We start from the raw sequence: 51,611 nt of genomic DNA, 5'->3' as shown, positions 1-51,611 counted from the left end.
GGCAGGTCCACGGCCGGAACATATTCCGCTGTCGCTGGCACAGCAGCGGATGTGGTTCCTCAACCAATTCGATACCGAATCGGCGGTGAACAATCTGCCGGTCGCGGTCCGGCTGACGGGTGCGCTGGATACCGCCGCATTGCAGCAGGCCGTCGCGGATCTGGTGGAGCGGCACGAAACGCTTCGTACCGTCTATCCGGCCGACCGGGACGGTGTCGCACATCAGGTGATCGTGCCTGCGGCACAGGCGGTTCCGGATCTGTCCCCGCAGCGGGTCGCCCCGGATGCCGTGCACGCGAAGGTCGTGGAGATCATCACCGCCGGATTCGATGTCACCGATCAGGTGCCGCTGCGCGGTGCGCTGTTCCGGGTGGACGCGCCCGCGGACGAGTACGTGCTCGTCTTCGTCGCCCATCACATCAGCGCGGACGGCTGGTCGATGGGACCGATGACCCGCGACCTCATGCTCGCCTACGCCGCGCGCGCGGCCGGTACACCGCCTGCCTGGCAGCCGCTGCCGGTGCAGTACGCGGACTTCAGTCTCTGGCAACGGGAAGTGCTCGGTTCCGAGGACGATCCGCAGAGCCTGATCACCGCGCAGGCCGAGTTCTGGCGCACGGCGCTGGCCGGACTTCCCGACGAGTTGAACCTGCCCGCCGACCGGCCACGCCCTACGACACAGTCATTCGCCGGTGGCACAGTGGGTTTCACGGTCGATCCGCGAGTGCATCGCAGGCTGCGGGAGATCGGTCGCGAACAGAACGCGACGATCTTCATGGTTGTGCACACCGCGCTCGCGATATTCCTGGCGCGCCTATCCGGCACCGAGGACATCGCGGTGGGCACGCCGGTCGCCGGTCGTGGTGCGGCCGAATTGGACGATGTCATCGGCATGTTCGTCAATACGCTGGTGCTGCGGACCCCGGTGCGCGGCGGTGCGACCTTCACGGAATTGCTTTCGGTGGTGCGCGACGCTGATCTACAGGCCTTCGCGCATGCCGATATTCCGTTCGAGCGGCTGGTCGATCTGCTGAATCCGGAGCGGTCCACGGCGCGGCATCCGCTGTTCCAGGTGGCGCTGTCGTTCCAGAACTTGCCGGACAACTCGTTCGAGCTGCCCGAATTGCGTGTCGACACCGTCGATCTCGCTATCGATACCGCGAAATTCGACCTGTCGCTGGCGATTACCGAGCTGCCGGGCGCTACCGAGGGCATGTACGCGGTGTTCTCCTTCGCGCGTGATCTATTCGACGAGTCCACCGTGCGGGTTTTCGCCGATCGGTTCGTGCGGCTGCTCGAGGCGATCACAGCCCGGCCGGACCTGCCGATGGGCGATCTGCCGCTGCTGGCCGAATCCGAGGCGAAATTCCTGACCCGGGTGCATCCGGCTCATGTGACGGCTGCCGGGCTGCTGCCCGATCTGCTGACGCGCGGGTTGCGTCGCGGTGCGGATCGTACGGCCATTCGCTACCAGGGCCGGTCGATCAGCTATCGCGAACTCGATGAGTACTCGTCGCGGTTGGCCAGGGTGCTGATCGATCGTGGTGTGGGTCCGGAAAGCCTTGTGGCACTCGCACTTCCGCGCTCCTATCAGATGGTGGCCGCGGTGTTGGCGGTGTCGAAGGCCGGTGGCGCGCATGTGCCGGTCGACCCGAATTACCCGGTGGATCGGGTGCGGCACATGCTGACCGATTCGGGTGCGCTCGTCGGGCTCACCGCTTCGGAATACCTGGGCGAGCTGCCCGCCGATGTGCAATGGCTCGCGCTCGACGATGCCGAGACCGATGCCCTGTGCGCCGCCCGATCCGCCGCGCCCATCACCGACGCCGACCGGATCATGCCGCTGCGGCCGCATCATGTGGCCTACGTGATCTACACCTCGGGCTCTACCGGTATGCCCAAGGGCGTCGCCGTGACCCACACCGGACTCGGCGGCCTGGTCGACCACTCGGTCGGCCTGTATCGGCTGGAGCCGAAGCATCGGCTCCTGCATATCTGTTCACCGAGCTTCGACGTGTCGGTGCTGGAATGGCTGGTCGGACTTTCGGTCGGCGCGACAGTGGTGATCGTGCCCGCGGCCGTCATCGGCGGTCCGGAACTGGGCGATCTGCTGCGCGCCGAGCAGGTCACGCATTCGATCATTACCCCGGCGGTGCTCGGCTCGGTGGATCCGGTCGGGCTGGATCAGCTCGAAATGCTCATGGTCTGCGGCGATGCCACCACACCTGAGCTGCTCGGCAAGTGGCAGCCGGGTCGCAGGTACTACAACGGCTACGGCCCGACCGAGGCCACGGTCATCGCTTCCTACGCGACACTGCGCGCGGGTGAGCCGATCACCATCGGTACACCGGTATACGGCATGTCGGCGCTGGTGCTGGATGCTCGGCTGAACCCGGTCCCGCCGGGCGTGGCGGGGGAGCTGTATCTGTCGGGTGGCGCATTGGCACGTGGGTACCACAACCGTCCGGGGCTTTCCGCGGAGCGTTTCGTGGCCGATCCGTGGGGGGAACCGGGGGCGCGAATGTACCGCACCGGTGACGTGGTGCGCTGGTTCGCCGAACCGGAAGTACGGGCGGGCAATGCGGCGCTGCCGTCGATACCGTGGGCGCTGGAATACGTCGGCCGCTCGGACTTCCAGGTGAAGATCCGCGGCTATCGCATCGAACTCGGTGAGATCGATGCCGTGCTCGGCGGGCACGCCGATGTGGAGTTCGCGATCACCGTTGGCAGGCAGAGCGACGCAGGTGTCACGATCCTGGTGTCCTATGTGCTGCCGGTGCCCGGCCGGGTCATCGAGCCCAGTGTGCTCGTCGAGCATGCGGCGCGGCGGCTGCCGTCGCATATGGTGCCGTCCGCGATTGTCGTGCTCGATGAGATCCCAATGACTCCGGTCGGCAAATTGGATCGAAAGGCCTTACCGGAACCGGTCTTCGAGCAAGCCGCCTTCCGTGCGCCGAAGACCCATACCGAACAGATCGTGGCGGGCACCTTCGCCGCGGTGCTGCGTATCGGCGCCGATGACGGTCGGTACCTCGGCCTGGACGACGATTTCTTCGCGCTCGGTGGAAATTCGCTGCTGGCAACGCAATTGGTGGCGCGTCTCGGTGCGGCACTGGATACCCGGGTTCCCGTGCGGGTGCTCTTCGATGCATCCACGGTCGCCGAACTCGCCGCCGAAGTGGAACGGCTCGCCGGTACGGGCGGTCGCAAGGCATTGACGGCAGGCCAACGGCCGCAACACATTCCGCTGTCACTGGCCCAGCAGCGGATGTGGTTCCTCAACCGGTTCGACACCGACTCCTCGGCCTACAACATTCCGATCGCCGTGCGACTCACCGGCACCCTCGATGTGGTGGCGCTGCGCCAGGCGGTCGCCGATGTGGTCGAGCGGCACGAGATCCTGCGCACCATCTACCCGCAGACCGATGCGGGTCCGGTTCAGCTGATCCTGCCCTCGGACGGGGACGTGCCGACATTGGAGGTACGCGAGGTCGCGCCGGATGAACTCGAATCCGCTGTCGTGGAGCTGACTTCGACGATCTTCGATGTCACCAGTGACGTGCCGGTCCGGGTTGTGCTGTTCGATGTGGCTGGTGCTGGTGCTGGTGCTGGTGCTGGTGCGACGGGCTCGGAGGCGGTAGGTGGCGTGGCGGCGGGCTCTGAGGATGCTGTCGTCGGTGCTGTCGGCGATGCAGGTGCCGCCGGAGCGGTTGATGCGGCCGGTGCGCTTGGTGCTGCCGGTGCGGTGGGTGCTGCCGGTGCCGCAGGTGCCGTCCCAGCGGTTGATGCGGCGAGTGCCGCAGGTGCCACAGGTGCTGTCGGAGCGGTTGATGCGGCGGGTGTGCTTGGTGCTGCCGGTGCGGTTGGTGCCGCCGATGGTGAGGCTGTAGGTGGCGTGGGTGCGGGCGCTGCCGCTGGCGTGGCTCCACCGGGCTCCGCGGACACCGACATCGAACACGAATATGTGCTCGCACTGGTGGTGCATCACATTGCCGGTGACGGCTCTTCGGTCGCACCGCTGACCCGCGATCTGATGCTGGCGTATGCGGCCCGTTCTGCGAATGCCGCGCCCGGCTGGGCGCCGCTGAGTGTGCAGTACGCGGACTACAGCATCTGGCAGCGCGAAGTGCTCGGGAGCGAGGACGATCCGGAATCGCTGGCGGCCGAGCAGATCGCCTACTGGCGCGACGCACTGGCCGATCTGCCCGAACAGCTGGATCTGCCCGCGGACCGGCTGCGTCCCGCGGTGCAGTCCTTCGCTGGCGGCACCGTCGAGGTGCGCATCGATCCCGAAACCCACCGTGGTCTCATCGAATTGGCCCGTGCCGAGGGCGCGACGCTGTTCATGGTCGTGCACACCGCGCTTGCCGTGCTGCTGGCGCGGCTCTCCGGCACCGATGACATTGCCATCGGTACTCCGGTGTCCGGTCGCGGTGATTCCGCGCTGGACGATCTGATCGGCATGTTCGTCAATACCCTGGTGTTCCGCACCCGAGTGGATGCCGGTGCGAGCTTCACCGAGCTGACCGCGCGTCAGCGAGAAGCCGATATCCGGGCCTTCGCGCATGCGGATATCCCGTTCGAGCGGCTGGTCGAGGTGCTCAACCCGGTTCGCTCGACCGCGCGGCATCCGCTGTTCCAGGTCGGACTGTCCTTCCAGAATCTGGCGCAGTCCAGTCTCGAACTGCCCGGCCTCACCGTCTCCGGTGTCGGCATCGACATCCAGGTGGCGCAGTTCGATCTGAACCTCATCGTGAGCGACGCCTACGATGCGAACGGCGTGCCAGCCGGTATCGCCGGTCAATTCGTCTACGCGAAGGATCTTTTCGATCAAGCGACGGTCGAGGGCTTCGCGGAACGCTTCACCCGCCTGCTCGACCGGATCATCGCCGCACCGCGCATCCCGGTCGGTGAACTCGACCTGCTGGCACCGGCGGAGCGGCAGCGAATCCTGTTCGAGTGGAACCAGACTGCCCATCCGGTGGCCCCGGAACTGCTGCTGGACAGCTATCGCCGAGCGGTCGCGGACCATCCCGATGCGATCGCGGTGGTCTACCACGACACGACGCTCACCTATCGCGAATTCGATCAGCGGGTCAACCGTTTGGCGCGGCTGCTGATCGAGCGCGGCGTCGGTACGGAATCCCTGGTCGGCTTGGCGATCCGGCGTTCGCTGGAGCTGGTCGTCGGGATGTACGCGATCGTGACGGCCGGTGGCGCGTATGTGCCGCTGGATCCGGATCATCCGGCGGAGCGGATCGCGCACATTCTGGATACTGCCCAGCCCGCGGCTGTGCTGACCACGACCACGGATGCTGTTGCTATGCCAGGTGATACGCCGGTATTGCACCTGGATGACTTGGAGCTGGACGAATTCGACGCGAACCCGGTGCGCGCGGATGAACTGCTGCGACCGGTGCGTCCGGAGAACCCGGCCTACGTCATCTTCACCTCGGGCTCGACCGGTCGCCCCAAGGGTGTGGCGATATCGCATGCGGCGATCCACAACCAGATCACCTGGATGCTGGCGGAGTATCCGCTCGGCGTCGGCGATGTGTACTTTCAGAAGACCGCGACCACCTTCGACGTCTCGCTGTGGGGCTATTTCATGCCGCTGCGCGCGGGCGCGAAGCTGGTCGTCGCCACCCACGACGGCCACCGCGACCCGGCCTATATCGCGGAAACCATTGCCGCACAGGGCGTTACGGTCACCGACTTCGTCCCGTCGATGCTGACCGTCTTCGCCGCGCACACCCCGGCGGGCTCCTGCCCGACGCTGCGGGACATCTTCGTGATCGGCGAGACGCTGCCGCCGGAAACCGTCGACGCGGTGCGCGCCATCTCGAATGCCCGCGTGCACAACCTCTATGGCCCCACCGAGGCCGCGGTCTCGGTGACCTACTGGCAGGCGCGCGGCAATGACCGCCCCAGTGTCCCGATCGGCCTGCCGCAGTGGAACACCCAGGCATACGTGCTGGATGCGCGACTGCATCCGGTGCCAACGGGTGTGGCCGGTGAGCTGTACCTGGCCGGTGACCAGCTGGCCCGCGGCTATGTTCGCCGACCCGATCTGACCTCGGACCGGTTCGTTGCCAACCCATTCGGCGACGGCACCCGCATGTACCGCACCGGTGACCTGGTCGTCCAGCGCGCGACCGGTGTGCTCGATTACCTCGGTCGCACCGACTTCCAGGTCAAATTCCGCGGCCAGCGCATCGAACTCGGCGAGATCGAAACGGCACTGCTGGCACAGGCTTCGGTGAGCCAGGCCGTTGCGGCCGTGCTGCCGTCGGCGCTGGGCGACCAGCTGGTCGCGTATGCGGTACCGACCCCCGGTCACCGGATCGATCAGACCGAACTGCTGACCGCGATCGCGGGCACCCTTCCGGCATACATGATTCCGGCCGCCATCGTGGCACTCGACTCGTTCCCCCTGAATACCAGCGGCAAGCTGGATCGAAAGTCGCTGCCGGAACCCGCCTTCGCGAGCCACGAATTCCGGGCCCCGGCAACACCGGTCGAGGAGATCGTGGCGGGCGTCTTCGGCGATGTACTCGGCTTGGCGCGGGTCGGCGTCGATGACGACTTCTTCGCACTCGGCGGTAATTCGCTGATCGCGACCCAGGTGGTGGCCCGGCTCGGTGCCGCCATCGGCGGGCGGGTGCCGGTGCGGACCCTGTTCGAGGCGTCGATGGTCGGCGGGCTCGCGGTCCGGATCGAGCGGCATGCCGGATCCGGTGATCGCCGCGCGCTGACCGCCGGTCCGCGTCCGGAGCGGATTCCGCTGTCGATGGCGCAGCAGCGGATGTGGTTCCTCAACCAGCTCGATCCATCCTCGGCGGTGAACAATATTCCGGCCGCCGTGCGGCTGACCGGTGCGCTGGATCTGGTCGCGCTCGAGCTGGCCGTCGCGGATCTGATCGAGCGGCACGAGGTGCTGCGCACCGTGTATCCACAGACCGATGACGGCCCTGTGCAATTGATCCTGCCCGCCGAACAGGCGCTGCCGGATCTGACGCCGGTGCCGGTCAGCGCGGCCGAACTGCCCATGCATGTCATCGCGACCGCCTCGGCCGGATTCGATGTGACGGCCGAGGTTCCGGTGCGGGCCGAGCTCTTACAGGTCGAGCCCGACGAACATGTGCTCGTGCTGGTGGCACATCACATCAGCGCGGATGGCTGGTCCATGGGACCGCTGACCCGCGATCTGATGGTCGCCTACGCATCCCGCTCGGCCGGTGCGACACCGGCCTGGGCGCCACTTCCGGTGCAGTACGCCGATTTCAGCATCTGGCAGCGCGAGGTGCTCGGGTCCGAAGCCGATCCGGACAGCATCATCACGGCCCAGGCGAACTACTGGCGCAACACACTCGCCGGGATGCCGGACGAGCTGAATCTCCCCGCGGATAGGCCGCGTCCGACGACGCAATCCTTCCGCGGTGGTCGGGTGGGTTTCTCGATCGACACCGAATTGCACCGTGGGCTGGCGGAACTCGCCCGTGCGGAGAAGGCGACCATGTTCATGGTCGTGCACACCGCATTCGCGGTCTTGCTCGCGCGGTTGTCCGGCACCGATGGCATCGCCATCGGTACCCCGGTCGCCGGTCGTGGTGCGGCCGAACTCGACGATGTGATCGGCATGTTCGTCAATACCCTGGTGCTGCGCAGCGAGGTACCCGGCGCATCGAGTTTCACTGCGCTGCTGGCACATACGAAGGATGCCGATCTACAGGCCTTCGCCCACGCCGACATTCCGTTCGAGCGACTGGTCGACCTGCTGAACCCGGTGCGCTCGACGGCACGGCATCCGCTGTTCCAGGTCATGCTGTCGTTCCAGAATCTGCCGGACACCTCCTTCGAGCTGCCCGGATTGCTTATCGGCGCGGTCGATCTGGAGATCGATGCCGCGAAATTCGATCTCTCGCTGACCATTCAGGAGTCCGCGCAGAGTGCCGGTATGGTCGCCGAATTGTCCTTTGCCAGGGATCTTTTCGATGAGGTCACGGTCCAGGGATTCGCGGACCGGTTCGTCGGCCTGCTCGAGCAGATCGTGGCTCGGCCGGACGCACCGGTCGGCGATATCGATCTGCTCAGCGATACCGAACGGGCCGAGGTGCTGTGGCGGTGGAACGACACCGACCATGAGCTGGGTGCGGTCGGCACGCTTGTGGATGAATTCGCCCGGCAGGCCGCGGCGACGCCTGATGCGGTCGCGATCGTGGACGGCGCAACCGGTACGTCGCCGGTCTCCTCCTCGCTGACCTACGCCGAATTCGGTGCGCGCGTGCACCGGTTGGCGCGGCGATTGATCGATGCCGGTGTCGGCCCGGAAAGGCTTGTCGCCCTTGCCCTGCGGCGTTCGGTCGATTTCGTGGTCGCCGCCTACGCCGTGCAAGAAGCCGGTGGCGGTTATGTCCCGCTCGATCTCGAGCAACCAGCGGAGCGGATCGGCCATGTGCTCGAATCGGCCGCGCCGGTGTGCGTGCTGACCACCTCGCGCGACGACTTCACGACCGACCTGCCGACCCTCACCATCGATGAGCTGGATCTGTGCGGCTACTCGGACGAGCCGGTCACCGAGCGGATCCCGCCGCTGCGGCCGAGCAACACCGCATACGTCATCTTCACCTCGGGTTCGACCGGTCGGCCGAAGGGGGTGGCGGTACCGCATTCGGCGGTGCTGAACCAGATCCGCTGGATCACCGGCGAATACGGCATCGGTGCCGATGACATCGTGCTGTTCAAGACCCCGGCGACGTTCGATGTGTCGGTGTGGGAGCTGTTCGGCCCGCTGTCCACCGGCGGCCGAATCGTGGTGGCCGCACCGGAGGGCCATCGTGACCCGCAGTACCTCGCGGAGGTCATCGCGGCCGAGCAGGTCACCATGACCTCGTTCGTCCCCTCGATGCTGACCGTATTCGCGGGCGCGGTCGAGGCCAGCGCCCTCGTATCGCTGCGCACCCTGCTGATCGCCGGTGAGGCATTCTCCGCAGACGCGGTTCGGGCCATCCGCAAGGTCAGCTCGGCCGAACTCTACAACCTTTACGGACCGACCGAATTCGCCGTCCACGCGACGCACAGTCCGGTGGCCGCCGATATCGAGGGCGCGGTGCCGATCGGTCTGCCGGTGTGGAATGCCCGAGCGTACGTATTGGATGCCCGGCTGCACCCGGTGCCGTCGGGTGTCGCGGGCGAGTTGTACTTGGCCGGTGCGCAGTTGGCGCGCGGCTACGCGGGACGCACCGATCTGACAGCGGATCGGTTCGTCGCCAACCCATTCGGTGCCCCCGGTTCCCGGATGTATCGCACCGGCGACCTGGTCACCCGCAGGGCCGACGGTGCGATCGGCTACCTCGGCCGCACCGACTTCCAGGTCAAACTGCGCGGCCTGCGCATCGAACTCGGCGAGGTCGAAACCGCGCTCACCGCACACGAATCGGTGGCACAGGCGGTGGTGGTGGTGCGTTCGGATCAGCTCGTCGCTTACGTCGTACCCGCGACCACAGTCGATGCCGAGGCACTGCGGACCCATGTCGCCGAACACCTCCCGTCCTATATGGTTCCGGCCGCCATCGTCGAACTCGATGCCTTGCCGTTGAACCCCAACGGCAAGCTCGATCGCCGAGCGCTGCCCGAACCGGTCGTCGCGCCACGGGAGTTCCGCGCACCGACGACCCCGCTCGAATCGACCGTCGCCGATGTCTTCGCCGAAGTGATCGGCGTCGACCGGGTCGGCCTCGACGACGACTTCTTCGGCCTCGGCGGCAATTCGCTGCTGGCCGCCCAAGTCGTCAGCCGACTGCGCAAGGTGACCGGTGCGCAGATCAAGGTCGCCTGGTTCTTCACCGAACCGACGGTGCTCGGCATCTCGAGGCAGATCATCGCGGCGCTCGAGCACGGACACGATTACGAATCCAGCTCGGCGGCCGCGCTCGGCGTGATCCTCCCGATCCGCGCCGCGGGCAGCAGGCCGCCGCTGTTCTGCGTGCACCCGCTGGCCGGACTGTCGTGGTCCTATGCCGGGCTGGCCACGGTCCTCCCGGCCGACCAACCGATCTACGGCATCCAGACGCCCGCGCTCACCGAGGACGACTATCACCCGAGCTCGATGGCGGAGATCGTGCGCCGCTATGTCGCCGAGATCCGTGCGGTGCGGCCCGAGGGACCGTACCGGATACTCGGTTGGTCGCTCGGCGGCAAACTGGCCCACGCGGTGGCGACCGAATTGCAGTCCGAGGGCGCGCAGGTCGAATTGCTGGCGATCCTGGACGCCTACCCGGGCGGCGACTTCACCGATTTCCGGAACCAGATCCGCGAGGCCTTCACCGAATTGGGTCTGGATGCCTCGGCGCTGCCCGCGGCGGAAAACCTGCAGGACATCGGTGACGAGGCCGTGGCAGCGCTGCACGCGATGGCCGTCGGCCAGGGCGTGGACGTGCTCACCCCCGAACGACTGCGACTGATCTATCGCACGGCCATGCGCACGGTCGAGCTGGAATCGCAGTACCGGCCGGGAGTGTTCGAGGGGACGCTCGAGTTCTTCAGAGCCACGGTCGACGCCGAGGCCCGCGGCGGTCGCGCACCCGCCGACTGGCAGCCTTTCGTCTCCGATGAGATCATCGATCGCCCGATCGGGTCGACGCACGAGTTGATGACCTCTGCCGAAGCGTTGGCCGAGATCGGTCCCCGGCTCGCTGAGCTGCTCGAAACCCCCGAGCGGTAGCGATCGGCCGGGGAACGCAGGCAGATCGTCGGCGGGAACAAGCGGCCATTGCGGTTACGATCGGCGTCTGACCATGCGATGCTTCTGAGCAAGCGCTGGGAGGGGAGCACTTTTTAGGGATTACAGGGTAGGTGAGCTCCTTCATGTTTCGGGTGGTTGCACAACGTCGGCATGAGGAAGCTGCGTTGTTTCCAGCGACCTGCGAGCAGTCGCAAGCGGTGATCAGGTGACGCGCCAGGCTCGGGTGCGACCGGCTCGGACACGGACACAGCGGACGCGCGTCATCACCCTGCCGCAGCTGATGGCGGCCGCCGTCGAGGCGAATCCCGGCGGCCTCGCCGTGGTATTCGCCGATGCCGATGCCACTTCCGGCGGGCTGAGCTATGCCGAGTTGGATGAGCGTTCGACCCGGTTGGCCCGGCTTCTCATCGATCGTGGTGTCGGACCGGAAGATCTGATCGCGGTGGCCGTGCCGCGCTCGGTGGATTCGGTGCTCGCGGTGTGGGCGGTGGCCAAGACCGGCGCCGGATTCGTGCCGATCGACCCGCACTATCCGGCGGATCGGGTCGCGCACATGCTGACCGACTCCGCGGTGAGCTTCGGCCTGACCGTCGCCGGGGTCCGCCGCGACCTGCCCGATTACACCGAATGGCTGGTGCTCGACGACCCGATCACCGCGCAACTGATGCAACGGTATCCGGTGGACCGGGTGACCAATCAGGATCGGGTGCGACCACTGCACGGCGCACATCCGGCCTACGTCATCTACACTTCCGGCTCGACCGGCGTACCCAAGGGCGTGGTGGTCACCCATCAGGGACTATCCGGCTTCTGCGATGAGCAGCGCACCCGCTACCGGGTGACCAGCACCGCCCGGACACTGCATTTCGCCTCCCCGTCCTTCGACGCGTCGGTGCTGGAACTGCTCTTGGCACTCGGCGGTGCGGCCACCATGGTGGTCGTCTCGCCGACCGTCTACGGCGGCGCGGAATTGGCCGCCGTGCTGCGGCGCGAGCGGGTGACCCACGCCTTCGTCACGCCCGCGGCCCTGGCCTCGGTCGAGCCCGACGGACTCGACGAACTGCGGGTCGTGGCGACCGGCGGTGAGGCCTGCCCGCCGCAGTTGGTGCGGCGCTGGGTACTACCGATCGCGGGCGGGCTGCTACGCGAATTCTTCGATGCCTACGGTCCGACCGAGGCCACCATCGCCACCAATATCACCGCGCCGATGGTGCCGTGGGAGCCGGTGACCCTCGGTCCGCCGATCCACGGCATCGCCGCCTATGTGCTCAACGATCGACTGGTGCCGGTGCCGAACCGGGTGGTCGGCGAACTGTATGTCGCCGGTGCGCAACTGGCGCGCGGTTATCTCGGCCAACCTACGCTCACCGCAACCCGGTTCGTGGCCAATCCGTTCGAACCGGGCACCCGGCTCTACCGCACCGGCGATCTGGTGCGCTGGACCGCGACCCGTGAACTGGAGTACCTCGGCCGCAACGATTCCCAGGTGAAGATCCGCGGCTTCCGCATCGAACTCACCGAAATCGACGCGGTACTCGGCTCATGCGATCGCGTGGATTTCGCGGTGACCGTCGGGCACGAACTCGACAGCGGTACCACCGTATTGGCCTCGTATGTGCATCCCATCGACGGACAGCACGTCGATATGGCGGAACTGAAGGCCCTGGCAGAGCGGAAATTGCCCGCGCATATGGTGCCCGCGTCCATCACGGTGCTCGACACGGTGCCGCTGACACCGATGGGCAAAGTGGACCGCAAGGCGCTGCCCGCACCGGTATTCGAGGCCAAGGTATTCCGCGCGCCGACGACGCCGGTCGAGGAGATCGTCGCGGGCACCTTCGGCGATGTGCTCGGTGTCGCGCGGGTCGGACTGGATGACGACTTCTTCGAGCTGGGCGGCAATTCGCTGCTGGCCACCCAGGTGACCGCGCGACTCGATGCGGCGCTGGATACCCAGTTGGCGGTCCGGGATCTGTTCCACGCCTCGACGGTCGCCGCCTTCACCGCCGTGGTCGAGCGCACCGCCGGATCCGGCCGGAGTCGGCCGCGGCTGGTCGCGGGGGAGCGGCCCGAGCTGATTCCGCTGTCGCTGGCGCAGCAGCGGTACTGGTTCCTCAACCAGTTCGATACCGAGACCTCGGCGGTGGACAATATTCCGCTCGCCGTGCGGCTCACGGGTGAGCTCGATGCGGCGGCGCTGGGGCTGGCCATCGGCGATGTGCTGGCCCGGCACGAGATATTGCGGACCACCTATCCGAGCATCGGTGGGCGGCCGCATCAGGTCATCCATCCGGTGCCGGATACCCGGTTCGCCATGGTGCCGGTCGATGTGACCGAGGACGAACTGGTATCTCGGCTCATCGACTTCGCGGTGCTGACCTTCGACGTGACCGTCGAGGTTCCGGTCGCGGTCTCGCTGTTCCGCCTGGCCCCGCGCGAACATGTGATCGCCCTGACCGTGCACCATGTCGCGGCCGACGGCGCATCGATGGGACCGCTCGCCCGCGATCTCATGGTCGCCTACGCCGCGCGCATGAACGGGCAGGCGCCGCTGTGGCAGCCGCTGCCGGTGCAATACGCCGACTACGCGCTGTGGGAGCGCGCGGCGCTCGGTGACGAGGACGATCCGGAATCGCCCGCCGCACAGCAGATCGCCTACTGGCGGCGGACCCTGGCCGGGCTGCCGGACCAGATCGAACTGCCGACCGACCGTCCGCGCCCCCCGGCCCAGTCGTTCCAGGGCAAGTCGGTGCGATTCGAGATCTCGGCGGATCGGCACGCGAAACTGCATGCGCTGGCGCGGGCCAATCACGCCTCGCTGTTCATGGTCGTGCATGCGGCGCTCGCGGTGCTGTTGGCACGGCTGTCGGGCACCGACGACGTCGCGGTCGGTACGCCCATCGCCGGTCGTGGTGAGCGCGAACTCGATGATCTGATCGGCATGTTCGTCAACACGCTGGTGTTCCGGACGCGGGTACGTCCCGGTGATACCTTCGCCGCTCTGCTCGCCGACGTGCGCGAGCGCGATCTCGAGGCCTTCGCCAATGCCGATGTGCCGTTCGAGCGAATCGTCGAGGCGCTGAATCCAGTTCGCTCGATCGCCCGCAATCCGCTGTTCCAGGTGGGGCTGTCCTTCCAGAACCTGGCCGAAACCACGCTGGAGCTGCCCGGGCTTTCGGTGGCGACGGTCGATTTCGATCTGCAGCTTGCCAAGACGGATCTGCACATCTCGCTGGCCGATCGCTACACCGACGACGGCGCGCCCGCCGGAATGGTGGCCGACTTCGGCTATGCCACCGATTTGTTCGACGAGCCGACGGTGCAGGGCTTCGCCGACCGATTCGTCCGGGTGCTCGATGCCGTGCTCGCCGACGCGGCGGTGCGGGTCGGTGAGATAGAACTGCTTGCCGCGGACGAGAATTCGCGGATCCTGGCAGCTTGGAACGATACCGCGCACCCGGTAGATACGGCGGCGACGCTGGTGTCGCTGCTGGATGCGACGGTGGCCGCCGACCCGGACGCGGTGGCGGTGGTATCCGATCAGCCGGGACGCAAGCTCAGCTACGGCGAACTCGACGCCAGGGTGAATCGGCTGGCGCGGTATCTGATCGAGCGCGGCGTGCGCCCGGAGGACCGGGTGGCCTTGGGCATCCGGCGGTCCATCGATCTGATCGTCGCCATGTACGCGGTGGCGAAATCCGGTGCGGCGTATGTGCCCATCGATCCGGACCAGCCCGCCGAACGCGTCGAGTACATCCTGCGGACCGCGGGACCGGTCTGCCTGCTGAGCTCCGTACACGACGGCTTCCATACCGATGCCGTCGATTCCGTGACGATCGATGAGCTCGACCTTTCGCACTACTCGGACGCTCCGCTCACGGCGCGCGAACGCCGCGGTGCGCTGCTACCGGGGAATACCGCGTACGTGATCTACACGTCCGGTTCGACCGGGCAGCCGAAGGGGGTTGCGGTTCCGCACGGCGCGATCGTCAACCAGTTGCTCTGGGAGACAACCCGATTCGGTCTCGCAGACGATGATGTGGTGCTGCTCAAGACGGTGGCCACCTTCGATCTGTCGGTCTGGGAGTTCTGGACTGCGGCGGTATGCGGCGGCACCGTGGTCATCGCCGCGCCGGACGGTCATCGGGATCCGGCCTATCTGAACGAATTGATGGCGCGCGAGTCGGTGACAACCCTGCACGTCGTGCCATCGATGCTGGACGCGCTATCGACGGGGCAGCTGTCCCGCTCGCTGCGTCGGGTGCTGGCCATCGGTGAGACACTACCGGCCGCCACCGCGCAGCGATTCCGTCAAGGCAATGGCGCGGACCTGTTCAACCTGTACGGCCCGACCGAGGCGGCGGTGTCGATCACCAGCCACCGGGTGACCGACGCCGACGCGGTAACGGTGCCGATCGGCGCGCCGCAGTGGAACAGCCATGTCTACGTCCTGGATTCGCGCCTGCGGCCCGTGCCCGTCGGCGTATCCGGCGAGTTGTACCTGGCCGGTGCGCAATTGGCGCGCGGCTACTTCGGACGAACCGATCTGACCGCGGAACGGTTCGTGGCCAACCCGTTCGAATCCGGTGCCCGCATGTACCGCACCGGCGACCTGGTGTCCTGGAACGCGCACGGCGAACTGGAGTACCACGGCCGCACCGACTTCCAGGTGAAGATCCGCGGTTTCCGCATCGAACTCGGCGAGATCGAGACCGCGCTGCTGGCCCGTCCCGAGATCGCGCAGGCCGCGGTGGTCGTCAAATCCGATGCGCGCATCGGTGATTGGCTGGTGGCCTATGTGGTACCCGTCGACGAGGTCGTGGTCGCCGAACTGAAGGCCGGGCTGGCCGCGGTGCTGCCCTCGTACATGATGCCCAATGCGTTCGTCACGCTGACGGCCCTACCGCGCAACGCGAACGGCAAACTGGATCGCGCCGCGCTGCCCGATCCGGAGTTCGAGACGCAGGTCTTCCGCGCGCCCGCGACACCGGTCGAGGAGATCGTGGCCGGTGTCTTCGGCGATGTGCTCGGTGTGCAGCGAGTCGGGCGCGATGACGATTTCTTTGCCATGGGCGGTAATTCGCTGCTCGCCACGCAGGTGGCGGCCAGGGTCGGCGACGCGCTCGACACCAAGGTGCTGGTGCGATCGATCTTCGAGACACCGACCGTCGCCGGACTCGCCGCCAATGTGGAAACCCATGCCGGTTCCGGGCGGCGACAACCGCTGCTGGCCGGGCTACGCCCCGAACAGGTCCCGCTGTCGCTGGCGCAGTTGCGGATGTGGTTCATCAACCAGTTCGATCCCAGCTCGACGGCCTATCACATCCCGGTGGCGATCCGGCTGTCCGGCGAACTCGATATCGCCGCACTGGGTTCGGCGGTCGAGGATATGGTGGCGCGGCACGAGGTGCTGCGCACCGTCTACCCGCAGACCGCCGACGGACCGGTGCAGGAGGTGCTCGCACCCAACGAGGTACCGATCGACCTGGTCCCGATACCGATCGCGGAATCGGAGGCGGTGCAGCAGGTACAGCGGATCGTCGCGACGGGCTTCGATGTCACCGTCGAGGTGCCCTTCCGCACCGCCCTGTTCCGGCTCGATACCGGTGACCACATCCTGGTGTTCGTCGCCCATCACATCGGCGCCGACGGCTGGTCGATGTCGCCGCTGGTCCGTGACGTCATGCTGGCCTACTCGGCACGCAGCGCGGGCGAGGTTCCCTCGTGGTCACCGCTGCCGGTGCAGTACGCGGATTTCAGTGTCTGGCAACGCATGGTGCTCGGCTCCGAGGACGATCCGGAGAGCCTGATCTCGGCCCAGGCCGAATACTGGCGCAGCGCACTGGCCGATCTACCCGACGAACTGAACCTGCCCACGGACCGACCACGCCCGGCGCTGCGTACCTTCACCGGCGGGCGCACCGAATTCGAGATCGACCCGCTGGTGCACGCCGGTCTGGTGCGCCTGGCCCGCCGACACAACGCCACCATGTTCATGGTGGTGCACGCCGCGCTGTCGGTATTCCTGGCGCGCATGTCCGGCACCGACGATATCGCCATCGGCACCCCGGTCGCCGGTCGCGGCGCGGCCGAACTCGACGACATGATCGGCATGTTCGTCAATACGCTGGTGCTGCGGCTACCGGTGCCCGACGACCGCACCTTCGGTGATCTGCTCGCCCATGCCAAAGACACCGACCTGCAGGCCTTTTCGCATGCCGACCTGCCGTTCGAGCGGCTGGTCGAACTGCTGAACCCGCCGCGTTCCACGGCTCGGCACCCGCTGTTCCAGGTATCGATGTCGTATCTGAACCTGCCGACCAGCACCTTCGAACTGCCCGGATTACGCGCGCAGACCTTCGATTTCGCCGTCGACACCGCGAAGTTCGATCTGTCACTGACCATGTGGGCGCCGGGCACCGCCTCGGAAAGCCTGCGCGGTGAGTTCATCTTCGCGCGAGACCTGTTCGACGACAAGACAATCGAGATGTTCGCCGCCCGGTTCACCCGGCTGCTCACCGAGATCGTCGCCCGCCCGGATGCTCCGATCGGTGACCTGCGGCTGCTCGGCGTGGCCGAGGAGCAGGCCCTGACACCGGTGCGCCGCGGTGAGACGCCCGCCGTCCGGCTGCTGCCGGACCTGCTGACCAGCGCGGTGAGCGTCGATCCCGAACATGTCGCGGTGCGCACGGCCGGTCGCTCGATCTCCTACCGGGAACTGGACGAATACTCCTCGCGACTGGCTCGGGTGCTGATCGATCGCGGCGTCGGCCCGGAGCGCCTTGTCGCCCTGGCCTTCCCGCGTTCGCTGGAAATGGTCGCGGCCTTCTGGGCCGTCGCCAAGGCCGGTGGCGCGCATGTGCCTATCGACCCGACCTATCCGACGGACCGGATCCAGCACATGCTCACCGATTCCGGTGTCGTCCTCGGCATCACCACCTCCACCTACACCGAGCGGCTGCCCGAGGAGTCGAGCGAAACCAGCTGGCTACAGCTCGACGATCCCGCGATCCACGCGGCCGTCGCCAGCAAGTCGCCCTCGCCCATCACCGATGCCGAGCGGCTGGCGACACTGCTGCCAGAGCATCCGGCGTACGTCATCTACACCTCCGGCTCGACGGGGACACCGAAGGGTGTCACCGTCACCCATGTCGGCGTCGGTGGGGCCGTCGCGAACGCCAGCGCCGTATTCCAGCTCGGTCCGCAGCATCGGTTCCTACATCTGTGCTCGCCGAGCTTCGATCCGTCGATTCTGGAGTGGCTGTGCACCTTCCACAACGGCGCGACACTGGTCATCGTGCCGTCCACCGTCCTCGGCGGATCGGAGCTGACCGCGCTGCTGCGCACCGAGCGGGTCACCCACGCGATCTTCACTCCCGCCGTGCTCGGCACCGTCGATCCGGCCGGTCTGGACGAATTCCGATACCTGTGCTGCGGTGGCGAGTCCAGCACGCCGGAGCTGGTCGCCACATGGCAACCGGGACGGCACTTCATCAATGGCTACGGACCGACCGAGGCCACGGTGGCCGCGTCCTGGAGCGAGCTGATCGCCGGACAGCGCATCACCATCGGCGGCCCGGTGCCGGGAACGCCGATGGTGGTGCTGGATTCGCGGCTGCGTCCGGTGCCGCCCGGTGCCGTCGGCGAGCTGTATCTGGGTGGCACCGCGCTGGCCCGCGGCTACCACGACCGTCCGACGCTGACCGCGGAACGCTTCGTCGCCGATCCATGGGGACCGCCCGGTGCGCGGATGTATCGCACCGGCGATCTGGTGCGCTGGGTCGGCGAACTGGGGGAGTGGGAGCTCGAATACCTCGGTCGCACGGACTTTCAGCTCAAGATCCGCGGCCAGCGCATCGAACTCGGTGAGATCGATGCGGTGTTCGGCGGCCACGACGATGTCGAGTTCGCCGTCACGATCGGTCGGGAAAGCCCAACGGGTGAAAAGATTCTCGTCGCCTACGTGCTCGCGGTGCCGGGACGGACCATCGATACCGATGCGCTCACCGAATACGCCGCGCGCAGCCTGCCTCGGCATATGGTGCCCTCGGCGGTGGTGGTACTCGATATGGTGCCGCTGACCCCGGTCGGCAAGCTCGACCGGGCGGCGCTGCCCGCACCCGAACTCGCCCCGCGCCCCTACCTCGCGCCGTCGACCCCGCAGGAGCAGGCCGTCGCCGACGTATACGCCGAGGTGCTCGGCATCGAGCGGGTCGGCTCCGACGACGATTTCTTCGCACTCGGCGGCAGTTCGCTGGCCGCCATGCGCGCGGTGCACAAACTGCGCGAGCTGACCGGTATCGCGGTTCAGGTGCAGTGGTTCTTCACCGATCCGACCGTCGCGGCGCTCACCCAGCGCATCATGGATGCCGACGACACCGAGGCATACGAATACGGATTGAACGCCGAGGCCGCACTCGACGTGCTGCTGCCGATCCGGCACGGCACCGGTGAGGCGCTGTTCTGCATCCATCCGATGGCCGGATTGTCCTGGTGTTACACCGGTCTCGCGCAGTACCTGCCCGCCGACCGTCCGATCTTCGGTCTGCAATCGCCCGCGCTGTCCGAACCGGACTTCCGGCCGGATTCGCTGGATGCCATGGCCCGGCGCTATGTCGAGGAGATCCGCGCGGTGCAGCCTGAGGGGCCGTATCGGTTGCTCGGCTGGTCACTCGGTGGTGCGCTGGCGCATGCCGTCGCGGTCGAATTGCAGTCGGCGGGTGCGCAAGTCGCGCTGCTCGCCATGCTGGACAGCCGCACCGGCGGCAATATCGCCGACTTCTGGGCGGAACTGCGCTCGGCCTTCGCCGAACTCGGCATCGGCCCCGACATGCTGGGCGACACCAATATCCGCAACCTCACCGAAGAGGCGCTCGCGGTGCTGTACGCCAACATCCCGCCCGAACTGGCGCTGCTGACCCCGGAACGCCTGCGCCAGAGCTACCGTGGCGCGGTGCGCTCGGTGGAGCTCGGAATCAACCATCAGCACAAGGTTTTCCACGGCACGCTCGAGTTCTTCAGCGCCACCGGCCACACCGCCGAATCCCGGGCCTGGCGACCGTACGTCGACGGCACGATCAACGAGCATCCGGTCGAGGCGACCCACGAGCTGATGACAGCACCGGCGGCCTTCGCCGAAATCGGACCGATCCTGGCCGCTCTGCTCGCCGAGCCCGAGCCGCCGGTCGAGAAGGTCGCGGAGCCGACCGAAGGCGCGGTCGGATACGCCGCCGCGCCGGAGGGCTACGAGTACGCGGCACCGCTGGCCGATCCGGCCGCGTTCGACCACGACTACCCGACATCGGTGCTGGTCCCGATACCTATCGATGCCCCGGAACCGGCGGAGGACATGGCACCGGCCGATGACCTGCCCCCGACGGTCGAGGCTCCGGTACTGGAACTCGACGACGACGAACCCGAGATTGCGCATGAACCCCAGCGGGTCCCGTTCGCGGTCATCCATGACGACGACCCGATCGAATTCGCCGTCGCGCACCGCTCCGACGAACCCGACGACGCCCCCATCCCGCTGTCACTGACCCCGAATGCCGTGCGGCTGTTGGACTTCGGTGTCGAACTGCGCGTCCTGACGCTCGAGATCCCGCCCAACTACTCGCCGGAAGCGGTGCAATTCGCCGTCGATACGGTGCTCGAACAGCATCCGATGCTGTGGGTGCGGCTGCATCGTGACGGTGCGGGCGCCCCGGTCTTCGAGATCCCGGCCGAGGCACAGCGTCTCGACGAGGCCTTCCTCGGCCTGGAGTACGGCATCGACCAGAGCCCGCCGCCGGTCGACGATGTGGTGCGCGCGGTCGCCTCCGAACTCGATCCGACACGCGGCCGCAATATCCGCTTCGTACTGGTCGGCGGCCGCGAGGTGCCAACGACCATGGTCATCGTCGCCAATGGCCTCGTCGTGGACGACACCTCGTGGCGCACCATCATCGACAAGCTGTCGCTGGCCTGGTCGCGCGGCAGGCACCGCACGCCCGCCGTCCCCGAGGCCGGACTGTCCGCCCTGCTGCGGGTGCTGTCCGAGGGTGCGAGCGGCCCGGCAGCAATCGAGGAAGTGGCGTGGTGGCACCACACCCTGAGCGCGGTTCCCGCCGCCAAGGCCGGTGCCACGAACAAGAACCTGCGCGCGCGGCGCCGGGTCTCGCTGACGATCACCACCGAGGGCACCGCCGCCGTCGTCGCCGCGGCCGCCGCGCACGGTGCCAGCGTCGACGAAGTCCTGCTCACCGCCCTCGCGCTGGCACAGATCACCTCCGCGGGCGAAACCGTCACCGAGGCCATCGGCCCGGTGGTCCGGCTGCCCGCCGATAGCCGGGCGATGGCCGAGACCGATACCCTGGTCGGCGCCTTCACCACCGATTACCCGCTCCCGCTGCGGTTGGAGGGGGTGAACATCGAGGAGGCACTGGTCGGTGGTCGCGCGGCGGGCGTCGCGATCGAGCAGGTCAAACGGCTCACCGGTGCCGTGCCGTCCTATGGCGTCGGTTACGGCCTGCTGCGCTATCTCAATCCCGATACCGCCGCCGCCCTGACCGCACTCCCCACCGGCCGGTGCGGGTTGCGCTACCGGGATCTGCGTCCGGCGCGCGTGCACACCGACGCACCGGCCGCGGATCTGCTGCTCGATATCACCGCCGACGCCACCGCCGACGGCCTGCTCGTACGCTTCGACTACGCGGCCGAGGTATTCGGTGGCGACGAGGTCAAGACCTTCGCCGAACATTGGATCCGGGCGCTCGGCGGGCTGGCCGAATACGGTCAGCGATTTCCGGGGCGACCCTGATCACATTCCGACCGTTCAGGCATGATGGAGCAACATTGTGGTAACGACGTCCACTATCGTCACGACTAAATAGGCCGTATGGTCGGCCGCGGTGCATGCCCGCGGCAATGGGAAGCCCTCCCGTAATCACGATACGAAGTGAAGGTGTGAAATTGATGCGTAGTCTGATCCGGCGTCGCGGCACACGTGCGGCGGCGGTGATCGCGGCAACCGCGGTATTCGCGGGAGTCATGTCCGGTTTCGGCGCATCTACCGCGACGGCAGACCCGATCATCGATTCCAAGACGCTGCTGGCGAACCCGGTCGCGCCGGACGGCTCGAAGATCACCAAGGCCGAGTACAAGGACGACCGCAGCATCCGCCTCTACGTCTGGTCCGCGGCCATGGACCGGACCTTCCCGGTCGACGTGCAGCGCCCCGCCGATGCCTCGGCGCCGCGTCCGGTGCTCTACCTGCTCAACGGCGCGGGCGGCGGCGAGGACAGCGCGTCCTGGGTGGCCAAGACCGATGCGCTGAAGTTCCTCGGCGACAAGGACGTCAATGTGGTGCAGCCGATCGGTGGCAAGTGGAGCTACTACACCGATTGGATCAAGGATGATCCGGTACTCGGCCGCAACAAGTGGAAGACCTTCTTCACCGAGGAACTGCCGCCGCTGATCGATGGCGCGCTCGGCACCAACGGCACCAATGCCATTGCGGGCCTTTCCACCTCGGGCACCACTGTGCTCGCGCTGCCGATCGCCAAGCCGGGTCTGTACAAGGCCGCCGCGGCCTACAGCGGCTGCGCCCAGACCAGTGATCCGGTCGGCTCGGAGTTCGTCAGGCTGACCGTGGAGACCTGGGGCGGCGGCAATGTCGACAACATGTGGGGCCCCGTCGGTGGGCCGGAGTGGGTGGCGAACGACCCCTATGTGAATGCAGAGGGTCTGCGCGGTACCGATCTCTACATCTCGACCGGCAACGGTCTGCCCGGCCCGTACGACACCCTCAACGGCCCGTACACGCTGCCCGGCCCGGGCGGTCTGGCCAATCAGATCCTGATCGGCGGTGTCATCGAGGCGGGCACCAACTACTGCACCAACAACATGAAGGCGAAGCTGGATTCGCTTGGCATCCCGGCCACCTTCAACTTCCGTCCCAACGGCACCCACTCCTGGGGCTACTGGAACGACGAGCTGCACAACTCCTGGCCGACCCTGGCCAAGGGCCTCGGGCTCTGACCTGATTCACGGTCTCAAACCGACCGCCGTGATTGTGACTTTACGCACAGTCGCGGCGGTCGGTATTTTTTGTCCTGCGTTAGGTGACGGTTGATTTCTGCAGCACATGGGTAACTCGTCGGGGACGGGCTGAGTTGACGAAGCCCGACCGACGGCCGCCGATGTGACGCTTGTGACGCCTGAGTCCGGCCTGAAGGTTCGGGAGGCGGGGAGCACTAAACGAAAAGTTCGGGAAGCCGTAAAATTCTGTTCTATGAGTACAACCCTGGCTGAGTCGGCGCGGAACGCGACGACCCGGGCGAGATCCGTCAGCGTCTTGCTCGGCCCGGCCTTCGTAGCGGCCATCGCCTATGTCGATCCCGGCAATGTCGCGTCGAATATCAGCGCGGGCGCCCAGTTCGGCTACCTACTCGTGTGGGTCATCGTGATGGCCAATGTGATGGCCGGACTGGTGCAGTTCCTCTCCGCGAAGCTGGGGTTGGTCACCGGTATGTCGCTACCGGAGGCGGTGCGATCCAAGTCGAGTCGTCCAGTGCGCCTTGCCTATTGGGTGCAGGCCGAGACCGTCGCGATGGCCACCGATCTGGCCGAGGTGGTCGGCGGCGCGATCGCGCTGAAGCTGCTGTTCGACCTGCCGCTGCTGGTCGGCGGGCTGATCACCGGCGTGGTCTCGATGGCGCTGCTGCTGGTGCAGAACCAGCGCGGGCAGAAGCCGTTCGAGCGGGTGATCACCGGTCTGCTCGCCATCATCGCGATCGGCTTCCTGGCCAGCGTGGTGATTTCACCGCCGTCGGTCTCCGGCACCGTCGGTGGTCTGCTGCCGCGGTTCCAGGGCACCGAGAGTGTGCTGCTCGCGGCGGCCATGATCGGCGCGACCGTCATGCCGCACGCGGTGTATCTGCACTCCGGACTGGCCAGGGACCGCCACGGTCAGCCCGAGGTCGGTCCGCTGCGGACCCGGCTGCTGCGGGTCACCCGATATGACGTCGGACTGGCCATGGTGCTCGCGGGCACGGTCAATATGGCCATGCTGCTGATGGCCGCGAACACCCTGCGCGGCCGCGAGAATGTCGACACCCTCGAGGGCGCGCACGCCGCCGTCGGCGATGCGCTCGGCCCCGTGGCCGCGCTGCTGCTCGCGGTCGGCCTGCTGGCCTCCGGTCTGGCATCGACCTCGGTCGGCGCGTATGCCGGAGCGATGATCATGGAAGGGTTGCTGAACCGCAAGTTTCCGCTGTTGGTCCGGCGCATGGTCACCCTCATCCCGGCCATCCTCATCCTCGCGGTCGGCATCGATCCCACTCGCGCACTGATCATTTCGCAGGTAGTGCTGTCGTTCGGCATTCCCTTCGCCCTGATCCCGCTGGTCCGCTTCACCAGCGACCGCATCCTGATGGGCGCCGACGTCAACCACCGGGTGACCACCAGCCTGGCCTGGCTCGTCGCCATCATCATCAGCCTGCTGAACGTGGCCCTGATCTACCTGACCGTCACGGGCGACTAGGCGAACAACGTGCGCTGGGCATAGCCCGTATCGAAATACTCACGGGCCTCGGCGATCTTGCCGTCCGCGACCCGGAAGACGATCGCCACATTATTGACGTACGGTTCGCCCGCCTTGGTGGTCGCGCGGGTGGTCCATTCGGCGACCGCCTGCGCGCCGTCGGCAAGCACGGTCCGCACCTCCTGACCGATCGGTCGCGACATATCCATTCGCTCGAGCATCTGTGCGACGAATTGCCCGAAGATCTCCTCCGGCCCGGTCCAGGTGCGCGCGGTCGGCAGATCGCCGAACAGGGTCCAGGTCGAATCGGGGGTGAAGAACCCGGCGGCCCGCTCGGCGTCACCGGATCCGAGTGCCTCGATATAGGCCAGGATGGTGGCGCGGGTCTGCTCGGTGGTCGACATGATCGCTCCTTCAGGCGTCGATGGTGAGGATCGCGTTGCCGCGGATCCGGCGGTTGTTGAGATCGGTGAGCACGCTCGCTGTTTCGGCCCAGTCGGCGACCCTACCGAGCTCCGGATGCAGGCGGCCGGTGCTCGTCAGGTCGACCAGTACCCGCAGATCCTCGGCATCGGTCGTATCGGCGACCCAGTGCGGGAAATGCCGCAGCGTGAACGGTGTGACCGTGAGGTATTCGAAGAAGCTGAGCCGGATCGGTTGCAGGCTCGCCTGGCCGAACCACAGCACGGTGCCGCCGGGTGCGATCCGGGCGAGCGCGGCCGCGAAGACATCGCCGCCGACCGATTCGAAGATGACATCGAAGGGTCCATCGGCGTCCGCGACATCATGGACGACGGCAGTCGCGCCGAGTTCGGCCAGCCGCGCGCCGCGTTCGGGCGAGGCCGCCACCGCGGTCACCGAAATGCCTGCGGCCGTTGCCAATTCCACCAGATAGTGGCCGACGCCACCGGACGCCCCGGTGATCAGTGCCTTCTTGCCTGCCGGGGCCTCGACGTGCCGGAGCAGGCGCAATGCGGTCAAACCCGCGAGTGGCAGGGCGGCTGCAGTGGTGGCCGTGACGGTGTCGGGCAGTTCGGCCAGCGCGGAGGTCGCGACGGCCACCCGCTCGGCCCAGCCACCGTCCTGCGCATGACCGACCACCCGGGTTCCGACCACAGGCCCCGACCCGTCGGCGGCGGCCGCGATGACCCTGCCGACAACGTCCTGTCCCATGACCGTGCCCGGTGCGGTCGCAGTGCCATAGGCGCCGGTCATGGCGAGAATCTCGCCGCGGTTCACCGAGAACGCCTCTACCTGAATGATCGCCGCATCGGCGGCGGCCGTGGGTTCAGGTTTCTCGGCGAAGCGGACGAGGGTCGGATCACCAGTTGCTGCAAGGGCTTTCATCTGACTTCCTCCTGGTCGTTGCGATGAAAACGACACTAAGAGGGTTGGTTTCCGGATGAAAGAAGGCAGTAATTAGTGGTATAGGTACCTGGTGGATACCAACGATCCCATGGCATACGATATCTTCAACCTGAACTGCCCGTCCCGCGCGGTCTTCGATCGGCTCGGTGAACGCTGGACCGGGCTCGTGCTGCTGGCCCTGAAGCCGGGAACGCTGCGCTTCTCGGAGCTGCGCAGGCAGGTGCAGGGCATCACGCAGAAGATGCTCACCCAGACGCTGCGCGGTCTGGAACGCGACGGCATGGTGTCGCGCACGGTCTATCCGACCGTGCCGGTCACCGTCGAATACACGCTGACACCGCTCGGTCGCAGTCTCAGTGCCGCCGTCGATGTGCTGCGGGACTGGGCCATCGAGCACATCGACGAAATCGACGCGGCCAGAGCCGAATACGAGCGGGCGGGCTGATCAGACCCAGTTCTCGATCCAGTACTTCCAGATCAGCGGGGCATAAGCGGCCAGCGGCGGCACCTTGATGTCGGTGCCCGCGAGTGCGGCTGTGGCGTTGCGGCAGTCGAACCAGCAGCTGAATTCGCTGTGCTCCAACACATCCTGGGGGACGCCGACGCGGGGGAGCAGCCAGCTCGTGCCGGGCACGCGAAGCATCATCTCGAGGGTGCGCTTGGGCATCACCTCCACCAGATGCGGCGCACCGGCCTCGTCGGCGAACAGATTCAGCGCCTCGGCGGCGCTCTGTCGACGCGGATCGGCCAGGTGGTAGGTGGTGTGGTTGGCGTCGGGTCGGTGGGCGATGTGGGCAAGTGCGCGAGCCACGAAATCGACCGGGACCATATTGGTTTCCCCAAGTTTCGGCACCAGCACCGGCAGAAGCCTCGGCAACTGCGCGGCCATCCGCAGCAGCCGGAAGAAATAGTACGGACCCTCGATTCGATCGATCTCACCGGTGCGCGAGTGTCCGATCACGATCGAGGGCCGATAGATCCGCCAGCCCAACCCGGATTCGCGCACAATCTTCTCGGCCTCGAATTTCGCCCGCTGCATGGGCGAACTCAGCACCTGCCCCTCGTCGAACATGTCCTCGGTGAACAGTCCGTCGAATCCGCCCGCCACATCCACCGTCGAAACATGATGCAGCAGAGTGGCTTCCAGCTCCCGCACGACATCGATGACATGTCTGGTGCCGCCGCCGCGCTCGGCGAGGTCGTAACTCGATGCCAGATGGAAGACATGCTCGATCGAACCCCGATGCTCGGCGATCCACGCTGGATCGATACCGAGCCCGGGTGCGCCCATATCCCCGCGCACCGCCCGCACCCGCTCGCCACCCATCCACTCCCGAGCACAGCAGGTATACCGATCCGCCGAATCAACCCCGGGCCGGACCAGCACATGCACATCCCCTTCCCGTTTCAGCAGCTCGGGAATGAGAAATCGACCGATGAACCCAGTTGCTCCAGTAACCAGGTAAGCCATAGCCGATCAACATAGTCGCTCGTGCGGGCACACTTGTGTTCGGGATCACTCTGCCGCGTTGGCGCCGATGGTGGGTGCGAACTTTCCGGGCTAACTCGGGTGCGGGCTGCGTGGATCCGCACGCACCGCTCGCCATGCGGCGGCCCAGGGGAACTCGTCGATAGAGTTCTCCCCGGCGTCCGGCTCCTGCTGTTCGTAGATGTCGATCATCGCTACGCCCCAACTCGACAGCTTGCGAATCGCCTCCTGCACTGCGGGAAAGCTGATTTGCGCCCGACTGGAGAAGGGCACGGCGACGACCGGCAACCCCTTGCCCACCGCTTCGACCAACAAACCGAGCGGCAACGTATCCGAGATTCCGGCCGCCCACTTCGCAACCGAATTACACGTAATCGGCGCGGCGATCATCGCATCAGCGGGCGGAAGCACATCGGGAGCACCCGGGTCCTTGTACTCGGTGCGTACCGGATGCCCCGTCTCGGCCGCCAGCGCATCCGTATCGATGAACCGCCGCCCCTCCAGCGACGCGATCACGCACACGTCCCACCCGTCGGCTCGAGCCAGATCAACGAGCTTGCCGACATCGCGAGCCGCGGACGCGCCGGTGACGATGGCGTACAGCACAGGGTCTCCGTTGTCGTTCATCGCTCCATCGTCGCAGTCGAGGATGCGAGAGGATCCGCCTTGGATCCCGCCTCGGCGATCAGCCGCTATTCGAAGCCGAGGAGCACGGCCTCCATCAGGGCGCAGACTCGGGCCAGTTGCTCGGGACGTGGGTCGAATTTGGTCAATCGGCCCACGTCGATCACCTGAGCGATGGCGGCGTGCACGCGGAAGCGCGCCTCCACCGAATCGCCGTCGAGCAGGTTGGCCCACTCCAGCACGTTCTGGCGTTGGATGACGCGCAGCTTGTGCTGTTCGGCCTGCGGCAGATTGCTGAATTCGGCGTAGTAGACCGGCAGGATCTCCGGCATCGAGAAGGTGAGCCTGGCATAGCGGTAGGCGATGCGCCGGGCCGCGTCCGGACGGCTGGCGGCCTCGGCCAGCGCCTCGGTGATCGCGATGGCCAACCGGTCGCCGGTGCGGTAGAAGGCGGCGGCGAGCAGGTCGGCCTTGCTGGTGAAGTACCGGTAGACGCTGGAGGCGTTGATGCCGACGGCCGCGCCGATTTCCTCGATGCTGGCCTCGTGATAGCCCTGGCGACCGAAGATTCGGATCGCCTCGGTGAGCAACTGTTCGCGTTTCGAGGTGACCGGCAGGCCGCGGGTGGCCGGTGCGGGCTCGGGCTCGGTCGGTGCCGGTGGCAGTTCGGCGCGCAGGATCGACCAGCTCATCTCGCGCAGCAGCGGCATCAGCCGGGCGGTGGCGAGCGTGGTGCGATGCGAGGAGATGCTGGCGATGGCGCTGAGCACCCCGGCGGCGAGCATTGCCACGTCGGCGGGTGGTGCGGTGGGGCGCAGCTGTCCGATCGGTTCGGCCAGCGTCGCGTTGAGCGCGTCGTAGACCTTTCTGATCCGGGCGCGGTCGTCGGCCTCCAGGTAGCGCCGCTCCCAGCGGTACAGTCCGGCCTCGCGACGGATATCGATGGTGTGTTCGCTGATCGCCTTGATCAGGGCGTCGAGCCTGGGTTCCGGATCGAGATTCGGATCGTCCGCCGCCCGCGCGATCTTCAGCAGGTGCAAGGCGCCTTCTTCGGCGGCCGCGACCAGCAGGGCGTACTTATTCGCGAAGTGGCGATACAGCGCGGGCCCGGAGATGCCGACCTCGGCGGCGATCTCGTCGACGCCGACCGGGTAATACCCGCGTTCGCTGAACGCGCGCGCGGCGGCCCGGATGATCTGGACCTTGCGATCCTTCGGGCGCCGCCGCACCGACTGGGCAGGCTCGGCTCCCGTCCTGCTCGCAGCTGTGTCAGGCCGCGCGGAAGCGAGACCGACCTCGCTGCGATCCGCGACCATCCAGCTCTCCGTTCCGCTACGGCGCCGCTGGTTGACAGCGCCGGACAAATCATCCTAAGTTAACCACAATTCGCAAAGTTAACCACCATTCATGGGAATGCCCCGCCGGATTCCAGACCAGGAGCACCAAATGAGCAACCCCGATTCGGCGACCACATCCGCGGGTTTCAGTGCCGTCCGCGACGGCAAGGTGCTCCGGGTCACGCTCACCAAGCCCAAGCGCAAGAACGCCATCGACTACGACACGATGGTCGCCCTCGGTGACACCTTCCTCGCAGCCGCCGAGGACCGTTCGGTGCGGGTGATCGTATTGACCGGCGAGGGCGGCGACTTCTGCACCGGCGCCGATCTTGCCGCAACCGCCTCCGAGGCGCAGCGCGGGATCACCTCGGACATGGTGATGGATGCGGCCAACCGGCTCGTGAAAGCCATTGTGGACGCGCCGATTCCGGTCATCGCGCGGGTCAAGGGGGCGGCCGCGGGTGTCGGCGTCGGCATCGCGCTGGCCGCCGATCTGGTCTATGCCGCCGAGGATTCCTACCTGCTGCTTGCCTTCATCAATATCGGTCTGATGCCCGACGGCGGCGCCGCGTCCATGGTCGCCGCCGCGGCCGGACGCCCGCTGGCCGCGGAAATGGCACTGCTCGGCGAGCGACTCCCCGCGCCAGCGGCCAAGGCGGCCGGGCTGTTCACCGCCGTGGTTCCGGAGGACGAACTCGACGCCAAGGTCGAGGCCGCGGCCGCCAAGATCGCCGCGGGCCCGCGCCGCGCACTCGAACTCACCAAGAAGGCACTCAACGCCGCAACCCTCTCGGCACTGGACTCCACCCTCGCCGCCGAAAAGTCCGGCCAGAGCGAACTGCTCCAGTCCCCCGATTTCTTCGAGGGCGCCACCGCCATGCTCACCAAGCGCAAGCCGGTCTTCGCCGACTGATCGCGCGGGCACCCCGCCACCGATCACGGGACGTGCCGGATGCGCGGAGTCACCGCGGCGCTAGCGACCGTGGCGCATCCGGAAGATGGCTTTGGCGGTGCGCAGGTGGCGAGGACGCCGGTCGAAGGTGGACAGATTCACCGGCGCCCGATACCGCTTGCGCGCGATCGCCAGCGTCCGGCTGAACTCGCGCAGTCCCTGATCGCCGTGATGGTGTCCCTGCCCGTATTCGCCGACCCCGCCGAAGGGCAGCGCCGGAATTCCGGCATACGCGGTCGAAGAATTGATGGTCACAACGCCGACCCGAAGCTGCTCGGCGAAGGATTCGATGCCGTGCACGTCGCGAGTGAACACCGACACCGCGACACCATTGCCGACCGCGTTGATCCGTTGCGCCGCATCGTCCATATTCGCGACCTTGTTGACGATCAGCAGCGGTCCGATGCCCTCGCCGGTAATCGCGACGCTCTCCTCCGGCACGTCGGTCAAGACGATCGGTTCGATATAGGGATCGCGAATCGAATCCAGTCCGCCGACCACCGCGCGCCCGCCCCTGGCCACCGCGTCGCGCACCTGCTTGCGCACCACGTCGACCTGCGATTCCAGAATCATCGGACCGTAGGACGCGCGCTTATCCGCGCCGGGCCGCAGCCGCCGCGCCTGTTCGATCACCAGTTCCAGGAATCGGTCGTAGACGGAGTTGGCGACATAGGCCCGCTGGATGCCGGTGGAGTTCTGGCCAGCATTGGCCATCGCGCCGAAGACGGCGGCCTCGGCCGCCTCGTCGAGTTTGGCGTCGACGTGGACCACCATGGTGCCCTTGCCGTTTCGCTCGACCACCACCGGTGTCAAGGTCTGCGCGCACAGCTTGATCACCTCGCGCGAGCCCGCATCCGAACCGGCATAGGCGATTTTGTCCACCTTGGCCCGACACAGCGCCGCCGTGGTGGCGTGATCCCCGGTAACGACCTGCAGCACAGGCTGATTCGGCGCCAGCCGGTTCCAGCTGTCGGCCAGCCAGACCCCGACACCGGTGGTGAGCTCATCGGGTTTGAACACCACGGCGTTGCCAGCGGCCATCGCGTAGGCGATCGAGCCCATCGGGGTGAACACCGGGTTGTTCCACGGCCCGAGCACGCCGACCACACCGAGCGGCAGATAGCCGACCGAGGCGTGCTGATTGCGGGTCAGCCAGGTGGAGCCGAGCTTGCGCCGGTCCAGCACGCGCGCGGCATTGCGGGCCGCCCAATCCAGATTCTCGACGGCGAGCATCACCTCGATTGCCGCGTCCGCCTCCGGTTTTCCGGTTTCCTCGCACAGGATTTCCACCAATTCGCCTGCGCGCCTGGCGATACTGCGTTTCCAATCCAGTAGCCAGCGTTTGCGGGCGCTGAATCCCAGTTCCGCCCACCACTTTTCGGCGGAGCGGGCGGCGCGCACGGTGCGGTTGATTTCGCCAGCGCCCATCACGGCGTAGTTGCCGACGATTTCGCCGGTGCGCGGGTCATAGGACGTCAGCACGTTCGGTCGGCCCGATCCTCCCGTATGCGCTGCCAGCCTCGGCTGCGCGGTCTCGGCCATGGTCACCTCTCGCAGGGTCGATCCACCGCAGCCGCTGAACGCTTGGCGAAGCAGCGCTGCCGCAAACGAGTGAGTGCGTGTTCCCCCATTAGCAGACTATGGTCGCCGCGACGGCCGGACAAGGTGGCGCCACCGCCCCTACGCTGCCCCTGGAGGGCCGTCACCAGCGACGTTCTCCGCTCGGGCGGAGCAGCGGGAAGAAATGTGAGTAAGGACACACTTAGGTCGCAGTTCACTGGGTATGGCTCGGTCGGCCCTGCGGAGATGGCCCTGCCGGTAACATCACGCTTGGCGGCAGGGATCACCAACCGGGATGTATTCATTGCCCACACTCTTGGCGACCCGCGGTCGCCGCCCAAGGCCCCGCGAACGCCGCCGATCAGACAAAGTGGAGAGTTGATGCCGAGCTTGAACCAAGCGGATTCGCATACCAGCGAGCCACCACCCATCGATGGTGGTGACGTCGCGGTCGCGGTTGCGGATGTCCGGAAGTCATTCGGCGATGTGCACGCGCTGCAGGGCATCAGCTTCACCGCCGCGCGGGCCAGCGTGCTCGGCATCCTCGGGCCCAACGGTGCGGGCAAGACCACCATGGTCAAAGTGCTGTCGACCCTGCTGCGCCCGGACTCCGGCACCGCCGTTGTCGCGGGCCACGATGTGCTGAAGGATCCGGCGGGTGTGCGCCGCTCGATCATGATGACCGGCCAGTACGCCGCGCTCGACGAGAACCTCTCCGGTCGGGAAAACCTGGAATTGTTCGGCCGCCTGATGGGCCTGGGCAAATCGGCCGCCCGCAAGCGCGCCGACACCCTGCTCGAGGAATTCGACCTGGTGCACGCGGGCCGTCGCGCGGTGCGCCATTACTCCGGCGGTATGCGTCGTCGGGTCGATATCGCCTGTGGGCTGGTGGTGCGTCCGGAGGTGGTATTCCTCGACGAGCCGACCACCGGTCTGGATCCGCGCAGTCGGCAGGGCGTGTGGGATCTGGTGACCGCGCTGAAGAATCAGGGCATCACAGTGCTGCTCACCACGCAGTACCTCGAGGAAGCCGATGTGCTCAGCGACAACATCATCGTCATCGATAAGGGCACGGTGATCGCCGAGGGCACCGCCGACGAACTCAAGGAGAAGACCGGCGGCAGCTATTGCGAGGTGGTCCCGCTGGATCCGGGTCAGCTCGGCAAGGCCGCCAACGCACTCGGTGATCTGGTGCCCGCCGCCGTGCTCGCCGACCTCGATGGCGGCGACCGGATCTCGATTCCCGCACCCGACGGCGCGACCACGCTGTCGGAGGCATTGCGCAGGCTCGACGCCGCCGGGATCCAATTGGCCGATATCGCGCTGCGCAGGCCCTCGCTCGACGATGTCTTCCTTTCCATCACCGGCCATTCGGGCGGCCACTAGTGAGTTCCCCAACCGTCGAGCGGCCCGATTCGGCGCTGCTCTTCGCCGAGCTGCCCGTGGCCAGACTCTCTTACTTCGCGCAGTGGCGAGCGCTGGCCGGACGCATTGTGCGGACGATGGCCGTCAAGGGCGAACTGATCGTCGCGATGATCACCCCGCTGGTGTTCACCCTGGGGTTCTATCTGCCGCTGCGGTTCGTGATGAAGTTCCAGGGCATCGACTACGCCCAGTTCGTCATGCCCATCATCGTGCTGCAGACCATGGCGTTCACGATGATGTCGAATGCGCAGCTGTCCGCGTACGAGGCGCTGACCGGTCTGAGCACTCGACTACAGACGATGCCGATCGGCGCGCTTGTGCCATTGAGCGCACGCATCGGCGCTGGCCTGGTGCGTTCGCTGACGGCGCTGACCGCGGCGATCATCTTCGGCTACATGATCGGCTTCCGCTTCATAGCCGGACTCGGTCAGGCCGTGCTGTTCTGCGTCTTCTCCATCGCGGTCGGTACCGTGCTCGCACTCGGCGCGGACGCGCTCGGCAGCCTGACCAAGAGTCCGGAATCGCTGAGTCAGGCATTGACGCTGCCCACCTTGATCTTCGGCATGCTGTCCTGTGGATTCGTCCCGGAGCGCAGTTTTCCGATGTGGATCCGGCCGTTCGTGCGCAATCAGCCGATCTCCCAGTTCTCCTTCGCGATGCGCGATATGGCCCATGACGGGGTGAGCTGGGATGTGCTGTGGGTGCCGCTGACCTGGCTGGGCGGTATGGCGATCGTCTTCACTCCGTTGGCGATCTGGGCGAGTGTGAGGCGGTCATGAGTTCGGTCGAGACCTTGGAGCGCACCGAGGTGGACGGATTCGACCCGCTGCCGCGGGTGGCCACGCCATCCGAACGCGCGCTGTCGACCTGGATCACGCACAGTCTGATCCAGTGCAAGCGGCTGCTCTTGGTGTGGGCGCGCGATCCCGCAACAACCATCCAGACGCTGCTCTATCCGGCGCTGACGCTGTTCATGTTCCGCGTCGTGCTCGGCAATTCGATCACCGCGGCCACCGGTAAGCCGAGCATCTATGGACAGGTCGCGCTGATCACGTTGGTCGCGGCGATGTCCGGTGCGGTGGTCAGCGCGCTCGGCTTCAAGGGTGAGAAGTTCACCGGGCTGCTCGGTCGGTTCTGGACCATGCCGGTGCATCGGGCGGCCGGACTGACCGGCAGGCTGTTCGCCGAGGCGGTCCGGGTGCTGGTCACCACGCTGTTCGTGATCGCGGTCGGCTTCTCGCTCGGCTTCCGCTTCGGGCAGGGGCCGCTGGCGGCCATCGCATTGATCGGCATCCCGGTGCTGTTCGGCGTCGGCTTCGCGGTGCTGGTCACGGCGCTGGCGACCATTACCGAGGGCGTCATGCTGGTCAGCGTTATCGGCATCGTCAATACCCTGCTGATGTTCTTCAATTCCGGGTTCGTGCCGGTGATCGCGTATCCGACCTGGTTGCAGGATGTGGTGGCGAATCAGCCGATGAGCTGTGCCATCGACGCGATGAAGGGACTGTCCTACGGCGGTGCCGTCGCCGAACCACTGTTGAAGACCGTCGCCTGGGTGGTCGGGCTCATCGTCGTATTCGCGTACCCGGCGATCCGCGGCTACCAGCGCGCCGCCGAAACCGGCGCCTGATCTTCGTCAGCCGATCCGTCGCTCTTCGCGTTCGGCTGCGGCGAAGTCGAAACCGGCCCAGCGGTTTCGATTCGTCCAGCCGACCAGGTCGTAACGCCAGCGGAACGGCCAAGTGCGAGCGACGGTATTGAAGAGGACCGCGCCGAGGGCGGCGTAGTCGTCATGGGCGGAGAGCAGGGCGCGCTGACCGCGGGGCGAGGCGCTGAAGAAGGCATCGAACATCGAGATGGACTGTTCGGTCGTCAGGCGGCCCATACCCCAGAGGCCGCGCATGCGCATCCAATAGACCAAGCGGGCCTGCCACGGCCAGAGTTCGGCGATCGGGTCGCGGCCTTGTCGAAGGGCGGCGACGGCGATGTCGACCAGGGTCAGCGAGTCGGCGACGCTGTAGCCGGTGCAGGGGTGCATCATGCCGCCGCGGGAGCCGAATGGAATCGCTTGGGCAGTGCCCTTTTTCGGCGGTGGCTGGTCCAGCGGATAGTGCGCGGCCTCGGTGGGCTCGGTGCCGGTGAGTCGAATGCCATGGGCGGCAAGACGGTTCAGGGTGCGCCTGCGCAATTCGTGCTGTGGCATGCCGCCGCGCAGGCCGAGGCTGGTCTCCTCGAAGATCACCGTGCCGTCACCGAGCGGGACGGCGTAGAGGAACGACGGCGGCGCATCGGGTCCCGCGCCGTTCTCCGGCCGCCAATCCAGCAGTAGCCCCTCGCTCTCGGTCACCATGGGCGCGGCGGTTTCGGCGTCGACGAAGATGCCGTGCGCGCTGGCGGCGCGGCGCTGTCCCGGTGTCGGCAGCCCGCGGGTATCGAAAACCGTTGCGGCCCTGAGGATCGTGCCGTCCGCGAGCTCTACCTCGTTGGCGTCGACGCGAGTTGCCCGCCCGGCGACGACGGTGGCATCGTCGAGCGGAAGTGCATCGCGCAGTCCGGTCTTCGAGAGCACGCAGTAGGGGCGGTCGATCCGATGCTCGGTCTTCGTCCAGACCGTCGGCTTCGGAATGCGGGCGGCAATCGCGCTGGATGGCAACCACTCCGGCAGCTCATCGATCCAGCAGGAGAACGTGGGCGGCCACAACCGGTCCGGCCGCGGATCGACGGCGGCGACGCGGAACCCGGCCCGCATCGTCCGATGCGCCAGCGCCCGACCGGTCGGTCCGAGCCCCACCACGCAGAGGTCGAACTCCCGGACCGCCCTGTCACCCATGCTTCGCATTCAAACCGCTCCGTCCGTTCGCCCGCAATACTGCTCCCGGCCGATGCGGCGAACCGCACACCTCGGGTGTGACCTGCACACCTGCTTCAGACGGTCTGCAGTAAGGCCCGCGCTGCCTCGAGACTCCGGCGCGCTCACCTACTTGGGCGTGATCCAGGTCGTGATGTCGGCGTGCACTACCTCGAGGCCGTGCTTGTCGTAGATGGAGACCGGGACGGTCAGCTCCTGCCCCTCGGTGATCCGGCTGAAGTCGGGCACCTCGGCCAGCTTCGCCACCGCGCGCAAACCGGTCTCGGCCTTGGCCAGGTACTGCACATTCATCGCCTTGGGAATCCAGCGGTGGCTATCGGGCACCGTGGCCTCGCTCAGCATGCCCATGGCCACCTCGGCCAGATTGCAGGCCGCGATCGCGTGGAAGGTGCCCAGGTGGTTGTGGATGCCGAACCATTTCGGCGAGGTCACCTCGCACAGTCCCGGCTCCAACCGCACGACGCTCGGCAGCACCGTCCCGAAGTAGGGCACCCGGGCCACCATGCCGAGCGAGAACAGGGTGTGCCCCAGCCGGTTGTCCGGCAGCTTGTTCCAGATCCGATGGGTCGCGGTCGGTTTCGTCATGGCTCTATCTTACTCAGAAGTAAGTTCATTGGCGGCAGTAGTATGGGCGCGCCCGGGATTCACGCCCTGACCTGCTGAGGAAGCGTTGGTAGGGGGCGGATTTGAAGTCGCCAACTCGGTCGGGCATACTGTTCGGGTTGCCTTGCACCGGGTCATGCCGTTCGGCGGTTGTGGCGGGTGGTGAGGCGAGCAACACCCAATCGTGTACCTCGCTGGACATCCAGCGTGGGTGCGTCCGGGACAAACGTTCCAGGCCAGGTGAAGTTTCGAGCCGGGGCCGAGGAATGAGCGGCTGCGTTGAATTCCGATCAGAGATCGGGGCGACACGCCCGACCGCGTGGACCGGAGAACCATGACAGATGAACAGCGGCGAGGATCGGGCATGTCCCGATCGCGGTCTCCTCTGAGACGTCTTCGTGTGTTCGGGCTGTGCAATTGAAGGTGGTACGGAACCCGGCTTCCGGACCACGAACGATAAGCGGAGAAAAGGACACTTAGCGTGGCGGGACAGAAGATCCGCATCAGGCTCAAGGCCTATGACCACGAAGCGATCGACGCGTCCGCGCGCAAGATCGTGGAGACGGTGACCCGCACCGGGGCCCGTGTGGTCGGGCCGGTGCCGTTGCCGACCGAAAAGAACGTGTACTGCGTCATCCGTTCGCCGCACAAGTACAAGGACTCGCGCGAGCACTTCGAGATGCGGACGCACAAGCGGCTGATCGACATCCTCGACCCGACGCCGAAGACGGTTGATGCCCTGATGCGCATCGATCTCCCGGCCAGCGTCGACGTCAACATTCAGTGACGGGGACTCGAATCATGACTGACAACAAGAACAGGCCAGCGGCGGGCATCCTGGGCACCAAGCTCGGTATGACCCAGGTGTTCGACGACAAGAACCGCGTCGTCCCCGTGACCGTAATCAAGGCCGGACCGAACGTCGTTACCCAGATCCGCACCGTGGAGCGCGACGGCTACAGCGCCGTCCAGGTCGCCTTCGGCGCCATCGACCCGCGCAAGGTGAACAAGCCGGTTTCCGGCCAGTTCGCCAAGGCCGGTGTCACCCCGCGCCGCCACGTCGCCGAGATCCGGATCGCGGACGCCTCCACCTTCGAGGTCGGCCAGGAGATCAACGCCGATGTCTTCGAAGAGGGCGCCTACGTCGACGTCACCGGCACCAGCAAGGGCAAGGGCTTCGCAGGCACCATGAAGCGCCACGGCTTCCGTGGTCAGGGTGCCTCGCACGGTGCCCAGGCGGTGCACCGTCGTCCCGGTTCCATCGGTGGTTGCGCCACCCCCGGCCGCGTGTTCAAGGGCATGCGCATGTCGGGTCGCATGGGTAACGACCGCGTCACCACGCAGAACCTCTCGGTTCACAAGGTGGACGCCGAGAACGGTCTGCTGCTGATCAAGGGCGCGATCCCGGGTCGCAAGGGCAGCGTCGTGACCGTCAAGAGCGCAGTGAAGGGTGGTGCGCACGCATGACCAGCGTCGAGAAGAAGACCAACCTGACCCTCCCGGTCAAGGAACTCGGCGGCAAGACCAACGGCACCGTCGAGCTCCCCGCGGAGATCTTCGATGTCACCGCGAACATCTCGCTGATGCACCAGGTCGTCGTCGCGCAGCTTGCCGCCGCACGCCAGGGCACGCACGCGACGAAGACGCGCGGCGAGGTCTCCGGTGGTGGCAAGAAGCCGTACCGCCAGAAGGGCACCGGCCGCGCCCGTCAGGGTTCGACCCGCGCGCCGCAGTTCACCGGTGGTGGCACCGTGCACGGTCCGCAGCCGCGCGACTACAGCCAGCGCACCCCCAAGAAGATGATCCGCGCCGCGCTGCGCGGCGCCCTCTCGGATCGTGCGCGCAACGAGCGCATCCACGTGATCACCGAACTGGTCTCGGGTCAGACCCCGTCGACCAAGACCGCGAAGTCGTTCCTGTCCGAGCTGTCGGACCGGAAGAAGTTCCTGCTCGTCCTCGGACGTGAGGACATCGCGGGCTGGAAGAGCGTGCAGAACCTGGAGTTCGTGCACCCGATCGCGCCGGATCAGCTCAACACCTACGACGTGCTCGAGAGCGACGAAGTGGTGTTCAGCGTCGAGGCCTTGAACGCCTTCGTGCACGGCCCCGCCGAATCCGCACAGGAGGACAGCAAGTGACCACGATCGCCGACCCCCGCGACATTCTGCTGGCGCCGGTCATCTCGGAGAAGTCCTACGGACTGATCGAGGAAGGTACCTACACCTTCATCGTGCACCCGGATTCCAACAAGACGCAGATCAAGATCGCCGTCGAGAAGGTCTTCGGTGTGAAGGTGACCAGCGTCAACACCGCCAACCGTCAGGGCAAGCGCAAGCGGACCCGCTTCGGTTACGGCAAGCGCAAGGACACCAAGCGCGCGCTCGTGACCATCTCGGCCGACAGCAAGCCCATCGAGATCTTCGGAGGCCCGGTCGCGTAAGCGCCTGGGAATCCAGAAAGCAGAGAAGAACTCATGGCAATCCGTAAGTACAAGCCGACTACGCCGGGCCGTCGTGGCTCCAGCGTCTCGGACTTCGCTGAGATCACTCGGTCGACTCCCGAGAAGTCGCTGATCCGCCCGCTGCACAGCAAGGGTGGCCGCAACGCCCACGGTCGCATCACCACCCGCCACCGCGGTGGCGGCCACAAGCGTGCCTACCGTCTGATCGACTTCCGTCGCCTGGACAAGGACGGCATCCCGGCCAAGGTCGCGCACATCGAGTACGACCCGAACCGCACCGCCAACATCGCGCTGCTGCACTACCGCGACGGCGAGAAGCGCTACATCATCGCCCCCAAGGGCGTAGTGCAGGGCACCCCGATCGAGTCCGGCCCCACCGCCGACATCAAGCCGGGTAACAACCTGCCGCTGCGCAATATCCCGACCGGTACCACCATCCACAATGTGGAGCTGCGTCCGGGCGGCGGCGCCAAGCTGGCCCGTGCCGCTGGCATGAGCGTCCAGCTGCTCGGTAAGGAAGGGCCCTACGCCACGCTGCGTATGCCCTCCGGTGAAATCCGTCGCGTCGACGTGCGCTGCCGCGCCACCGTCGGCGAAGTCGGCAATGCCGAGCAGTCGAACATCAACTGGGGTAAGGCCGGGCGCATGCGCTGGAAGGGTCGCCGCCCCACGGTCCGTGGTGTCGTGATGAACCCGGTCGACCACCCGCATGGTGGTGGTGAGGGCAAGACCTCCGGTGGTCGCCACCCGGTCTCGCCGTGGGGTCAGCCGGAAGGCCGCACCCGCAAGCCCAACCGTCCGAGCGACAAGCTCATCGTCCGCCGTCGCAAGACCGGCAAGAAGCGCTGAAGGAGGAGGTAAGAAATGCCACGCAGCCTCAAGAAGGGCCCGTTCGTCGACGACCACCTCCTCGCGAAGGTGGACGTACAGAACGAAAAGGGCAGCAAGCAGGTCATCAAGACCTGGTCCCGTCGTTCGACCATCATCCCCGATTTCATCGGTCACACCTTCGCCGTCCACGACGGCCGCAAGCATGTGCCGGTGTTCGTCTCGGAGTCCATGGTCGGCCACAAGCTGGGTGAGTTCGCGCCCACCCGGACGTTCAAGAGCCACGTCAAGGAAGATCGGAAGAGCAAGCGGCGATGACCACTGAGACTCAGAATCCGACTGCGCGCGCGACCGCCAAGCACGTTCGCGTCACCCCGATGAAGGCTCGCCGTGTCGTGGACCTGGTCCGCGGCAAGCGGGTCGAGGACGCCCTCGCGATCCTGAAGTTCGCGCCGCAGGCCGCGAGCGAGCCGGTCGCCAAGGTCGTCGCCAGCGCCGCGGCCAACGCCGAGAACAACCTCGGCCTGAACCCGGCCACGCTGGTCATCTCGACCGCCTACGTCGACGAGGGCGCGACCATGAAGCGTTTCCAGCCGCGGGCCCAGGGCCGCGCGTTCCGGATTCGCAAGCGCACCAGCCACATCACCATCGAGGTCGAGAGCGTGCCCACCGCCGGTGCTGCTCGCAGCCGCCGGAAGGGAGGGGCAAAGTAAATGGGACAGAAAATCAATCCCCATGGCTTCCGCCTCGGTATCACCACCGACTGGAAGTCGCGTTGGTACGCGGACAAGCAGTACGCGGACTACGTGAAGGAAGACGTCGCCATCCGCAAGCTCCTCGCCACCGGCATGGAGCGGGCGGGCATCTCCAAGGTGGAGATCGAGCGCACCCGTGACCGGGTTCGCGTCGACATCCACACCGCGCGTCCGGGCATCGTCATCGGTCGCCGCGGCGCCGAGGCCGATCGCATTCGCGCCGAACTGGAGAAGCTCACCAAGAAGCAGGTGCAGCTCAACATCCTCGAGGTCAAGAACCCCGAGTCGGATGCGCAGCTCGTCGCCCAGGGTGTCGCCGAGCAGCTGTCCAACCGTGTGGCGTTCCGTCGCGCGATGCGTAAGGCCATCCAGTCGGCCATGCGTTCGCCGAACGTCAAGGGCATCCGGGTGCAGTGCTCGGGCCGCCTCGGCGGCGCCGAAATGTCGCGCTCGGAGTTCTACCGTGAGGGCCGCGTCCCGCTGCACACGCTGCGCGCGGACATCGACTACGGCCTCTACGAGGCCAAGACCACCTTCGGTCGCATCGGCGTGAAGGTCTGGATCTACAAGGGCGACATCGTCGGTGGCAAGCGTGAGGTCACGGCCGCGGCCGCGCCCGCAGCCGGTGACCGCCGCGAGCGTCGGGAGCGGCCGAGCCGCCCGCGTCGGTCCGGTTCCGCAGGCACCACCGCGACCAGCACCGAGGCCGGGCGTGCCGGCGCTGCTACCGCGGTTGCCGACGCCCCGGCAGAAACACAGGAGGGCTGACGCATGTTGATGCCACGGAAGGTCAAGCACCGGAAGCAGCATCACCCGAGCCGCAGCGGCATGGCCAAGGGCGGCACTTCGGTCGCGTTCGGTGAATTCGGCATCCAGGCTCTCGAGCCCGCCTACGTCACCAACCGGCAGATCGAGTCCGCGCGTATCGCGATGACCCGCCACATCAAGCGTGGCGGCAAGATCTGGATCAACATCTACCCGGATCGCCCGCTCACCAAGAAGCCCGCCGAAACCCGCATGGGTTCCGGTAAGGGCTCGCCGGAGTGGTGGGTCGCGAACGTCAAGCCCGGACGCGTGATGTTCGAAATGAGTTACCCCAACGAGGAGATCGCTCGCGAGGCGCTGCGCCGCGCGATGCACAAGCTCCCGATGAAGTGCAGGATCGTGACCAGGGAGGAGCAGTTCTGATGGCTACCGGTACACCGGCCGCAGAGCTCCGCGAGCTCAACGAAGAGGAGCTCGTCGCCCGCCTGCGCGAGTCGAAGGAAGAGCTGTTCAATCTGCGCTTCCAGATGGCGACGGGACAGTTGGACAACAACCGTCGCCTGCGCGTCGTGCGTCACGAGATCGCGCGCATCTACACGGTCATGCGCGAGCGTGAGCTCGGCCTGGCCTCGGCACCCGCTGGTAAGGGAGATGCGGCATGAGTGAAGAGAAAGCGACCCCCGAGGTCAAGCGCGGCACCCGTAAGGTCCGCATCGGCTACGTGGTCTCGGACAAGATGAACAAGACCATCGTTGTCGAGCTGGAAGACCGCACGCGGCACAAGCTCTACGGCAAGATCATTCGCTCCACCACCAAGGTGAAGGCGCATGACGAGAACGAGATCGCCGGTGTCGGCGACCGCGTCCAGCTGATGGAGACCCGACCGCTGTCGGCCACCAAGCACTGGCGGTTGGTCGAGGTCCTGGAGAAGGCCAAGTAAGCCTCTTCCGGCGGAAAAGCAAAGGCCCGCTTCCCATTTGGGAAGCGGGCCTTTTTCATATTTGCTCAGCGGTTCGGATTATTCACCCAGTCCAAGATGAAGCCGGTCGGTCGCTTCGATCCGATATTGCTCCCAGCGTAGTGCTGATTACGGTCGAAAGCATTGGCATCAATTGGTCGCGGCGCGGTGGATTGATCCAGTGCGCTCCTTCACGGGTCCAACGTCCGAGGCTGGTCGGGATCATCAGCGCGCTGCCGATCACGGGCACACAAATGTTTTTGCGTGCCAGTAGTTCCAGGACTTGATTGCTCGGGGAGTAGTCCGCGGCCGCCAGGAAGGTCCAGCGAATCTGCCGCGCCAGCAATGGGCCGAGAGTGCCCTGCTGTACCAAGGAAACCCGAACCTTTTCGGCCAATAGCTTGGGCATGTGGATGATGCCCAAATGGTTCGTCACCGGCAGCATGACGTATCCGCCACGTTCCTCGGCTGGAAGATGAAAATGACGGCGGTAGTAGTCCGCCCAATCGACGACGCTCTCGAGTTCCTCGGTGTCCACGGTGGCCTTGTCCCGTTCAGCACTGATGTCGTTGGTTTTGCAAGTAGCCTGAGGCCGAATCAGATGTATGCCCGGAATATCTTTCCGGGATCGTTGCCCAGCCGAGTCGGAAGATTGTGTTGTGCGCGGAATGACCCAGAACCTCACCATCGGTGAGCGGGTGTCTTGGTACCGACGGCGTCGCGGTATGTCCCAAGATGTGCTAGCCGGACTTGTCGGGCGGACAGACGATTGGATGAGCAAGGTCGAGAACAATCGGATTCCGCTGGACCGTTTATCAGTGATCCGCCTACTCGCAGACGCATTGGATGTTTCACTGGGGGATTTGATCGGTGATCCGAGTCTGTTGCAATGGACCACTGATAGCGGGACTTCCACCATTCCCGCACTCCGGGCCGCGTTGATGGACTACAGCCATTTGATGCCCGCACCGGTGCCGCCTGCTCGTGATCCGGACACGTTTCGACTCCCGGCACTCGAACGGGAGTTGTCCGGTGTCTTCGATGCCTATCAGGGCGCCAGGTTCGGATTTGTCGCGGGTCGCTTGCCCGCCCTGTTGTCCGCCGCGTTGGCGGTCGCCCAGCGCGATGGGGACGAATCCGGGTATCGGCTGTTGGCGCTGTGCTACCAGGTGGCGGCCTCGGTGTTGACCAAACTCGGTGAAACCGATCTGGCTTGGAATGCCGCCGAACGAGGTCTCGCCGCGGCTCAGCGGACCGATGATCTCGCGATTGTCGGTTCCCTGATGCGATCCGTCGCTTTCACGGTGATGTCGACCGGCCGTGTGCAACCCGCTGTCGATCTGGTCGAAGCCGGTGCGGCCTACCTGCAGCCGTACCTGCGTGAGGGCCGGGACGACATTCTGTCGGTGTACGGAACGTTGCTGCTGGTCGGCTCGATGGCCGCAGCGCGCAGCAATCGTCGTGACACCGTGCAGGAGTTTCTGGCCGAAGCGGAGTCGGCCGCAACGAAGTTGGGTGGTGATCGGAACTGCCTGTGGACGGCGTTCGGGCCCACCAATGTCGCGATCCATCGAGTCAATACGGCGATGGAACTCGGTGATGTGCAGATCGCGCTGCGATTGGGTCCCGGCCTCGATACCTCCGCCCTTCCGGTGGAGCGGCGGATTCGGCACCAGCTCGAGCTCGCTCGCGCGTTCAATCTGGCGGGCCGCCAACAGGATTCGGTATCGGCTCTGCTCGATGCCGAGCAGGCGGCTCCGGAACAGGTTCGCCATCATTACCTCAGCCGCCAACTCGTACTTACCTGGATGCGCAATGCGCACGGCAGTCCTTCGTTCGTTTTGCAAGCCTTGGCCCGACGAATGCAGGTCGTGAGGTGAATCAATGACCGGCGAGGACAATCTGTTTGCGCGCGCACGTCTGGCGGCGGGAGCGCTTTTCGTGCGCGGCGACGAGGTGCTATTGGTGCACAAGGTTTACGGCAATGGTTGGGATATTCCCGGCGGGTATGTCGAGCCGGGGGAGTCACCGGGTGCGGCCTGCCGCCGTGAGATCAGTGAAGAACTCGGAATCGACCGTGCGCCAAAGCAATTGCTTGTTCACGATTGGGCGCCGAGCGAAACCGATGGCGACAAGATTCTCTATGTTTTCGATTGCGGCGATCTCGGATCCGATGAGCAAGCAATTACCCTCCAGGAGACCGAACTCGACCAATGGGCCTGGGTTCACTTGGCACAACTCGATGACTATTTGATTCCGCGGCTCGCTCGCCGACTACGGCAAGCGCATATCGCGCGTTCCGGCGGCCGTGCGGCTTACCTCGAACACGGAGAGCCCGCGCCGTAGTGGGCGATGTGAACCGGTTGCTTGGGTGCGTGCTGGTTTCGGCGAGAGTTTTTGTGTGGGTGCGTAGTTCGCGAGTTCGGTGCGCAGGGGATCGGCGTGGTCCTAGCCGTTCGACGTTCGCTGGTCGGCGGGCTGGTCTAGGGTGCGCGGCTCGGTGTGGTCATGGACGTTTGGCGTTCGCTGGTCGGCGGGCTGGTCTGCGGTACGCAGGGGGTGGTTCGGTGTGGCCATGCCAATTTGGCGTTGGCTGGTCGCCGGGCTCGTCAACGGTGGGCTGCGGCGATCTGTGCTGCTCGCCGGACTCGGCGCTGTCACCAGTGTGAGGTGCTTCACCGGCGGGTCCGCTATCGGCGTGAGCGCATTGTCGGAGAGCTTTGTGCGCCAACACTTGTCGTATCCGTCGGCCGGTCGGGCCCGGGACGTTCCGGAGGGTGGGTGCGGTGAGGTGGTCGGCTGTCACAGCACCGCAATCAAGCTTGGTGTCGGCAGGTACCTCGGCGGTTTCGCGATCGGATTCCCGGCGGGCAATGATGCTTGAATCTGGCTGTCGCTGCTGGTCAAGGCGGTGCGGCGGCCCGACCGTGAGGGGTAGTCCGCGAGGGTGATCCGAAGCCGCTCGACGCAAGTCTTGCGTTATACGTATACATCTACTTATAGTGATTCCCGACGGTCGCCGCTGAGCCTGCTCGAGGTGACCGGAAAGCAACAGATCAACTCACCGCGGCGGACCGAATCGGGGTCCGCTGGCGTCGAACCCATGCTGTATTGCATATCTATTTATGGGACGGGGAATCATGGACGCGGATTCGCAGACACCGGCCGACAGCGCTTCGGAGGTGGTCACGATCAATATCGATAAGAGCGCATCGGATATGCGCGATGTGCTGCTCAAAACCGGGCCCGGTGGCCTGCACAGGCAGCGCTTCGTCGGGCGACAGCTCGGTGCGGCACGGGAATTCACCAAATCGGGAATCGCGGTGATCCGGGTCTACCTGAGCCGCAAGGGCAAATACGTGGTGCATCGGCAGCAGGCCGACTGGATGGACTTCGCATTCGCGAACTGGACCAGGGATCTGAAGGACTGGCGGGAGATCTTCGACGTCGACGACCAGACCTGGGGCGACTACACGGTGGACATCGTCGACTCGGTCGAGGAACTCGCCGGACGGATTCCGGCCCGCATCTACCGCGAACTCGTCGACATCGAGACGAGTCCGAAGATCGACGAACTCGACATCTGAGACCGGTCCGCTCGTTCGGACCTCGAAAGGACTTCTCCCACATGTTCGCTCGACTGGGCGCGATCGTTGTGCACAACCCGTGGAAGGTGATCGGTCTCTGGCTGTTCATCGTGATCGCGGTGGTGGCCTCGGCGCCGCAACTGAAATCGACCACCGACCAATCCGAATTCCTGCCATCGCATTACGAGTCGATTCAGGCAATGCAATTGCAGCAGAAGGCGTTTCCGCAGCAGCAAGCGCCCGCGGCGCTACTGGTCTTCGTCCGGTCGGACGGCGCACCGCTATCCGAGGCCGATTCGGCTGGCGTGACGGCGATCGCGTCGAAGCTCGATGACGCGAGAATCAAAGACGTCATCGGCATCCAGGCCGTACCCGCCTCGGAGAACCGCTTGGTGCAGATCGCCGCCGTGCAGATGACGAAGGTGACCAATGCGGGCGACACCACGCAGAGCGACGCGGTCAAGAAACTGCGGGACGCATTGCAAGATCAGGTGCAGGGCACGGATCTGAAGGCGGGCGTCACGGGTCAGGCGGCGCAGATGCTCGATCAGACCGAATCCGGCGAAAAAGGTATGGCCATAATCGGTATCGCGACGGTGGTGCTGATTCTGGTGCTGCTGCTGATCATCTTCCGCAGTCCGGTGATCGCGCTGCTGCCGATCGTCGTGATCGGCGCGATCTCTGGCACCGTCGGCGGGTTGATCGCGATGGTCAGCAAGGCCTTCGATCTGAAGGTCGACAGTTCGGTGAATTCCATTCTGCTGGTTGTGCTGTTCGGTGTCGGCACCGATTACATCCTGTTCCTGATGTTCCGGTATCGGGAGCGCCTGCGCGCCGGTGAGGATCCGAAGACCGCGATGGTCAGTGCGGTCACCAAGGTCGGCGAGGCGATCACCTCGGCGGCAGGGGCGGTGATCATCGCATTTATGGCGCTGGTCCTGTCGACGCTCGGCATGTTCCGTGCGCTCGGTCCGGCGCTGGCGATCGCGGTCGCGGTGGCGCTGGTGGCGGGACTCACGCTGGTGCCCGCCGTGGTTTCGCTGTTGGGCACCAAGGTTTTCTGGCCGTCCAAGGCGTGGCAGCAGGAGCCGAAGGGCACCCGCTTCGCTGCGATCGGCGCGGCGATGGGGCGGCGGCCCGGTGCGTTCGCGGCGATGTCCGGCGGGCTGCTGGTCGCCCTCGGCGTGTTGGCGTTCGGTTTCCACCCGACATTCGATCTGAGCTCGGGCTCGACCTCGGATTCCTCCGAATCGACGGTCTACAACAAGGAATTGCTCAAGGGCATGCCCGCGGGGTCGACACAGCCGTCCGAGGTGCTGTTGCGGTCGGATACCGGCGCACCGCTCGCCGATGACCAGCTCGCCGCCTACCGAGCCGTGCTTGCCGCGGTGCCAGGCGTGAATCAGGTTGGGACGCCGACGGTGTCGAATGATCGACTGGCCGCCGACTTCCAGGTGACCCTCGATGGAGCGCCCGAATCGGATGCCGCGCTCGATACGGTTCGCGATCCGCTCCGCGATGCCGCGCATTCGGCGGCACCCGCGGGCACTACCGCTGCGGTGGGCGGCATCTCGTCGGTGTACGTCGACTTCCAGGATGCGATGGTGCACGACTACAAGATCGTGTTCCCGGTGGCGGCGATCCTCATCATGATCGTGCTCGCGCTGCTGCTGCGCAGTCTGGTGGCGCCGTGGTATCTGATGGCCTCGGTCTTCCTCGGCTTCGCCGCGACGCTCGGTGCAGCGGTGCTGGTTTTCCAGCACTTCCAGGGCAATTCCGGACTGATCTTCACCCTGCCGGTGATCATGTACCTGTTCGTGGTCGCCCTCGGCACCGACTACAACATTCTGATGGTCGCTCGCCTGCGTGAGGAGGCGCGAGCCGGAAACGAACCGAAACAGGCTGCGGCCCTCGCGGTTCGCCACACCGGCCCCACGGTCGCCGCGGCCGGTGTGATCCTGGCGGGCACCTTCGCGTCGATGATGCTGGCAGGCAACAATGTGCTGTCGCAGATGGGCTTCGCGATCTCGGTGGGCATCGCCATCGCCGCCTTCGTCATGGCGATGTTCTTCACCCCAGCCGTGACTGCGCTGATCGGGCACCGCGCCTGGTGGCCAGGACATGGAGACCGCGATTCCAACGGTGAACCCGTAGGGAAGCCACAGGATGCGCGCAGCAACCAGTACGCCTACTCGGATACGCACTACAACTAAAGACAGCGGCTCCAGGGCAACGCCGATAAGTCCAGCCCCTCAGTGACAAGGCCGTCCGACTCGGAACATCCGAGTCGGACGGCCTTTCTCGTCGTCCTCAACCCTCGTTGCCGCATACCCAGTGACTACCTAGCACATAGTGCAACCTATGCGAGGTAGTCACTGGATATGCGCGAGCGGGAATCACCCGAACGCCACGCTCGGGTAGTAAGCCTGGCTGGCATATTCGCCGACGTCATCGTGGAGATGAATCCGCACCCAGACGGCGCAGGAGCGCCCGGAGTTGACCGCGGTAGTAGTCCTCGAATTCCTTCGAGCCGGGTTTCAGTCCGGTCGGGCCTACTGCGGCGTGCGGGAACACCGCGGGGGCCATGACGATGGCCATGAGGGCGGTGCGGACGAAGGCCGGATCCAGTTCGGCGGCGATTTCTCCGCGTTCCTTGGCGCGCGACAGGTTGGCCAGGTCGGTGGCGACCGAATCGTCGGTGAGGTCGGTGGTGTGGGCGTCGGCGGTGAGGCCCTGCCAGGCCATCAGCCGGGCGGCTCTGGGGTCGGCCAAACCCGCGGCCAGGTAGCGGTCGGCGACTTCCTCGAGGGATAGCGCGGGATCGACGAAGGTGGTCTCGTGCTCCTGCCAGCCGCGCTGGATCTCGCGGTAGAGGTTCTCCTTGCCACCGAAGTAGTAGGAGATCAGCTGCTTGTTGACCCCGGCCCGCGCCGCGATGTCCTGTAGGCGAGCACGATCGAAACCCTTCTCGGAGAACTCGTCCAGCGCGGCGCTCAGCAGCGCCTGCCGGGTGCGGTCGGCATCGCGGAGACGCTCGTCGGGATTCGGCGCGCGCCGCGGGCGACGGACCGCACCGCCGGCGCGGGACTCGGGGGTCTGGCTGGATGTCGCCGTCATGTGCCCAACCCTACCCAATCACCTAGCCAGATGACTTCGCTAACCCGACAGGCACATTAATCAACCCGTGGGTTGACAGAGTTGTCTATAGAGATGACACTTCCTGGGTGACAGCATCCTCTGATTCCGAAAACCGCACCGCGCAGCCCGAACTCACCCTCACCCCACAGGCGCGCAAGGCCGTCATAGTCGTGCTGATCGGCGCGATACTCGCCTTCCTCGACGCCACCGTCGTCAATGTCGCCCTGAAATCGCTGTCCACCACATTGGGCGGCTCACTCGACACCACCCAGTGGGTCGTGACCGTCTATCTGCTTACGCAGGCCGCGGTCCTACCGGTCACGGGCTGGGCCGCACGGCGGATGGGAGCCAAACGGCTCTATTTCGCCTCGCTGCTGGTGTTCGTCCTCGCCTCGATCGCCTGCGGCCTGGCCAGCGATATCGGTCAGCTGATCGGGGCGCGGGTCGTGCAGGGGATCGGCGGCGGAGCCATGGTGCCCGCCGGGCAGATCATCCTGGTGAAGGCCGCCGGTCAGCGTGGCTTGGCGAAAGTGATGGCAGCCGTGGGGATTCCGATGGTCTTGACTCCGGTGGTTGGACCGACTATCGGCGGACTGCTGCTCGAATCCGCCGGTTGGCAGTGGATCTTCCTGATCAATGTGCCGCTGGGCATACTCGGGCTGATTCTCGCCGCGCGCCTGCTACCCACCGACGACGACAACCTCTCCGCTGAGCGGCTCGACATTCGCGGACTCGCGCTGGCCTCGCTCGGAATGATCGGGCTCACCTACGGATTGGCCGAGCTCGGGCCACGAGGGCTCTGGTCACCGCACGTCTTCGCTACGCTGCTGGCCGGAAGCGTCGCGATCGCGACCTTCGTCGTTCGGTCGTCGCGAATCGCCCACCCACTGCTCGATATTCGGCTCTACCGGAACGCGCTGTTCAGTTCTGCCGCGGTCACCACATTCATCTTCGGCGCGGCCACCTTCGGCGGAATGGTACTGATGCCCTTGTATTTTCAGATCGTCCGTGGCCAAGATGCGGCCCATACCGGCATGCTGATGGCACCGCAGGGCATCGGCGCCGCGGTGGCGATGGGATTGTCCGGACGCATCTTCGACAGGATCGGTAGCCGAATCTGCGTCATCGGCAGTGTCATCGGCGTGGTGGCGACCGTACCGTTCATGCTCCTCACCGACAGCACCCCTTACTGGCTGCTCGGTCTCGCGATGACGGTGCGCGGAGCCGGAATCGGCTTGGCCGTGATGCCCGCGATGACCGTCGCCCTGCGAACACTCACACCGGCCCAGATCAGCGACGCCACACCACAACTGAACATCATGCAGCGGATCGGCGGATCGATCGGCACCGCACTGTTCGTCGTCGTCCTCAATGACCACCTGCGCGACGCCAACCTGCAGGCCGACCGAGCATCGGCCTTCGGAACCACCTTCACCTGGGCCCTGGCCGCCGCCATCCTGGCCGTCGTGCCGACCGTCGCGATGGCAGTACTGGAGCGACGGGCCCGATCACATAGGCCGGTTCCGCAACAGGATTGACGGCAGATCTGCCTGTAAGTGAGGTCCTAGATGACCTGCTAGAACCACAGACGGTGGCAACGACCGCTGCCGCACTTCGTCTCGACAGGCACCCGGTGCACGCCCGCTCGAACCGCGGCCCATGATTTCGGTAGCTACTCCGCTGAGATGGCCAGAAAGCCGCGGATTGTGCGGTCCGCAGCAGTTGTGTCGACGGTGTCGTGCCTTGCTTTCTCGTTGTCCTCAATGCTCATCGCCGCATATCCAGTGACTACCTCGCACATGGTGCAACCTGTGCGAGGTAGTCACTGGATATGCGTGAGCGGGGATCACCGACCGCCGTGCCGTGCTGCTGCTTCCGCGACGCTGCTTGCGGCCGCAGCGGCAGGGTTTGGCTAGCTGCTGATTGCGTAGGGGCGGCGGACTCGGCGGGCGAATTCCAGGACCTGGGCGATGGCGGTGCGGGACAGGCCGACCTCCGCGCCGATGCTGGTGGGGGTCCAGGATTGGTCGGCGAGCATGAGGATTTCGGCGAGTTGCTCCACCGGGATGACCGAGAGGCCGCGGCCCGCGATTGCGCGGGCGACCGACCAGACCTCGATATCATCGCTTTCGGAGCCGAGGTTCTCGGTCAGCAGGTTCTCGGCCGAAAGTGATTGCACAACTTCGCTGATCACCTCGCTGGTGGTGCGACGAGGCGCGTCGTCCGGAACGAGTTGCTCGATCTCGGCCTCGGATTCCGCGGTCTGATCCACGCGATCGGTTGCGGAATTGTCGGTGCTCGAAGTGCGGTGCACCTCCATTGCCCGGGTGACTTGTTCGGCCGGAGTCGGTGTCGCGGAACCGCGGGTAGCACGCTGGGGTTCGATGGGTGAGCTTTCGTGCGCCGCGTCGGCTGCCGCGCTTGTGCGCGAAGAGGTTTCGGTACGGGTGCCGGAATTCGCTGGGTGGCGAACGTCAGCTGGTGTAGCGGTGCCCGCCGCGGCGGGGGACGCCGTAGCGCGACTTGTGTCGGCCATGGCCTGGTCTGCGGTTGCGTCGACGGTGCCGCTACTTGTTTCGACGATCGCGGTATCGAAGATGCTCAGCTGCGACTGCGCTGCGGGGCG

The 51,611-nt window shown here is 66.0% G+C and carries 37 protein-coding genes (1 of these 37 only partly in view); 26 read left to right on the top strand and 11 right to left on the bottom strand.

Annotated features, from left to right (window positions below):
• The 4 genes from NA5_RS07590 to NA5_RS07575 form a co-directional block, all read left to right on the top strand.
• Nucleotides 1–10,723, top strand: a 10,723-nt coding sequence (locus NA5_RS07590; RefSeq protein WP_157110279.1) for a non-ribosomal peptide synthetase, incomplete at its 5' end; no start/stop codon positions are given.
• Nucleotides 10,724–10,949: 226 nt separating this feature from the next.
• The gene (locus NA5_RS07585; RefSeq protein WP_084483949.1) at nt 10,950–21,542 is read left to right on the top strand and encodes a non-ribosomal peptide synthetase; all 10,593 of its coding nucleotides are present in this window, start codon (nt 10,950–10,952) and stop codon (nt 21,540–21,542) included.
• Between the two features lie 230 nt (nt 21,543–21,772).
• Nucleotides 21,773–22,762 (top strand): alpha/beta hydrolase, encoded by a 990-nt coding sequence (locus NA5_RS07580; protein WP_174555208.1) that lies wholly within the window; start codon nt 21,773–21,775, stop codon nt 22,760–22,762.
• 253 nt (nt 22,763–23,015) lie between these two features.
• Complete coding sequence (locus NA5_RS07575) at nt 23,016–24,266, top strand: Nramp family divalent metal transporter (RefSeq protein ID WP_062983262.1); 1,251 nt, start codon at nt 23,016–23,018, stop codon at nt 24,264–24,266.
• Here the strand turns inward: NA5_RS07575 and NA5_RS07570 are convergent.
• On the bottom strand, nt 24,263–24,670 hold the full coding sequence (locus NA5_RS07570) for a nuclear transport factor 2 family protein (RefSeq protein ID WP_062983260.1): 408 nt from the start codon (nt 24,668–24,670) through the stop codon (nt 24,263–24,265). The genes NA5_RS07575 and NA5_RS07570 overlap by 4 nt on opposite strands.
• A gap of 10 nt (nt 24,671–24,680) precedes the next feature.
• Entirely contained in the window at nt 24,681–25,613 is a 933-nt protein-coding gene (locus tag NA5_RS07565; protein WP_062983259.1) for a zinc-binding dehydrogenase, read from the bottom strand.
• Between the two features lie 109 nt (nt 25,614–25,722).
• Between NA5_RS07565 and NA5_RS07560 the strand changes: the two genes are divergently transcribed.
• A complete protein-coding gene (locus tag NA5_RS07560; protein WP_062983257.1) occupies nt 25,723–26,079 on the top strand; it encodes a winged helix-turn-helix transcriptional regulator in 357 nt (118 codons plus the stop codon).
• Here the strand turns inward: NA5_RS07560 and NA5_RS07555 are convergent, their stop codons facing one another.
• From NA5_RS07555 to NA5_RS07545, 3 genes are all read right to left on the bottom strand, one after another.
• Complete coding sequence (locus NA5_RS07555; RefSeq protein WP_062983254.1) at nt 26,080–27,105, bottom strand: SDR family oxidoreductase; 1,026 nt, start codon at nt 27,103–27,105, stop codon at nt 26,080–26,082.
• Between the two features lie 90 nt (nt 27,106–27,195).
• Complete coding sequence (locus tag NA5_RS07550; protein WP_062983252.1) at nt 27,196–27,750, bottom strand: flavoprotein; 555 nt, start codon at nt 27,748–27,750, stop codon at nt 27,196–27,198.
• Nucleotides 27,751–27,815: 65 nt separating this feature from the next.
• A complete protein-coding gene (locus NA5_RS07545) occupies nt 27,816–29,063 on the bottom strand; it encodes a TetR/AcrR family transcriptional regulator (protein ID WP_062983250.1) in 1,248 nt (415 codons plus the stop codon).
• Between the two features lie 130 nt (nt 29,064–29,193).
• Between NA5_RS07545 and NA5_RS07540 the strand changes: the two genes are divergently transcribed.
• On the top strand, nt 29,194–29,997 hold the full coding sequence (locus tag NA5_RS07540) for an enoyl-CoA hydratase-related protein (RefSeq protein ID WP_062983382.1): 804 nt from the start codon (nt 29,194–29,196) through the stop codon (nt 29,995–29,997).
• A gap of 60 nt (nt 29,998–30,057) precedes the next feature.
• On the opposite strand, the gene NA5_RS07535 is transcribed toward NA5_RS07540, so the two are convergent.
• Complete coding sequence (locus NA5_RS07535) at nt 30,058–31,578, bottom strand: aldehyde dehydrogenase family protein (RefSeq protein WP_084483947.1); 1,521 nt, start codon at nt 31,576–31,578, stop codon at nt 30,058–30,060.
• Nucleotides 31,579–31,977: 399 nt separating this feature from the next.
• Here NA5_RS07535 and NA5_RS07530 point away from each other — a divergent pair, with 399 nt between their 5' ends.
• From NA5_RS07530 to NA5_RS07520, 3 genes are read left to right on the top strand one after another with little or no spacing between them, the layout of a single operon-like run.
• The gene (locus NA5_RS07530; protein WP_062983248.1) at nt 31,978–32,982 is read left to right on the top strand and encodes a daunorubicin/doxorubicin resistance ABC transporter ATP-binding protein DrrA; all 1,005 of its coding nucleotides are present in this window, start codon (nt 31,978–31,980) and stop codon (nt 32,980–32,982) included.
• A gap of 35 nt (nt 32,983–33,017) precedes the next feature.
• Nucleotides 33,018–33,800, top strand: coding sequence for an ABC transporter permease (locus NA5_RS07525; RefSeq protein ID WP_371856379.1), 783 nt, complete (start codon nt 33,018–33,020; stop codon nt 33,798–33,800).
• On the top strand, nt 33,797–34,651 hold the full coding sequence (locus tag NA5_RS07520) for an ABC transporter permease (RefSeq protein ID WP_062983244.1): 855 nt from the start codon (nt 33,797–33,799) through the stop codon (nt 34,649–34,651). Before NA5_RS07525 ends, NA5_RS07520 begins: the two co-directional genes overlap by 4 nt.
• A gap of 6 nt (nt 34,652–34,657) precedes the next feature.
• Here NA5_RS07520 and NA5_RS07515 read toward each other — a convergent pair whose 3' ends face one another.
• Both NA5_RS07515 and NA5_RS07510 read right to left on the bottom strand, forming a co-directional pair.
• On the bottom strand, nt 34,658–35,851 hold the full coding sequence (locus tag NA5_RS07515) for a lycopene cyclase family protein (protein WP_062983242.1): 1,194 nt from the start codon (nt 35,849–35,851) through the stop codon (nt 34,658–34,660).
• A gap of 147 nt (nt 35,852–35,998) precedes the next feature.
• Nucleotides 35,999–36,475, bottom strand: coding sequence for a hotdog fold domain-containing protein (locus NA5_RS07510; RefSeq protein ID WP_062983240.1), 477 nt, complete (start codon nt 36,473–36,475; stop codon nt 35,999–36,001).
• A 499-nt stretch (nt 36,476–36,974) separates the two neighbouring features.
• Here NA5_RS07510 and rpsJ point away from each other — a divergent pair, with 499 nt between their 5' ends.
• From rpsJ to rpsQ, 11 genes are read left to right on the top strand one after another with little or no spacing between them, the layout of a single operon-like run.
• The gene (gene rpsJ, locus NA5_RS07505) at nt 36,975–37,280 is read left to right on the top strand and encodes a 30S ribosomal protein S10 (protein WP_003938093.1); all 306 of its coding nucleotides are present in this window, start codon (nt 36,975–36,977) and stop codon (nt 37,278–37,280) included.
• Nucleotides 37,281–37,294: 14 nt separating this feature from the next.
• Complete coding sequence (rplC, locus tag NA5_RS07500) at nt 37,295–37,960, top strand: 50S ribosomal protein L3 (protein ID WP_062983238.1); 666 nt, start codon at nt 37,295–37,297, stop codon at nt 37,958–37,960.
• Nucleotides 37,957–38,631, top strand: a complete 675-nt coding sequence (rplD, locus tag NA5_RS07495) for a 50S ribosomal protein L4 (protein ID WP_062983236.1) — start codon at nt 37,957–37,959, stop codon at nt 38,629–38,631. The genes rplC and rplD overlap by 4 nt, the downstream gene beginning before the upstream one ends.
• Complete coding sequence (gene rplW / locus NA5_RS07490; RefSeq protein ID WP_040686547.1) at nt 38,628–38,933, top strand: 50S ribosomal protein L23; 306 nt, start codon at nt 38,628–38,630, stop codon at nt 38,931–38,933. The genes rplD and rplW overlap by 4 nt, the downstream gene beginning before the upstream one ends.
• Before the next feature lie 33 nt (nt 38,934–38,966).
• Nucleotides 38,967–39,803, top strand: a complete 837-nt coding sequence (gene rplB / locus NA5_RS07485) for a 50S ribosomal protein L2 (protein WP_062983234.1) — start codon at nt 38,967–38,969, stop codon at nt 39,801–39,803.
• 15 nt (nt 39,804–39,818) lie between these two features.
• The gene (gene rpsS / locus NA5_RS07480) at nt 39,819–40,100 is read left to right on the top strand and encodes a 30S ribosomal protein S19 (protein ID WP_040686549.1); all 282 of its coding nucleotides are present in this window, start codon (nt 39,819–39,821) and stop codon (nt 40,098–40,100) included.
• The gene (rplV, locus tag NA5_RS07475; protein WP_062983231.1) at nt 40,097–40,495 is read left to right on the top strand and encodes a 50S ribosomal protein L22; all 399 of its coding nucleotides are present in this window, start codon (nt 40,097–40,099) and stop codon (nt 40,493–40,495) included. The genes rpsS and rplV overlap by 4 nt, the downstream gene beginning before the upstream one ends.
• The gene (rpsC, locus tag NA5_RS07470) at nt 40,496–41,305 is read left to right on the top strand and encodes a 30S ribosomal protein S3 (RefSeq protein ID WP_040686551.1); all 810 of its coding nucleotides are present in this window, start codon (nt 40,496–40,498) and stop codon (nt 41,303–41,305) included.
• Between the two features lie 3 nt (nt 41,306–41,308).
• Nucleotides 41,309–41,725, top strand: a complete 417-nt coding sequence (gene rplP / locus NA5_RS07465; RefSeq protein ID WP_014349059.1) for a 50S ribosomal protein L16 — start codon at nt 41,309–41,311, stop codon at nt 41,723–41,725.
• Nucleotides 41,725–41,964 carry a 50S ribosomal protein L29 gene (gene rpmC, locus NA5_RS07460; protein ID WP_040686552.1) on the top strand — a complete coding sequence of 80 codons (240 nt, stop codon included), beginning with the start codon at nt 41,725–41,727 and terminating at the stop codon, nt 41,962–41,964. The genes rplP and rpmC overlap by 1 nt, the downstream gene beginning before the upstream one ends.
• On the top strand, nt 41,961–42,242 hold the full coding sequence (gene rpsQ / locus NA5_RS07455) for a 30S ribosomal protein S17 (protein ID WP_062983230.1): 282 nt from the start codon (nt 41,961–41,963) through the stop codon (nt 42,240–42,242). Before rpmC ends, rpsQ begins: the two co-directional genes overlap by 4 nt.
• A gap of 82 nt (nt 42,243–42,324) precedes the next feature.
• On the opposite strand, the gene NA5_RS07450 is transcribed toward rpsQ, so the two are convergent.
• On the bottom strand, nt 42,325–42,798 hold the full coding sequence (locus NA5_RS07450) for a hypothetical protein (protein WP_062983228.1): 474 nt from the start codon (nt 42,796–42,798) through the stop codon (nt 42,325–42,327).
• Between the two features lie 130 nt (nt 42,799–42,928).
• On the opposite strand from NA5_RS07450, the gene NA5_RS07445 reads away from it, so the two are divergent.
• The 5 genes from NA5_RS07445 (at nt 42,929) to NA5_RS07425 (ending at nt 48,060) form a co-directional block, all read left to right on the top strand.
• Nucleotides 42,929–44,140, top strand: coding sequence for a helix-turn-helix domain-containing protein (locus tag NA5_RS07445; protein ID WP_062983226.1), 1,212 nt, complete (start codon nt 42,929–42,931; stop codon nt 44,138–44,140).
• A 4-nt stretch (nt 44,141–44,144) separates the two neighbouring features.
• Nucleotides 44,145–44,606, top strand: coding sequence for an NUDIX domain-containing protein (locus NA5_RS07440; protein ID WP_062983224.1), 462 nt, complete (start codon nt 44,145–44,147; stop codon nt 44,604–44,606).
• Nucleotides 44,607–44,835: 229 nt separating this feature from the next.
• Complete coding sequence (locus NA5_RS07435; RefSeq protein ID WP_157110278.1) at nt 44,836–45,144, top strand: hypothetical protein; 309 nt, start codon at nt 44,836–44,838, stop codon at nt 45,142–45,144.
• A 241-nt stretch (nt 45,145–45,385) separates the two neighbouring features.
• Nucleotides 45,386–45,847 carry an EXLDI protein gene (locus NA5_RS07430; RefSeq protein ID WP_062983220.1) on the top strand — a complete coding sequence of 154 codons (462 nt, stop codon included), beginning with the start codon at nt 45,386–45,388 and terminating at the stop codon, nt 45,845–45,847.
• A gap of 41 nt (nt 45,848–45,888) precedes the next feature.
• Nucleotides 45,889–48,060, top strand: coding sequence for an MMPL family transporter (locus tag NA5_RS07425; protein WP_062983219.1), 2,172 nt, complete (start codon nt 45,889–45,891; stop codon nt 48,058–48,060).
• Nucleotides 48,061–48,295: 235 nt separating this feature from the next.
• On the opposite strand, the gene NA5_RS07420 is transcribed toward NA5_RS07425, so the two are convergent.
• Nucleotides 48,296–48,964, bottom strand: a complete 669-nt coding sequence (locus NA5_RS07420; protein WP_062983217.1) for a TetR/AcrR family transcriptional regulator — start codon at nt 48,962–48,964, stop codon at nt 48,296–48,298.
• A gap of 107 nt (nt 48,965–49,071) precedes the next feature.
• Between NA5_RS07420 and NA5_RS07415 the strand changes: the two genes are divergently transcribed.
• Complete coding sequence (locus tag NA5_RS07415) at nt 49,072–50,523, top strand: DHA2 family efflux MFS transporter permease subunit (RefSeq protein ID WP_062983215.1); 1,452 nt, start codon at nt 49,072–49,074, stop codon at nt 50,521–50,523.
• 374 nt (nt 50,524–50,897) lie between these two features.
• Here NA5_RS07415 and NA5_RS07410 read toward each other — a convergent pair whose 3' ends face one another.
• On the bottom strand, nt 50,898–51,611 hold the end of the coding sequence (locus tag NA5_RS07410) for a hypothetical protein (protein WP_062983212.1). The gene runs 2,067 nt beyond the window's last position; only the last 714 of its 2,781 coding nucleotides appear in the window; its start codon lies beyond the right edge, outside the window; it ends in the stop codon at nt 50,898–50,900.

The organism is Nocardia anaemiae NBRC 100462 (assembly GCF_001612725.1).
GTDB classification, from domain to species: domain Bacteria; phylum Actinomycetota; class Actinomycetes; order Mycobacteriales; family Mycobacteriaceae; genus Nocardia; species Nocardia anaemiae.
The sequence above is the reverse complement of the archived record's forward strand: the minus strand, read 5'-3'. Positions and strand labels throughout refer to the sequence as shown.

Excerpts from the sequence above, each read along its gene's own strand:
- NA5_RS07550 (WP_062983252.1), bottom strand. The coding sequence starts at position 27,750 with ATGAACGACAACGGAGACCCTGTGCTGTACGCCATCGTCACCGGCGCG.
- NA5_RS07545 (WP_062983250.1), bottom strand. The coding sequence starts at position 29,063 with ATGGTCGCGGATCGCAGCGAGGTCGGTCTCGCTTCCGCGCGGCCTGAC.
- NA5_RS07440 (WP_062983224.1), top strand. The coding sequence starts at position 44,145 with ATGACCGGCGAGGACAATCTGTTTGCGCGCGCACGTCTGGCGGCGGGA.
- NA5_RS07535 (WP_084483947.1), bottom strand. The coding sequence starts at position 31,578 with ATGGCCGAGACCGCGCAGCCGAGGCTGGCAGCGCATACGGGAGGATCG.
- NA5_RS07510 (WP_062983240.1), bottom strand. The coding sequence starts at position 36,475 with ATGACGAAACCGACCGCGACCCATCGGATCTGGAACAAGCTGCCGGAC.
- rplC (WP_062983238.1), top strand. The coding sequence starts at position 37,295 with ATGACTGACAACAAGAACAGGCCAGCGGCGGGCATCCTGGGCACCAAG.
- rplB (WP_062983234.1), top strand. The coding sequence starts at position 38,967 with ATGGCAATCCGTAAGTACAAGCCGACTACGCCGGGCCGTCGTGGCTCC.
- NA5_RS07560 (WP_062983257.1), top strand. The coding sequence starts at position 25,723 with ATGGCATACGATATCTTCAACCTGAACTGCCCGTCCCGCGCGGTCTTC.
- NA5_RS07540 (WP_062983382.1), top strand. The coding sequence starts at position 29,194 with ATGAGCAACCCCGATTCGGCGACCACATCCGCGGGTTTCAGTGCCGTC.
- rpmC (WP_040686552.1), top strand. The coding sequence starts at position 41,725 with ATGGCTACCGGTACACCGGCCGCAGAGCTCCGCGAGCTCAACGAAGAG.
- NA5_RS07555 (WP_062983254.1), bottom strand. The coding sequence starts at position 27,105 with ATGGCTTACCTGGTTACTGGAGCAACTGGGTTCATCGGTCGATTTCTC.
- NA5_RS07570 (WP_062983260.1), bottom strand. The coding sequence starts at position 24,670 with ATGTCGACCACCGAGCAGACCCGCGCCACCATCCTGGCCTATATCGAG.
- NA5_RS07565 (WP_062983259.1), bottom strand. The coding sequence starts at position 25,613 with ATGAAAGCCCTTGCAGCAACTGGTGATCCGACCCTCGTCCGCTTCGCC.
- rplV (WP_062983231.1), top strand. The coding sequence starts at position 40,097 with ATGACCACTGAGACTCAGAATCCGACTGCGCGCGCGACCGCCAAGCAC.
- NA5_RS07420 (WP_062983217.1), bottom strand. The coding sequence starts at position 48,964 with ATGACGGCGACATCCAGCCAGACCCCCGAGTCCCGCGCCGGCGGTGCG.
- NA5_RS07580 (WP_174555208.1), top strand. The coding sequence starts at position 21,773 with ATGTCCGGTTTCGGCGCATCTACCGCGACGGCAGACCCGATCATCGAT.
- rplP (WP_014349059.1), top strand. The coding sequence starts at position 41,309 with ATGTTGATGCCACGGAAGGTCAAGCACCGGAAGCAGCATCACCCGAGC.
- NA5_RS07430 (WP_062983220.1), top strand. The coding sequence starts at position 45,386 with ATGGGACGGGGAATCATGGACGCGGATTCGCAGACACCGGCCGACAGC.
- rpsS (WP_040686549.1), top strand. The coding sequence starts at position 39,819 with ATGCCACGCAGCCTCAAGAAGGGCCCGTTCGTCGACGACCACCTCCTC.
- NA5_RS07445 (WP_062983226.1), top strand. The coding sequence starts at position 42,929 with ATGACCCAGAACCTCACCATCGGTGAGCGGGTGTCTTGGTACCGACGG.
- NA5_RS07515 (WP_062983242.1), bottom strand. The coding sequence starts at position 35,851 with ATGGGTGACAGGGCGGTCCGGGAGTTCGACCTCTGCGTGGTGGGGCTC.
- NA5_RS07425 (WP_062983219.1), top strand. The coding sequence starts at position 45,889 with ATGTTCGCTCGACTGGGCGCGATCGTTGTGCACAACCCGTGGAAGGTG.
- rpsQ (WP_062983230.1), top strand. The coding sequence starts at position 41,961 with ATGAGTGAAGAGAAAGCGACCCCCGAGGTCAAGCGCGGCACCCGTAAG.
- NA5_RS07435 (WP_157110278.1), top strand. The coding sequence starts at position 44,836 with ATGCCAATTTGGCGTTGGCTGGTCGCCGGGCTCGTCAACGGTGGGCTG.
- NA5_RS07520 (WP_062983244.1), top strand. The coding sequence starts at position 33,797 with ATGAGTTCGGTCGAGACCTTGGAGCGCACCGAGGTGGACGGATTCGAC.
- rplD (WP_062983236.1), top strand. The coding sequence starts at position 37,957 with ATGACCAGCGTCGAGAAGAAGACCAACCTGACCCTCCCGGTCAAGGAA.
- rpsC (WP_040686551.1), top strand. The coding sequence starts at position 40,496 with ATGGGACAGAAAATCAATCCCCATGGCTTCCGCCTCGGTATCACCACC.
- NA5_RS07530 (WP_062983248.1), top strand. The coding sequence starts at position 31,978 with ATGCCGAGCTTGAACCAAGCGGATTCGCATACCAGCGAGCCACCACCC.
- NA5_RS07575 (WP_062983262.1), top strand. The coding sequence starts at position 23,016 with ATGAGTACAACCCTGGCTGAGTCGGCGCGGAACGCGACGACCCGGGCG.